Genomic DNA, 57,671 nt, shown 5'->3' with positions numbered 1-57,671 from the left:
TCTCACTGTTTAAAGAGTTTACGCAACCTTATTTTAATGTATGTGTACAATTAGATATGGGGGCGCTGTATCAGTATTGTAAATCACAGCAATGCTCTTTTTTTCATGCCTATATCTATGCGACATTGCAGGCAAGCAATGCTTATCAACCAATGTTACTGAGGATCATTGACGGTGTACCTTGGCAACTAGCTGCTCAACGTGCCAGTGTTGTAGAGCTTGCTGATGATGATACCTTTAGGTTTAGCTATTTTTCACAACAAGCTACGTTTAACGACTTTCAAGTGCATGCAAATAAAGTTAGCTTAGCTGCAAAGCAACAGCCATTATTCTCAACTGCTTTTGCGCAAACCGAAGGTCAGACTGATTTGATCCATATTTCGGTTTTACCGTGGTTGAACTTTACAAGCTTCTCTCACGCACATACACAAGGTAATCATTTCGGCATTCCTAAATTAGTGTTTGGACAGTTTGATGCGCAAAAGGGGACATTGCCTATCTCAATAGATGTGCACCATGCATTGATGGATGGTTTACATGTAGCGAAGTTTATTGACCAGCTGCAGCAAAGCATAGACGCTCTGTGTGCTTAGCGTAGTCGTAAACGAATTGTGTTATTTAGTTAATGAAAATAAAACTCAGACTATGTTAGTATAATTCCTATACAAAAAATATAATGATAATTAACTACTAGTAAATCATTATCTATTTAATTTGCGTTAATGCTAAGTTGTTAGCTCGCCATAATTACGAAGGCGTTTAGTATAATGATTCGTTTAGGTCTTTGCTTTTTCTTTTTTGTTGTTTTTAGCAGCTTTGCTGCTGAGCAAACCCGTTTACCTCTTAATGACTACTTTGCCGAAACTTGGAATACCCGTTCTGGTTTGCCTCACAATAGTATCAATAGTGTGGTGCAAACAAATGATGGCTATATATGGATTGCCACATGGGAAGGATTAGCCCGATTTAATGGCCGTGAGTTTAAACTATTTACACGCACGGAAATAACTGGTTTACCAGATTCTGGTTTACGTAGTTTAGCCCCACAAGCTGATGGCGGTTTATATATCGTGGGTGCCCGAGGTGGGATCAGTCATTTATATCAAGGGCAATGGCACGCTAAGCCTAATGCCACTGCGATGGTAAATCATGTATTAAAAACACCTTCCGATGAAACTTGGTTAGCTCTTGAGGGCCAAGGTGTTGTATATCGAGAGTTTGATAGTGCGCCGGACACGGCGATTTTAGAAAACTTCAGTGCTTATCGCCTAATAGAAGACAAAGCCGGTATGATTTGGGCTGCAACCAGCAAAGGCTTGTATCAAATTAATAATAAAACAGCGCGATTAATTACTCCCGATTCAGGTTTACCACAAAGTCCAATATACACCTTGTATTTGACCCGCCAAGGTGAACTCATTGTAGGCAGTGAACAAGGCGCATGGAAGCAGGTGAACAACCGTTTTGTCAGTATTCATGCTCAGCTTAAAGATGAGGCTATCTCAAGTATTTTACAAGATGATCATGATGATCTTTGGTTTGGTACGATCAATAAAGGGGTGTTTCGATTAAGCCCGTTAGGACTTGAACAACTTGATGCTGACGCTGGTTTACCAGCCAATCGGATTTTATCGCTATTACAAGATCGTGAAAATAGTATTTGGGTTGGCACAAATGGCGGTTTGTACCGATTGCGTGAAGCTGCTTTTTCAACTTGGACCACAAAACGCGGTTTAACAGGGGACTATGTTCGCACCGTGCTGTCCCATTCAGATGGTAGCTTATGGGTAGGCGGCAGCCTAGGTTTAAACCGTATTGAAGATAATAAAGTAAACACATTCCCTGCTGCTTATGGGAATGATTCGTTATCGGTTTTAAGTTTAGCTGAGGATGCGCAAGGACATATTTGGCTAGGGACTTATACATCAGGTTTGATGAGGATTATCAATGGTAAAGCTTATCCTGTTCTAGATCGTAAAAATGGCTTAGCCAGCAATGAGGTCAGGGCGTTATTATTTGATAGTGCAGGGCGCTTATGGGTAGGAACCGCAGCAGGATTGACACGAATAGATGTGGATGGATCACTGAAGCAGTTTTCAAGTGTAGATGGTTTACCTGGTGATTTTATTATAGCCCTTAGCGAAGACAATTATGGCAATGTATGGATTGGAACTGGCGTTGGGGTGGCTTTTTTTAGCCCAAGTTTAGAAAAGTTTACGGCTAAAGTATTTCCAGCCCATTTTGATGCTGAATATGCTTTTGGTTTTTATGCTGAATCTGAATATATCTGGATGGCGACAGACCGTGGTCTTGTCCGGTGTCATATCCCAACCGGAGAGATGAGTATTCTTGGGCGTGAACAAGGCTTGCCAGTTGATAAGCTGTTTCAAGTTGTGGCACAGGGAGATTCGTTTTGGTTATCTAGTAATCGCGGTGTGATCCAAGTTAATCAACAGCAAGTCAAACAGCGACTCGCCCAGTTAGCACAAAATAATACGTTGCCAATCCAGTATCAGCTATATGATGAAGGAGACGGCATGCTTAGCGCCCAGGCTAATGGCGGGTCTAATCCTGCTGCGGTGTTGCATAAAGATGGCAGTATTTGGATTGCTACAGCGCAAGGGGCAAGTACTATCGTCCCTGAACGATTAAAGCAAGCTACAAAGAAGACATTACCGACAATTATTGAGGCCATGTATGTAGATGGCAAAATGACCCCCTTAGTGCAGCAAGATGAGGAAATCATTTTACCGCTGGGTGTTTCGCGGCTCTCTTTTCATTATGCGGGCTTAAGTTTTATTATGCCCCATCGATTGAATTATCAGACCCAATTGGCTGGCTATAACAATGTGTGGGTTAACCGTAATCAACTCAGTATTACAGAATATACTAACTTACCACCGGGCAAGTACACGTTCAAAGTACGTTCTGGCTACCCTAATGGGCAATGGCAAGATAATGATAAAACCTTAACGTTTGTGATCCAGTCATATTTCTGGCAAAAAACTACTTTTAAGATCATGGTTTTTATCGGTTTATTAGCATTGGTCTACGGGCTTTATAGATACCGACTTTATCATTATAAAAAAATAGAAATCGAGCTGATCAAGCGGGTTGAGCAACAAACTAATGATCTACAACAACAAACAGATGCCTTTGCTCATCAAGCAACCCATGATCAACTAACTGATTTGCCAAATCGTCGTGCCTTTGATTGTTGGCTCGCGGATAATTTTGCTGACTTTAAGCAACATGATTCACCTCTGGCTATTGCGATTATGGATATTGACCATTTTAAGCGAATTAATGACGGGTGGTCACATATTGTTGGCGACCGTGTAATTTGCGTAGTTGCTCATATACTAGGAGAGCTCAATGAGAGTGATGATAGTCAAGTTGCTCGCTGGGGAGGTGAAGAATTTACATTACTATTCCCTCATAAAACCGCGCAACAAGCCGCTCAATTATGTGAAGAATTACGTGTGCAAATTGCAAACTACGATTTTTCAAACATAGCTAGCGGGTTATCGGTAACGGTTAGTTTTGGAGTCGCAGATTCATTGGCAGTTAATGACTATGACAGGTTACTGGCGCAAGCTGACCAAGCGCTTTATCAAGCAAAAAGTAATGGGCGAAATCGAGTCGAAATAAATAAAATATAAAGATTAAAATGTGAAGTGAAAAGGTTATTAAAAAATTCTTTGACTGTTATCCTTCGTAGTTAAATTACTTACTATGAATACTTTAACTTTACTTATTGCTAATGTTATTTTCTATATTAAATGGACAGTCGATTTTATACATTAATTGCTATAAAAACAAACAATCCAGTTGGTTGTGGGGGATAAATAGACAATTCATCTTATGTTCAGATACTTAAGCCCCTGATTTGGGATTGTATTGTTGCGTTATAAGCAAGTGCTTCGGTATACTTCACATGAGCCTAATCTGGGTAAAAATAATAAATACATGGAGTTTAAATGTTAAGAAAATCTGCTATTGCACTTGCTATTTCATCTAGTTTTTTCCTTTCTGGTTGCCTAGAAGTTGAAGATAATAATGACGATATCGTAGCTGCTATTGAAAATAATACTGATGCTCAAGCTGAGCTAAAAAGTGTAACTTTAACTGGATCAGTTAAACACTTATTAACAGGTGAGTCTGTTAATAATGCCCAAGTATCAATTAAAATTGGTAATGACTGGAGCGAGCCTGTCGCTGTTTCAAACGGTTTATTTGAATTAAATGAGCTTCCAAAAAACTCTGACTTTGTTCTGCTTGTCTCCAGTGCTGATGGTTCTTTTCAGGAGCGTGCTTTTTACGGTAAAACGAATTACGGTATAGCTCAATTGGGAAGTTTAGAAGTTTCAAGTGCTGAAACTGTGCAGTTTGAAGTACTGCTTAATGGTGAAAATACACCTGTAGCAGGGCTTGAATTTAGTTACAGTATTTCCACTGCATTTAATATGTACAATGAATTTTCGAATCGTAATGAACATTTTATTCGTTCTACCTATAATGCAGATACTGGTATGTACTCTATTGCTAAAGTAGCCGGTTTTACTGATCTGCTATCAATGGACCTTGATGTTGACAATGATGCTGTTGATGATTTTAGTTATAACAATCAGTCAGACAGTATTAGCCAAATTAATATAAGCGAGTTAACCAACGGAAATACTTTGTATGTTTCTAAAACAGCTGAAAACGCAAAGTTTGAAGTCCGTGTTTCAGTAATTAATGAACTTGGTAATACATTTGATAATTTGAACTTTGTTTCATTAAAAAATCTTACTAAAGGAACGCCAGCAACTTTCGATGCTGATAGTAAAGAGTATATTTTTGAATATAATGGTAGTTCAAAGATGAAACTACTTTTACCTAGTTTCGTAGATAGTTCAGGTAATCGCTATGATACAGGTGAAGTAAATCTTTATGCTACAAATGGTGGGGTGTCAGTTACTAACTCAAGCTTTAATAATTTAAATCGTTTTTATGAACTAGACGATGGTGTTTTATCACTAGTAATAAAGCCAAGAGTATCGTCGTTTTCCTCTAGGCCGCGAGTTGTTAGTGCCATAGCAGATGAAACATCTCAAAACTTCTATATGTTTATGGAAGCGCCTATTGAGTTAGTTGATAGTGCTGCGTCATTAATTAAGAAACGTCAAATAACGGTTGTTAAAGGTACTGATGATGAAAACGATTTTATTGCACAAGGCGTAACGCAAATTTCGTTTAATGACGTTTCTGTTCCTTTTACCTCATCGCTTAAATATAACGATACATTTGTTACTCTGTCACCAGCCGCTCCTCTTGTCGGCGGTCATTATGAGTATAACATTGAAAAAGTCAGTGTGAAGTCTACAGGTGAAGTCGTGAATATCTCAGCCGCAAGCTCATTTCGTATTGCAGATCAATCTCCTTTTGATATCAATCAATTGCGTTGGGATAATAATAACGGATTAACTGACGGCAAAACTATAGTACTTAAGAATACAGCTAATGAAGATGTTGGTTTTAAGCGTAAATCAAACAATGGTAGTCTTTACTTACCAGCATCAATAGCAACCTTAAGTCATTTTAAAGTTAATTTGCTAGGCTATACAGCCAATGGAAAAGTAAATCCTGCACTAATTGAGAGCACAATTGTATCTGATGGCAACATAAATATTAGCGAGATTAATACAGTTTCAGTTGCTGTTAATGAAACTATTTTAATTGATGACTACTCTGTTGATTTCTACACAAGTCTTCCTGATCGTCAGTGGTATAAGTTATCAAATAATACTTATCAAATAGAAAATCTTGATGACAATCAATTAAGCAGTAAAAATAATGTTACTTTTGGTTATGAGTATGCTGTAAAAGGCAGTTCTGAAATTGTTACAGGCAAAATCACCTTACCTGTGCTTTAAAGGTTAGCTGTTTCTGCGGGGGGGAGTTTTGTACTCTCCCCCTTTTTTATCTTCCTTAAAAGGGGGGGCTCACTGAGTTAATAATGTATTCGACAGATATATTTCCTGTTATTAGATATTGACTATTCTGGGGTCAGATAAACTCGTAAGTGTCATTAACAAAGAGTGCTATACGATGGACTTGTGTATTGATAATTAAGATGATCCCAAATTCAATTTTGAGGTTATATATTTAAATCGCCTAGAAGCTTGGTTTGTTGACAATATGGGTGTATGTTTTTTTGGTAGATAAACACGCTACAGGCCATTGCTTTTCGAGTATATAATATATACAAATACATATATTAAAACATTTTATTAACATTTGGTTGAATTTGATGCTATACCTTTTATTCCCACTTTGGGACCTTTTTGATGTGAACAGAAGGAACAAAAGATGAAAAGTAAGATGATATATGTAGCTTTAGCAGGTGTTTTAGGTGTGTCGCCAGCGTTGTTTGCACAAGGCCATAAGCATAATGATTTTAACTTTACTGCACAGTCCATTGAGTCACTTAAGTTAACCTCCTTGGTGGCTGTGGACGATACTCAGTTTGTGTTCAATAATGACTTGTTGCGTGAAGATTGGGATAATTTCTTTGCTCTGCATGCGCCTGTACTGGAAGATAAAAAAGAGCGTGTTTTGCACTGGGCAGGTTATACAAGTATCAACCCTAAAGTTATCTTAGCGTTGATTGAGCTGCAAAGTGGCTTACTTTCTGATCCTGACGCAGATATTAATAATGCTTTTGCAGGTTTATCTGACGAACACGGTTTTGATGCCCAGCTAGAAGATGTGGTAATGATGTTAAGTCAACGTTTTTATGCATATAAACAGTGGCAAGATAGCCAAGCCACCCCGGAAACATCAAAGTATGCGGGCGAGGAAATCACCAATAGAGTCAATACCAACAGCAGTACTGCAGCGACAGTAGCATTGGTCAGTGTTCTTAAAAAACAAGTATTAAGCAAAGATAATGTTAATTACGCTAAGAGCGATCTGACCGGCTTTTTAGCGACGTTTGAGCGTCTATTCCCTGATAGTCGCGCTCAGTTACAAAGATCCTCTAAAAGTGCACTACAAAGTAGCAATCAGCAGTTTGCTGCGGCTAGTTTTTCAATGAACTTACCATGGTCATCAGGTTATTATTGGTACAGCGGTGGGGCTCACTCTAATACTGGCTCTGGTTATCCATATTCATCGCTTGATTTTAATAATGGCTCTGGTGGTTGGGGCACAAATACACCATATGTTCAAGCGGCGCATGGCGGTACTATCACACGTTTTTCGTCATGTAATATCCGCGTAACGCATTCGAGTGGATATTCAACCAACTATTATCATATGTCTAATCTGCAGTATAGTAGCGGTGATTTTGTGCAGCCAGGTGCATGGCTCGGTCGTTATGCGAACAATTATAACCAAGCACTATGTGAAGGGGGACAATCATCAGGTCCTCACGTGCATTTTACTTTGTTGTATAACGGCCAGCAGGTGTCATTACATAATCAATATATTAGTGGTCATCGTATTGATGTCGGCAATAGCAACTACGATGATAATTGTAATCGTTTCTACTTTGAGCGTAATGGTTACCGTACTTGTGCATGGGACCGTTTATATCGTTAATATAATTGATTTTACGTAATAATATAGTTGACCGCCTTTAACATAGTTATGGGCGGTTTTTTAGCTGTTGCTAGGCTAGATGATTGAATTTTATCCTCACAGGACATATTAATAAGCTACACCTGTTGATAGGACCTCGTAATGGTAAATGGATTATTAATATTTGCGCTGATTGCGTTTGTAGTTGTTTATTGGCGTTGGCCGGTTATTCAAAACCGCTTGTGGCAAAAAAAGTATCAAGATTATCGTTTAGATGAAAAGCAAAAAACATTATTGTTACGGTATATGCCTATCTATCAAAAAATGACGGATGCTGATCGGGAAAAATTAGAGCGTCATATTGTCTGGTTTCTAAATGAAAAACGCTTTATTGGTTGTGATGGTTTAATTCTAAACGAGAGTATGAAGTTAATAATTGCTGCGGATGCATGTGTGTTGGTGCTTAATAAACCATGGCCACTTTATCAAAATGTGAAAGAAATTTTGCTGTACCCAAGTGCCTATTACGCGCCGCAGACATCTCGTGATAGTGCCGGATTAGTAAGCTATCATAATACTGTTCGTCAAGGCGAGTCATGGCCTGGAGGGACTTTAGTTCTAAGCTGGCACGATGTGCTTGAAGGGAATCGCTTACCCAGTGACGGACATAATTTAGTGTTTCATGAATTTGCTCACCAACTTGATCAAGAAACAGGTAAAACCACAGGCACGCCTATATTAGCTAAAGAGGCAGATTATAAACAGTGGGGGCGTGTTTTTAGCCGCGCTTATAATCAGTTAAAAACTCATGTTGCGTATAATATGCCGCATGTTATTCATAGTTATGGTGCAACTAATGAAGCCGAATTTTTTGCCGTGATCACCGAAACTTTTCTCGAAAAGCCCAGTGAGCTGCGCCATTATGATCCTGAAATATACAGTTTATTGGTCGGCTATTATCAGTTTGATCCAATAAAATGGCATTAACCGCCAAATAACGACGCTTTATCAGATATCGCTGGTAACTTGCTGCCGTTTTTGTTGCAATCATGTTTATAAGATGAAAACCGCAATAAAAATAAGCGAGAAGGCGATGAAACAAATGCTTCATACAGCAATGGCTGTAGCTGTGTCACTGGCGCTATATGGTCAGGCTCAGGCACAAGATAATGATGACAAAAAATGGCAAGTGGATGCGCCACAAGGTCAATTTGTTGATGCTAATATTAGTGTCTCTCAAGGCACTTGGATGAATATCGATGTCAGTCCTGATGGCAAAACCATTGCGTTTGATTTGCTGGGCGATATTTACACTATGCCGATGGCTGGTGGCATTGCCACTCAACTGACCTCTGATATCGCATGGCAAATGCAACCGCGTTTTAGTCCTGATGGTAAACATATTGCGTTTACCTCAGATCAAGGTGGCGGTGATAATATCTGGTTGATGGATTTAAACGGTGAGAATCAAACCGCGGTAACCGATGAAACGTTTCGCTTATTGAACAGCCCCGCATGGAGTCCCGACGGCGACTATATTGTTGCTCGTAAGCATTTTACAGCGAGCCGTTCATTAGGCGCAGGTGAAGTATGGCTTTATCATAAAGCGGGTGGCAAAGGTGTACAACTCACTAAACGTGAGAATGATCAAAAAGATTTAGGTGAGCCGATGTTTTCACCTGATGGCCGATATGTTTATTTTTCACATGATGCAACGCCGGGTAAAACCTTTCATTATTCAAAAGATTCGGTTGCTGGCATTTATAAAATCAAGCGTTACGATCGCGAAACGGGTGAGATAGAAACGATTATTGATGGTATGGGCGGCGCGATTAGACCAACCCCGTCGCCAGACGGTAAGAAGCTTGCGTATATTAAACGAGATGATTTTCAAACTAGCCTCTACCTATATGACTTAACCAGCGGTAAGCATACTAAGCTATATGACAAGCTTGAACGTGATATGCAAGAGACTTGGGCTATTCATGGCGTGTATCCAACTATTGCATGGACACCAGATAATAACCAACTGATATTTTGGGCTGGCGGTACTATTCATAAACTTGATGTGCAAGATGGCGATGTAGAAACCGTACCATTTGAAGTTAAAACCAGTAAGAAAATTCAACAAGCAGTGCGTTTTACACAAAATATTGATAGCGATGAATTTGCTGTAAAAATGTTGCGTAATGTACAGATTTCGCCGGATGGTGAAACAGCAATTTTTGAAGCGCTAGGACATATTTATAAACGCGATTTAGAGTCAGGAAAAATAAAGCGTTTAACTGAACAAAATGACCACTTTGAGTTGTTCCCGCAGTTTTCCCGTGATGGTAAAAAAATAGTCTATGTAACCTGGGATGATAACGAACAGGGGGCTGTTCGAGTTGTCTCTGCGCGTAGTGGTCGCGGTGATGATATTACCACAGAGCCAGGTAAATATGTTGAGCCAACATTTAGTCCTGATGGCAAAACGGTAGTGTACCGTAAAGCCTCAGGAGGCAGCATTTTAAACCCTGATTGGTCACTGCATCCGGGTATTTATGCAGTGAGTAGCAAAGGCGGGAAAGCTGAGTTAATTTCTAAAAGTGGTTATCAGCCGCAGTTTGCATCAGCTAATGATCGAGTTTTTGTGATGAGCCCATGGCCTAAGCCAACGCTAAGTGTGGTTGAACTTGATTCGAAAAAAATCACTAAGCTTTATGAGTCAGAGCATGCTACTGAGTTTAGAGTATCGCCTGATGGCAAGTACCTCGCTTTTGCTGAACGTTTTAAAGTGTTTGTTACGCCATTAGTGCAAAGTGGTAAAACCATTAATATTGGTCCTAAAGACAGCCAATTTCCGATTGAGCAGTTATCTGTTCGTGCCGGTGAGAATATCAGCTGGAGCGCCAGCAGCGATAAACTGTATTGGACGCTAGGCCCAGAGCTTTATCATGCAAGTTTGGCAGGTTTATTTGATATCAATAAAGCGGATGATGCTGACTTTAAAGTAAAAAGTGGCGATAACATTGGCTTTAGTAGCAAAATGGCTGAACCAAAAGGCATGATAGCTTTAACGGGCGCACGTATTATTACCATGAAAGGCGAGCAAGTCATTGAAAATGGTATACTATTAATCGATGGTAAACATATTAAAGCCGTTGGTACAGCTGTTGATATTAACATTCCAAAAGGCGCACAGGTAATTGATGTATCTGGCAAAACAATTATGCCAGGAATTGTTGATGCGCATGCGCATGGTTCACAAGGCAGCGATGAGATCATTCCTGAGCAAAATTGGAAAAACTTAGCGGGCCTATCGTTAGGCGTCACGACAATTCACGATCCATCAAACGATACAACAGAGATTTTTACAGCCAGCGAAATGCAAAAAGCGGGGACTATTGTAGGCCCACGTATTTTCTCAACCGGTACTATTTTATATGGTGCCAATATGCCAGGTTATACATCACACATTGATTCGTTAGATGATGCTAAATTTCACTTAGAGCGATTAAAGAAAGTTGGCGCGTTTAGTGTTAAATCATACAACCAACCACGACGTGAACAACGCCAACAAGTAATTGAAGCTGGCCGAGAGCTTGAAATGATGGTGGTGCCAGAAGGTGGTTCATTATTACAGCATAATTTAACGATGGTGGTTGATGGTCATACGGGCATTGAGCACTCAATTCCCGTGGCGAATATTTATGATGATATCAAGCAGCTTTGGTCACAAAGTGATGTAGGCTACACGCCAACACTTGGTGTGGCATATGGCGGCATCTGGGGAGAAAACTATTGGTATGATAAGACTGATGTGTGGAATCACCCGCGCTTAAGTAAATTTGTGCCAAAAAACCAATTATTACCACGTTCAATGCGCCGTGTTAAAGCACCCGATCACCACTATAATCACTTTAACAATGCACGGGTAGCAAAAGAGCTACAAGATTTAGGTGTTTTAGTGAATCTAGGTGCACATGGTCAGCGCGAAGGCCTTGCAGCGCACTGGGAGATTTGGATGTTTGCTCAAGGTGGTATGAGTCCACTGGAAGCTATTCGTGCGGCGACGCTTGATCCGGCCAAGTACATCGGCCTTGATCAGAATATCGGCTCATTGGAAGTCGGTAAACTTGCTGACTTAATGGTGATTGATGGTAATCCACTGACTAATATTCGTGATACAGATAAAGTTGATTATACGATGATCAACGGTCGGTTATTTGATGCCGCGACTATGAATGAAGTTGGCAAAAAAGCACGCGACAAATTGTACTTTGAAGATAAGTAATTATTAGTGTTATAACCAATCAAAAGCGGCTGAACAGCCGCTTTTTTTATATGCTACTTGCTATAAGTTGGCGTAATAATACTGGGTCTTGCATTAGTGTATTACTGGAGTGCGTCACTCTAGCTTGACAGATCATACCTTCTTTTAAGGTCATTAATAATTGTGCTAACTGTATGGTTTTTTCTAACTGACCTTTAAGTTGTTCTGTGTGTGAGAGTTTATCGAACAATAATTGTAAAACTGATTCTTTGTGTGCTTTGCAAAGCATCGCGATAGGGTGCTCGCTGTGTGGAAACTCCGCTGCGGTATTAATAAAAAAACAGCCATTAAAAGGTCCAAGCTCAGAGACTTTATTATCTATCCAAGCGGAGAGTGCGCTAAAAAGTGCATTAGCCACTTCGAAGGGGGTATTGCAGTTTTCTAATTGTTCATACAACCACTGATTAAAGCGCTGATCTCTGAGCTCTAAACACGCACAGATCAACTCATCTTTACTGACGAAATGATTATAAAGCGTTTTTTTTGCAACACCTGCTTCTTTAAGTATTTCATTAATGCCTACCGCATGGATCCCTCTTTGATAGAACGCACTGAGTGCGGTATTAATTATCTGGGTACGTTTATCCATGGTTGCTCCTAGTCAAAAAGTAAGCTTGACATAAGTAGACCGACTTGTCTATCATCTAAGTGTAGACAAGTCGGTCTACCTCTGAAGGAAGTAATATTAATGAATGATGTATTTTACAAAGCCGTTATCGCGGGTATCTTTTCTGCACTGACACTTTCGGTATTAGCATATTTAGAAAGTTTAGGGAATTATGGTGTATGGCTTATGGCACCATTTGGCGCAACTGCGGTACTGGTGTTTGGTGTACCAAACAGCCCTTTAGCAAAAGCAAAAAATGTTATTGTAGGGCATTTCATCACTGCCGTGATAGGTTTGGCTTTTATTAGTTTTATAGGCGTGGATCCGATCAGTATTGCTATTGCGACTGGATTAGCTGTGACCGTAATGATGTTGACTAACACCATACATCCTGCAGCAGGGGCCAACCCTATTTTGATTATGGTCAGTGGTCAAAGTTGGGACTTTTTGATTATGCCAGTTCTTGTTGGTACCGTGTTTATTGTTATCTGTGGGTATATATCAGGGTGGTTGAATACAAAACTCAACGTTGTTGGCCATAAAAAAACCGCTTAAAAGCGGTTTTTTTATGCTACGAGTCTAAAGTTATTACACAACACCGCGAGGTAAGCGGCAATCGTGATCTTTTTTAGCTAGGTACACAATCCAAAACTCTTCGGCAGTGTAACCTTCTTCATTAGCTGTTGTTATAGTAAATGGTGCTTTTTTAACAGCTGCTTTAGCTGGCACTGCTGATTTAGTTTTAGTTTTCTTAGCAGGTGCTGCAGGTTGTGCAGACGTATCGCCTGAAGTTAGCTGCTCTGTTAATTCAGCAACTTCTGCAAGGCGCAAGTTTTTGCCGCCGTCGATGCTGTACCAACCAGGTTTGCTGGTGATTTCAGGTTTCTTACCATTGGCTGCTTGGTATGCTGCTTCAAAGGCATTTAATACTTCTGTTTTGTCTAGTTTGCTCATCAGAGGCCCTATACGTTGTAAACACAGATTGAGAATATTTATTTATACCTATTTTTGACTTACTTTTCAATTTTTTGCGATTTTCCTTCCATTTTAGCCCTATAAACGCCAAAATTTGCACAAAATTTAACGCTAATCTGGAATAAAAAAATGCAGCGCAGAGAATTTAACCAATTACTAAATACCATTTTAAGACCTGATTCTATTCAAGACTTTTGCCCAAATGGGCTACAAGTCGAAGGACGTGAACAGATAAAAAAAATTGTTACAGGTGTCACTGCCAGTCAAGCATTAATCGATGCTGCAATTGCGCATGGCGCAGACACAATATTAGTTCATCATGGTTATTTCTGGAAAGGTGAAGCGCAACCTATTACCGGTATGAAAAAGCGTCGCATAGCTGCGTTACTTAATCATGATATCAATTTATTTGCCTATCATTTACCTCTTGATGTGCATCCATCAATCGGTAATAACGCGCAATTAGCACAGCTACTTGATTTAGAAATACTCGATGGTTTGGAGCCTGTAGCAAATAGTGTCGCAGTCAAAGGGCGTTTAAAAATCCCAATGAGTGGTGAGCAATTTGCACAAAAAATATTAACAGTGCTTGCTCGTGAACCTTTAGTGAGTCTAGTACGTGATGAGCTAATTGAGACCATCGCTTGGTGTACTGGAGGTGGTCAAGGTTATATTGATTTGGCTGCTAGCCAGGGGATTGATGCCTATTTAACAGGCGAGGCTTCAGAGCAGACCATTCACAGTTCGCGTGAGCAAAAGATCGATTTTTTTGCCGCAGGCCATCACGCCACCGAACGCTATGGCATAAAAGCGCTCGGTGAGTTATTGGCTGAGCAACATGGTTTTGATGTAACCTTCATTGATATAGACAACCCAGTTTGAGTTGCCAGCTAATTCACTTTAAGTGAGTTAGACCTTAAAGCGCTTCTGGATCAATCCAGCGGCGCACACTTATCAAAAACATGCCTATTCTTTCATGCCAATCACGGGTCACCGCTAATAGCACATCAGCACTTGGAATATACTGTTTATGGGTAGGCCATTCGCTAAAGTCATGAAAGTCAGTGGCGGCTGGAATAACATCAACGCCTTGGCTATTAAATAGATCTTTTGCTCGTGCCATGTGACTTGCCGAAGTTACCAGTGCAACTTTAAAATCAACTAGAGCAGGTGCTAAAAGCCGTGCTTCATCGGCGGTATCCATAGCCGTAGGATTTTGTTTAATACGCTGCGCATCAATACCTAAACTTATCGCGGTTTGTTGCATCAAACTACTGTTGGTCACTTTATTGTAACCGCCACCTGAAACAATAAGTTGAGCTTGTGGGTACACATATGCTAAGCGCATACCTTCGATTAGGCGGCTTTTAGCACAATTACCAAGTTGGCTATTGGCGTTAAGTTTTGGGTTAGGATTTATATCACAACCAAGTACCACTATTTTATCGAGTATCGGCTGTTTATTTGTATCAAAAACATACTTTAACTGTGAATTTGGAGCAATTATTTTTTGACCAATAAAAGGGGTACTGATCAGCAATAAACTGGTGATTGCGATTAAACCAATAAATATGCTGACTTTCTTGGTACGCAGTGCGATTAATAAGCAAACAAAGCACAGTAGAGCAAACAGAGGCAATGGCATTAGCATTGCACCGAGGATTTTTTTCAGTTCAAACATCACAGTAGCACACATAAAGGGGTTTTCTGTATGCTACTGGGTTAAACCTATTTTATCGACCGTTATTTAACTTACAGGTATTTAAAAAGTGGCGATACACTGGGTTATCTTTCATATTCTTTTTCATGGCTAAATACATTGGACGGGTTAATCCCAGCGCGCCTAATGGAATCGACTTAATGAGTCCTTGGCTTTCATATGGTGTTACTAACCAATCCGGTAATGCTGCAACCCCCATTCCGGCACTGACAAGCTGAAAAATGAGCAAGCCCTGATCTACGGTTTTCAAGGTGCCATCAAAACGTGCATTTTGAATAAAATGTTTGAAGATATCCTGACGCTCTCGTGGAATAGGGTATGAAATAATCGTCTCGTTTTTCAAATCAAGCGCCGTTACATAGGCTTTTTTCGCTAGTTCATGATCTGGGGCAACAATTAATTTAAGCTTAAAATCAAATAAATGTGCGTATTCAAGTTTATCTGGTTCACGAATGTCTGAAGTGAGTACTAAATCTAATTCATCACTGAGCAGCTCAGGAATAGCGTCATAACTAAAGCCGCGCTCATAATCAACTTTGATATCAGGCCAAAAGTTATTGAATTCTTTAATTGTTGGTAATAACCAATGAAAACAAGCATGGCATTCAACACTGAGTCGTAATTGTGAAATTGGTTGATTAAGACTTTCTTTTAAACGGCATTTGGTTGCTTCAACACGCGGGAGTACTTCGCTGGCAAGTTCAAGTAATAGCATACCTTGTGGGGTAAAGCGCACCGGTTGAGTTTTACGTTCAAATAGTTGGCAATCAAGCTTGTTTTCTAAATCTTTGATTTGATGAGATAAAGCGGATTGAGTCAAAAATAATTCGCGCGCAGTATTTACCAAAGAACCGGTTTCTTTCAAGGTTGCGATGGTCTTTAAGTGTTTTACATCAATCATCTTTAATAATTCTCATGGTAAAGGTGAGTTTAACTCAGATTACAGCCATAATACGCCTTAAATTAAGATGCTTCAACGTCTAGATGGCTATAAATCCTGTTTTTTTACGTGAAATTTACAAATCTACTATAGCACCATATTTGACAGCGATGTCATTGTGTTTTTTGAGTTTGCAAAAAATCATTTCCATGAATTTACCTCAAGTTGAAACTGAGGAAGCATCAATTGTTTGATGTCAGGTATAGGTTTATGGTTTTAGCTATCTAAACAGCTGGAAGGGAATTTCAACATGGCACAATTACATAACTTAGGTTTTCCTCGCATAGGTAGAAAGCGTGAACTAAAATTTGCAGTAGAATCATACTGGGCTGGTAAAATCAGCCAAGAGCAGTTGCTTGATCAAGGTAAGACGATCCGGGCAGAAAATTGGGCTCTTCAAGCAGATGCTGGGATTGATTTATTACCGGTAGGTGACTTTGCTTGGTATGACCATGTGTTATCTACCTCTTTATTGATTGGCGCAGTGCCCAAGCGTCATCAAAAAGCGGATGGTAGCATTGATCTTGATACATTATTTCGTATTGGGCGTGGTCGTGCACCAAGCGGTTGTTCATGTGCAGCAAGCGAAATGACAAAGTGGTTTAATACTAATTATCATTACATAGTTCCAGAGCTAACTCATGATCAGCAGTTTCAACTAACTTGCACTGAGTTATTCGAGCAAGTTACTCAAGCACAAGCATTGGGGCACAATGCAAAAGTAGTATTGGTCGGCCCAGTCACTTATCTTTACTTAGCAAAATGTGCAGGTGAGGAGTTTGATAAACTTAGCTTACTTGAAAAACTATTAGCTGTTTATCAACACGTGTTCGCTAAATTAGCGCAGCAAGGGATTGAATGGGTACAGGTTGATGAGCCTATATTAGGTTTAGAGCTGACTGAAGATTATCAAGAGGCATTAAAAACAAGCTTTCGTGCACTTGCAGGTCAAGGCGTGAAGTTGTTACTTGCTAGTTATTTTGACTCAGTCACTGCCTACTTTGATGATATTGCAGGTTACCCTGTTGATGGCGTACATTTTGATTGTGTTGCAACAAATGTTGATGTTGCAAAACTAGATATATTATTAAGTACAGATCAAGTTTTATCATTAGGCGTAGTAAATGGCCGTAATATTTGGCGTACTGATTTAGAGGCTGTATTTAATAGCATAAAAGACATTGCGCTAAAGCGCGGTGATAATCTATGGCTTGCCCCATCTTGTTCTTTACTGCATACACCGGTTGATTTAGAGCAAGAAGAAAAGCTCGATGATGAACTTTGTTCATGGCTTGCATTTGCAAAACAAAAAGGCCAAGAGCTGTCATTATTAAAAGCCGCGCTTGAAAGCAATGATATCAGTGAGCTCGTTGCTTATTCAGCACCTATTAAAGCACGCTTAACCTCTACTCGTGTAAATAATACAGCTGTACAACAGCGTGTAACTGCACTCACCGCAAAAGACGGTAAGCGTAATCATGCATTTGCTCAACGTATTGAAAAACAACATGCAGCACTTAATTTACCGCTACTGCCGACCACCACGATAGGATCATTTCCACAAACTCAAGTAATTCGTCAAGCACGCCGTGATTATAAAGCCGGTGAATTATCTGCGGATGATTATCAAAGGCAAATTAAAGCAGAAATTCGCTACGCTGTTGAAGAGCAAGAGGCGCTTGATTTAGATGTGTTAGTGCACGGCGAAGCGGAGCGTAATGACATGGTTGAATACTTTGCTGAACTATTAGAAGGCTTTGCTTTTACCCAGTTTGGTTGGGTGCAAAGCTACGGCTCGCGATGCGTGAAACCACCTGTAATTTGGGGGGATATATCACGTGAAAAAGCGATGACGGTTCAGTGGACAAAATACGCACAGTCGCTGACGAGTAAGAAAATGAAAGGCATGCTAACAGGTCCTGTAACTATTCTGTTTTGGTCATTCATTCGTGATGATTTAGACAAACCCACCATCGCTAATCAAATTGCACTTGCGTTACGTGATGAAGTGGTCGATTTACAAAATGCCGGTATTGATATTATTCAAATTGATGAACCTGCATTTCGTGAAGGTATGCCGCTTAAATGTAGCCAATGGCAAGCATATTTAGAATGGGCAGCGTATGCATTTAGGGTCTCAGCAAGCGGTGTGAAAGATGAAACACAAATTCATACTCACATGTGTTACGCCGAATTTAACGGTATTATTGCCGCGATTGCAGATATGGATGCCGATGTGATCACCATTGAAACCTCACGTTCTAACATGGAACTACTTGAAGCATTTGAGAATTTTGATTATCCAAATGATATTGGTCCAGGTGTATATGATATTCACACTCCGAATGTACCGGATATTGCATGGATGAAAACGTTGATCCATAAAGCCGCACGAAAAATACCGGTTGCGCGTTTATGGGTAAACCCGGACTGTGGTTTGAAAACCCGTGGTTGGCAAGAAACGCGACAAGCTCTTGATAATATGGTTAAAGCAACCAAAGAGCTGCGTGAGGAGCTGCAGTAAAGAACATCTCCTACGATGTAAAGCCCTAACAAAACTTAGTTAGGGCTTTTTTTGTTGCTCTGATTTGAGTTCATCTTCATCGGTTGGTTTTTTAAAATCCATTTTTGCTGAGTGTTTGATCAGCAAAATATTACCGATAATGATTGCCAACACTAAGATGATGATGAGTATATGCCAAATTTGCATGGTGATCTCTAACGAGTCATTTATAAGTACTTAGTGTAGCAAAGATTTCTAGGGTTAAAAACGTCTAGAAAACGACAGCGAAATAAAATCAAGACCTGGGTTTGGTCTTTTAAACCCTGCATTTGAATAGTGTAAATAACGCACCGCAGCTTTGGTTTTTCCAAAATCAGCAACAAAGCCTAGTCGGTCTTCAAACTGGTAGTGGGTACTCACATTTTTGCCGGCGAAGTGAGTGTCATTGACTAATGAAACCCCTATGCCGGCTTCGAAATACAAAGGAATACCGCGCACTGAGCTGATCAGATGTTGAAATACCGGGGATATTGCAAGGACAACATTTGTCTGATGGCTATTATCTGCGCCGTATTCCCAAATATTAATACTTGATTCTAAGTAAATATGGGTATTTTCAATTAATGATTGTAGTGCCGGAGCATGGTATTGGTATGCCAGTTTTAAACCTTTAACATCACCTTCCCCCTGAATGTAATCAATGGCATAGCCATGAGGGGAAAGTGTATAGGGCGCGCCATAAGATAGTCTGCTGAACATGGAAATAGATAATAAAATCAATACAGTTAATGTTTTAAATAACATGGTGAAGCTCTTTAGATGAAAACGTTATTTACAAAATAAGGGCGTGGGGGAGGCTAATTCAAGTGGCATAAATTCACAGACTCTGTGTGTTATTGCATGAGCTTAGCTAACAATATGAAATAAAAAGATTAAATCAATTGATGCTGTACTGGCACTAATAAGGTGCTATTTTGAGGCTTTTTAATCTCTTATGAACAGCGTAAATTACGCTACAAGATTTACTTAGGACTTATCAACAATGATTTCACTTGGTCGTTATTTATTATTAATCGCGCTAGTTTTTAGTGCTTCCTTGTTTGCGCAAACACAACAGTCACCTAATCAGTTATTAACTCAGGTAGGCGATCAGCTGTTTAGTGAAATTGGCAAAATAAACAGCCAAGGCACAGCGAGCAAAAGTGACATGGCACACATTGTTGATCAGTATTTAATGCCTAATATAGATGTTAAATTTGTTTCCTATAAATTATTAGGTAAGCATATTAAAGGTATCGATCGCCAACAAGCGACTGCATTTATAAGTGCAGTGGAGCATTACTTAACCACTACCTATGCTAGTGCATTAATGAAATATACCGGGCAAGAAATAAAATTCGAAGAAAGTAACGATGCTGCAGAGAGCGAGTTTGCCACGGTTAAGACGCAAATTATTGCAGATAATGCGCCAACGATTGACTTACACTTTAAGCTTCGCCAAGGTAAAGATGGTAGCTGGAAAGTATATGATATTGTCGCTGAAGGTATTTCGTTACTCAGTGCAAAGCAAAAAGAAGTTATTCAACGAATTTCAGAAGTTGGCCTTGACCAAGTGACAGCTGAGCTTAACAGTAAGTAATCATTTCCAAGTAAGTCTCCAACCTAAAGCACCATGCAGTGTTAACTGCATGGTGCTTTGTTATTTTCTTTTAAAATCACACGGTTTGGCTATAGCGTGTGGTTTTGGGTATGCTAGAATAAGCGCTTACATACCCACTGGTATCACTAATTTACTGGGGTACTTAAAATTATATTAAGCGCAGTGTCAGTTTGTAGTTGTTAAACTCTTTTACTGACCTTTGTACCGAGCAAGATAGACACTGGAGTTGTGTTTTTTTAATGGAAAATGTACTTATTTGGCCTAAAGAATACCCGTTATTAGTCAAAGGACTTATTGAGCAAAACGGTGCATTTATTTTAGACGCTTTAGAAGCATGGCCGGCTTGTCGCTCGACTGAAGAAGACAATGGCGTGTGTACCACTGTGCTACCGCCTATCTATTATTTAACCTGGTTAACTCCCCTTGAGCCATTTGAAGAGTGTTTTTTCCAACATATCTGTGAATATGATGAAGCCGCTCAACAGTATATTTCGGCAGCTAAAGATTACTATTTTGATAACGAGTATAGCCCAGAGAGTTTAGTGCTATTACTTTGCCAACGCCTTGAAAAATATGCAGCTGTAGCGTCACAAACAACGATAGAAACACCCGTTACGTTATTATCTCAGTTATTCTCAAAACGCTATTTTACAATCATCGAGTATGCGCTCAATGCGGGCAGTAAAATGAGTGCTGAAGATGCCTTGGCACTGTGGAAAGAAGTTGATTTTCGTGAACGTTTTAGCACCTTTATACCTGACTCAATCGATGACGTTAATGCGTTAAGTGAATTAGCGGCGAAAAAAGTTGCTGGCGGAAAGGATTATTTCACCTTATTAACCCAAGTATCACCAGATGTTGACTCAGTGGTGCTATTAGAACAAGCACTGTTGGCGCATTTGCGTTTTGACACAGCTAAACAAACGATGGCGATGCGTTTTATAGAGCAAGGTGCAACAGGCACGTTGGCGGATGAAAATGGTAAAACGGCCTTTATGTGGGCAGTTGAAAAAGGGTTTGTTAATTTAGTACAAACCTTATTAGATAAACAAGATAAAAAACAACGTGATGCCCTTGGTAACAGTGCTTTACATTATGCGGTACTAGCAAAAAATGAACCTTTGATGGTGCTATTATTGAAGTCTGGCTATGACTTTCGTGTTCGTAACTGTGATGGCTTAAGTTGTTATCGTTTAGCAGTGAGTGTTAAAGCCAGTCAGTTAGTGAAATGCTTAGAGCGTGATTTTGGTATTAAAGAATTATCGCCGGATGGACAATTTTCGCGGATCAAAAAAGTCCACGCCTTACATGCCATCGTGACTTTATTGTTGCCGCTACAGTTGTTTTTCTTTTTTGATGATTCGATTGCAATTAAAAGTGAACTGACGCTTTGCTTAACCATGTTGGCAATTGTCTGCTTCTTTTTTGCAATTAGTTTGAAGCGCTGCGCTTTATACCCTCATATTAAACACCCATGGGGGTTATTTGTACTGCGTTGTTGCTCATTGATCAGTTTAGTTGGGCAGCTAGGCTTAGCAAGTATTGTTGCATTGGCAACGTTAAGTGAAGTTGTTTAAGCTTCTTGCATGTACCGTAGACAAAAACGCGCTAATTAAGCGCGTTTTTTAGTTGTTATACCAATCGTGTTAAGTTACTGACCATTTAGCTCGCTAGAATGGTTAAATATTTAAGTCGTTTGGTATTAACTTTAGTCTTTTTTATTAAATTCATGAGCCGCTTTTTCTGTTGCTAACTCATCTTTTAGTTTTTGAATTTTTAGCCCCAGCTCTTGACCTCGGTGACGTGCATAATAAGTACAACCAATAAACATCATACTGGCGAACAGCAGCTCTAAAACGACCCATATTAGTTGTTCTTGTGCGACCCACAGTAGGGTAAAACCGTGAATAAAATAGAACATAACAATAAAGTTTGCCCATGCATACGTATAAGGTTTATCTTGAATGATGCCTTTTAGCGGCAGTAAAAGCGGTAAAATATACACAACAAAAATAAATCCATTGCTATGACCTTCTCTAGGCTCTAATAAAAACAACCAAAGTGGCATCAGCAGTAACAAGCCAATATAGCCAATTATTGCAATACGTTGAAAACGGATAGTAATAGCCTTTTTCGGTGTGAGTTGTGGGTTTAAATCGCTGTGCGATGTCATTGTAATTTTCTCGTGATTTTAACTAAGCGTTGGCCAACGCTTTGGCAAATTTTAATTTCGTCTTTACTTAATTGCGCGCTATTTTGTGCACCAGCAACATGGCTTGCACCATAGGGAGTGCCACCGGTTTGTGTGGCAAGTAACTCAGGTACTTCATACGGCACACCCATTAACAGCATACCGTGGTGTAATAACGGCAGTGACAAATTAAGCAACGTTGCTTCATTGCCACCATGCATGCTACTTGATGATGAGAATACACAGGCTGGTTTATCTATTAATTGCCCTTTTAACCATAAGTCGCTGGTGGTTTCCCAAAAAGCTTTGGCTTGTGAGGCCATCATACCAAAGCGAGTAGGGGTGCCAAATGCTAACCCATCACACTGGATTAAGTCATCTTTGCTGATCACAATATCGTGAGGTTCTCTAGCTACAAAGGTTCTTAGCAGTGCAGTACCGCCTTGGCATTCAATCGACTCTGCAATTTCATGTGCCATGGCTGCAACAGAGCCGTGACTTGAATGATACAACACAACAATAGTGACGCTCATTAAAGTACGCTTAGTACGTTTTCTGGTGGGCGACCCAGTGCGGCTTTATTGTTATTTACAACAATAGGGCGCTCAATTAATTTTGGATTGCTAACCATGGCTGTAATGAGTGCGTTTTCATCATGCTCATTTTTAAGGTCTAACTCTTTGTAAATATCTTCTTTAGTACGCATTAGTTGACGTACTGAAGAAAACCCTAGCTGTTTAACTAAGATGCTGATTTGCTCATGATTCAATGGTGTTTTTAAGTATTCGATTATCTCTGGCTGAATCGATTTTTGCTCAAGTAGGGCTAATGTTTCACGCGATTTTGAACAACGTGGATTATGAAAAATAGTAACAGACATAGTAACAATCCAATTAGATAAAGTAAGGCTATTTTAGGCCAAGCAGCACCAGACTTAAAGCCTTGCGAGCTCTTTTTGCATTTGGCGGTATTGCGTTAACAATGCTTTGAGACGTTGTTGTTTAATTAGCTCTTGTGGTTCTACAAAGTTGAGTGCTTTTTGTACTTCGTCAGCGGCTTTTAAGTAGGCGCCGTATTGTGCAAGAACGTCGGCATTTGCTTCATGATAAGCGGCTAAGTTATCTTGCTTTTTATAGGCATCTGCAAGAAGTTGCATGCCTAAATTATGTTCAGGCTTTTCGAGTAAAAATGATTTTAATATTTGCACTGCAACATCGTATTGCTCAGCTTCAAGTGCAGCATTGGCATAGTTTAAGGTAATAACTTGATTGTTAGGACGGTTTTCATGCAACGCGGCTAAAAACTTTACTGCTTCGGCGGCTTTATTCTGAGCTATCAATAGATCAGTATGCGTATCAATATAGAATAAATTTTTAGGATCAGACTTTAAAAGTTCGTCTAAAATAGGCGCCGCTTCATCGAGCTTTTTTTGATCCAATAAACTAATACCCAAGCCATAATTAAGCGCTGTTTTATTATAAAAACTGTTTTCACGTATGAGCTTTCTAAAGAAATTTTCAGCCGCTTCTGGTGTTTGGTGGTAGCGAGCAATCACGCGGCTTTTGGCAAGGTTAAATTCTAAGCTATCCGGAAGTTGACGTTTTTCAAATTGCTGTGCACGTAAGCGCACATCAGACACGCGGCTCTCAGGTAATGGGTGAGTCAGCAAAAAGGCTGGTGGTTTGTATTTATAACGAATTTGCGCAGCAAGTTTAGTTAAGAATTCACTGGATGCGTAAGGATCAAATCCTGCATTATTGAGTGTTTGCATACCAATGCGGTCGGCTTCTTGCTCAGCTGAGCGGCTATGAGTGAGTTGACTAAATGCGCTTTGTGTTTGACTGGCTGAGATAATCGCGATACCGGCATCAGGAGACACAACGGTTGCTAAAATACCGGCAATCATACCGGCGATAGTGAGTGCGCTGTTATCTTGTTGTTGTTGCATGCGACGTGCAAGGTGGCGCTGGGTAACGTGGGCAATTTCGTGACCAAGTACTGAGGCAAACTGACTTTCGTTATCGGATTGCGCAATTAAACCGGTGTGCACCCCAACATGGCCACCATAAAAAGCAAATGCGTTGATTTCCGGATTGTTGATCCAAAAAAATGAAAACGGAAAGCGTACATCATTGGCATTGGCAACTAGCTTGCGGCCAATTGTGGTTAAATATTCATCAAGCACAGGATCATTAACAACCGGTGATGAGCCACGAATTTGCATCATCATCACCTTTCCGATAGCTTGTTCTTTTTCAAGCGGCAAAGCTTGTAATGCTGAAGTACCAAGATCTGGCAATGTAAAATTGGTTTGTGCCTTTAATGGCTCACTTACCAGCACACTAAATGTTAAAAGTGTACTGAATAATGTAATAAAGGCTGATTTAAGCTGCATTTTATTCCTTGTTATGGTTTTCACCTAGCATGAGTTTAGCAATGTCGATTTCGTCACTGCATGCTCTGCTATCTCGTTCGCACAATTGATACAATTCTTTGATTGTGACCCCATCTAGCTTTACAACGTTCAATTCTCGCTGTAAAAAACTAATGATTTTATGTACTACCTTGTGTGCATGGAGAATAAGCGCCTTATCTGCTTTGTCACCACGTTCAAAGTAAAAACCAATAAACTTATGTAATTGGTTAATCCGGATCAAACTTTTCATTGACACTGGATCCCACTCGTTAAACTCCATAAAGCGGTTATCTTTAACGTATTTATCTATTGTAACGTCTTTTGCGTAGGGCTGTGCCCATAATTCAAAGCCTCGGTCGGTGAACACTTGATGCAACGCAATTCTTGGCTTATTTTCACAGTGGATCTCCCCAAGAGTGTCTTCATGACCTCCTAGTAAATCGAGATTCCAATTGCGCCTATCAATTATTTTTTTCACGGCATTATCAAAACCGTGTTCTAATATCCCCTCCGACTCGCTCACTGAAGAGGCGACAAGGTGATAGAAGGGTGGGAGTTCACCCCAATTTATTTGTTTTTTATACCAGTTAATTTCTTTAAGAGTTGGATTACTGGGTAGTTGCGCTTTATTATGCGTGCCAGACATTAACTTATCCTTACTACAAACTATGCTACAAGGATAAACTATTGCGATGCGTGTTTTAAGAAAAAGTTACATTTGTTATTAATAGTACTGATAAAGACCGTATTATTCATTTTTATAGGGTAGATAATTGGTTATGCTAGAGCAAGACTTGCGCGGATTTAAATGCCCGCAGCAATTTATCCAGTTTAAGTTGGCTTTGCGCCAAGCTTTAGCTGCGGCGCAATCGATAAGATTTACACTTTTGGCAGACCAATCTACCAAAGATATGGAGCGCTTTTTGCAAAAAAATCATTATCAGTACAAATTAGAGCAACAACGTGGATTGTTAATCGTGGAGCTAAATCGTGTTTGAATATGTAAAAATGTGGTACGAAAGGAAGTTTTCAGATCCGCATTCAGTGACCTTATTGTTTTTATTACTCGCTTTAATGGCGATGTTTTATTTCTTTGGTGCACTTATTGTACCTGTGCTGATTGCTTTAGTGATTGCTTATCTGCTTGATTGGCCGGTTGCGCATTTAGAGCGTTTTGGCTTACACCGCTTTACTGCCACTATTATTGTGATGTTGATTTTTTCAGGGTTGATGCTGACCTTAGTGATCGGCATGGGCCCAATACTGTGGCAGCAAGCTAGTAATTTAGTGCAAGAAAGTCCGCACATGATAGAACAGGGAAAATCTTTTTTACTGCACTTGCCTGAGCAATACCCCAGTTTAATTAATGCAGAGCAAGTACAATCAGTAGTCAGCAGCGTTGAAGCCAAAGCAATTGAGTTTGGCCAAGTATTATTGTCGGTCTCGTTGACATCATTAAAAGATGTAGTGGCGTGGTTGATCTATCTTATTTTAGTACCATTACTGGTGTTCTTTATGCTCAAAGATAAGCTGGAGTTGATCAGAAGTGCAGAAAAACTCGTTCCAAAACAAAGACGCTTAATCCTGCAGGTGTGGCATGAAATGAACCAACAAATCATGAATTATATTCGTGGCAAAGTGTTTGAAATTTTGATTGTAGGCTCAGTATCGTTTATCGCGTTCACTATTTTTGATTTACGTTATGCAGCGCTATTGGGCGTATTAGTGGGTTTATCAGTATTGATCCCTTTTGTGGGTGCGGCACTTGTTACCATACCGGTTGCGGCCGTGGCATTATTTCAATTTGGTTTAGAAACCCAGTTTTGGACCATACTGATCATCTACGGCATTATTCAAGCATTAGATGGTAATGTGCTGGTGCCGTTACTATTTTCTGAAGCGGTTGATCTGAACCCGGTATTTATTATTGTTGCGGTACTGTTTTTTGGTGGCTTATGGGGTTTTTGGGGCGTGTTTTTTGCAATTCCACTAGCGTCATTGGTAAAAGCCTTACTCAATGCTTGGTCAACGAAACAAGAAGAACAACTGATTGAGCATAGCTAATACGAACTTTGGTTAATTAGCTTTATACCTAAATCACCTGAAAATTTAGGTATTTTGGGTATAGTATCAAATGGTATAGAAAACGCACCTTAGAGACTAATTGATTATTACGCGGCCCATTAATTTTATGTAGAATGGGTTATAAGATATATCTTTTAGTAATATGGTGCGTTTTTTAATGTCTGATTTAATATTACCTACTGACTCATCGTCACAAATTTACCTTGATGCAAACGCAACAACACCGGTGCTACCTTGTATTGCAGAGGTTGTTTCGCATACTATGCAAATCTGCTTTGGTAACCCTTCTTCTTCACACATTACCGGTATTCAAGCTAAACACTTATTAGAGCAAACACGTCAAAAAGCCCGTGATGTGATAGGTGCACAGCAGGGTGATATTTTATTCACTTCTGGGGCTACCGAAGGAATTCAAACAGCTGTCGTGTCTACGCTCATAGCAGCTAAAGAGCATGCTAAACCAAACCCAGTATTACTGTATGGCGCGACTGAACATAAAGCAGTACCTAATACATTAATACATTGGAATGCCGTATTGGGTATAAACGCAACCGTGCTTGCGATCCCGGTATCGAGTGATGGCCTTTTAGATTTAGATTTTATTGCTCAACACGCTGGTGATGCACTGATGATTTGTACCATGGCAGTTAACAATGAAACCGGTGTTTATCAAGATTTAAAAGCGATTGAAAAGGTAATACGAGCACATAACACGGAAGTTGCGTGGATGGTGGATTGCGTACAAGCGCTAGGGAAAACCGCATTAGCCCTTAGTGATACAACGATTGACTACGCGCCATTTTCAGGCCATAAACTTTACGCACCGAAAGGTATAGGCGTGTTGTATATTCGTCAAGGCAGTGCCTATACGCCATTTATTGCCGGTGGTGGTCAAGAAAGTGGCATGCGATCCGGTACTGAAAACCTGCCAGGTATCGCAGGTCTTAACAAACTGTTTTGTTTATTGCTGGATAAAACAAACGATACGTTTAAATCAATCGATGTGTTAAACGGCTATCGTGAACAATTACATCAGGCTTTAGTAGATACCTTTGGTAATATAACCTTTAATCATACTTTTGCATTGTCAGTACCAACAACGTTAAATTTTGCTGTTGATGAACTCAGTAGTAAAGAAGTGATGGATTTGTTCGATGCGGCAGGTATTCGTATCAGTGGTGGCTCAGCCTGTAGCTCAGGCGCAAATCGTAGTTTTGTGTTAGATACCATGGGCGTGAGTGATTGGCGTAGTGAAAATGCAATACGTTTATCATTTGGACCGGCGACAACACAGGCTGAAATAACCACTGCCTGTGCGCGTATTCGTTCACTTAAACCAATATTACAAGCTAATTGTTTGGTGGTTTCAGATTCGTCATCACCACAGCAAGAAGCGTGTGCATTAGGCTTAACACAATTTAGACATCAAGGTGCGTGTTGTTGGTTGTATGTCAGTCAAGATAAACAAGCAGTGATCATTGACCCAATTATTGAGCTTATCCCGCGGCTTGAAAAAATAGTACACACACAAAATTTAACGGTAGCAGCCATTTTAGACACACATGCCCATCAAGAGCGATGCTGTGCGACTACATTGTTGGCTCAGGCCTTAAAATTCAGTTTGCATGACGAGTATGAATTAGGGTGGCCAGTGCAGCAAACGAGTATTGTATTACCTGAATGCACCATTGAGCGCTTAGCAACACCCGGGCACAGCCAAGATAGTGTTAGTTATTTATTGCGGTGTAACAACTCTCAACAAGTGCTATTTTGCTTTTGCGGTGATTTGCTGCTGCCTGCTGGGCTTGGTAATACTGCAATTGACGGTGGGGATGCGTTAGCTATGGCACACTCATTACGTCAACTATCAACATGCTTATCAGAGTCGACAGTTATTTGTTCTGGTCATGACTACCAGCAATGTTTTGCTATTAATTGGCAAGTTCAACAGCAGCAAACGCCGTTATTGCATGCATTATTGAACAATGAACTAAGTGATACTGAATTTGCTAACAACAAGCAGCGCAGCGATGAAGACAATTTATGTAAATTTGCAACTTTGTGTGGTTATGCTGACAGTTTAAAATACAGTAGAGCATACGAACTGAACGCCGTGCAAGCAAAAGATATGTTAACTGCAAGCGATGTCTATTTAATTGATACTCGTGAACCATATGAACATGGGGTAAACAATATTCCTCAGTTATTTGCAGTTAGCCCTGCGCGAGTGATGAATATTCCGCTAAGTAGAATGGCAAATGCATTAGTGGACAGGCAATTGAACCCACAGGGTAAATATATTTTACTTTGTCGCAGTGGTAATCGTTCAAAACAAGCGGCAACTAACTTATCTCAGCTTGGCTTTACTGACGTGTATAATCTCAGCGGTGGAATGGCACTGTTATAATAACAGGGCAGAAGACTGGCAATTGACTGATAATAAATAAGGCGCTTTTAGCGCCTTATTTATTATCAGTCAAGGCTGTAGCGACTGTTTAGGCCCTGAACTTTCACGGATCACAATTGATGGTGTAAATGATGTGATGATGTCTTTATCTTGGTTACGAGCACCGCGAGTTTTGGTAAATAATAACCGTGCTGCATGTTGAGAGATAACATCGTTTGCTTGATGAGCGGTAGTTAACTTTGGCCATGTCTGACGAGAGAAAGGAGAATCCTCAAAGCCAGTAATAGATAACTGTTCAGGAATAGCAATACCCATTAAGCGTGATGCAAATAGGGCTCCAGCGGCCATTTCATCGTTGCCACCTAATATAGCGGTTATAGCCAAGGTGTTATTCTCGGCTAACAAGTGCTTTGCACCTTCAACACCCGACTCAAACGAATATTTACCATCGTAAATAAAGCGTTTATCAAATTCTTTATGATTATCTGCCAGCGCTGCTTTATAACCTTCAAGGCGTTCAGACGTCGATTTATGTTCTTTATCGCCACAGATAAAGCCAATATTTTCATGTCCATGAGTTAAAAGGTGAGTGGTGATCTCATACGCGGCTTTATAATCGTTAACATAAATACAGGTGTCTTGATCATCATCTGATGGTCGCCCAGATAACACCCTAACGTAATGAATATTTAACTCATCGAGTAAATTGGTGATGCTACTTTGCTCTGATAATGGCGGTGTAAGCACAAGCCCAGCTAAGCGAGAGCGCTTTATCATGGTGATAAATTCATCTTTCATGTTTGCATCTGTATAAGTGCATGGATGGATCACCAATTCATAGCCTTCGTCTTTACAGCGAGAAAGCACACCATTTTGCATATCAATCACATAATACGCATTAGGATTGTCATAAACTAAGCCTACCGTAAATGATGACGTGCCAGCTAGGTTTCGTGCTGCAAGATTTGGCTGATAGTTCAGCTCTTTTACAGCATCCATGACTGTATCGTAAGTTTTTTTACGAACAGATGGTTCTTTATTTATTACCCGTGAAACCGTTTTCATCGAAACCCCGGCGAGCCTCGCTACATCATTTATAGTTACTTTCATAGAGTTACTTTTAGGTTATTGTTTTAGTGTTGATATGTTCCTGATAAGAATACACCTAAGTAGACTTAACAAACGTGTTATTCATTATTTCTTCATCAAGACCAGTTAGTGTATCTAATGTTCAGTAAAATTAGCAGTAAAATAATTGAGATAATTTTTATGATACCGGTGTCAAATGAGTAAAAGTACGTTATTATCTCGATTGTAAAATATAAAATTAGCTTGTTGATAGCGTTGTCATTCTAACTTATAGTTAAATTTATTTGTAAGTTAATACGCTATTAGTACACTTTTTTAATCTAAAGATAGTTATAAATCAGTTTGTTGCAAGTTTAAGGGGATGTTAAAAATGAGTTGTCGTTCACAGTTAGCTAGTTGGCAAGCATTACAAGTAAGTGCAAATAAGATGAAGGAAGTTCATCTTAAAGATTTATTTGCCAATAACAGCACGCGATTCGAGCAATTTTCGACTCAGATCCCAGGTGTTTTATTTGATTATTCAAAACAATTGATTGATAACAGTGTGATGGCACAGTTACTGTCTTTAGCACAAGAGTGTGATATCGCTAATTGGCGAGATAAAATGTTCAGCGGTGAAAAAATTAATATCACCGAAGATAGAGCCGTGCTTCATACTGCACTTCGTAACCGTAGTGCATCATCATTAGTTGTAGATGGCGAGAATGTAAGTTCGGTGGTTAACGCTGAATTACAAAAAATTAAGTTGTTCGTTGAAAAAGTACGTAGCGGGCAATGGTTAGGTTATACCGGTAAAGCCGTGAAAGATGTTGTGAGCATTGGTGTTGGTGGTTCAAACTTAGGCCCACAAATGGCCACGGAAGCACTGAAAAGCTATGCAGATGACTCATTAAAAGTACATTACGTTTCAAATGTTGATGGCGTACAAATTGCGTCAGTATTGAAAGACATCGATCCTGAAACAACTTTGTTTGTGATTTCGTCAAAAACCTTTACTACATCTGAAACCATGACCAATGCAAAAACCGCCGTTGCATGGTTTTTAGAGTCAGCCGATGACAAGCAAGCCATTGCTAAGCACTTTGTAGCAGTGAGCACTAATTTAGAAAAAACGGCAGCGTTTGGTATTTCTGATGAAAACGTATTCACAATGTGGGATTGGGTAGGTGGTCGCTTTTCATTATGGAGTGCGATAGGCTTACCAATTGCATTGTATTTAGGTTTTGATGCATTTGAAGCGATTCTTGAAGGTGCTTTTGAAGTTGATGAACACTTTAAAACGGCCGAATTTGCAGAAAATGTACCATTGTTAATGGCTTTGTTGAGCGTATGGAATACCAGCTTTTTAGGTTTCGACTCACAGGTTATTTTACCTTACGATCAAGCATTACACATGTTGCCAGCTTATTTGCAGCAAGGTGAAATGGAAAGTAATGGTAAGCACGTTAATTTTGCGGGTAATACCGTACCGTATACTACAGTGCCAATTATTTGGGGTATGACCGGCATTAATGGTCAACATGCTTTTTATCAGTGTTTGCACCAAGGCAATGTGATTGTACCGGCTGATTTTATTGCCTCTATTAAACCTCAGGTTAATATTGGTCAGCATCACGACATTTTATTATCGAACTTTTTTGCACAAACAGAAGCGATGATGATGGGGGTTGATGCCGAGCAAGTTCGCGCTGATTTAACCGCAAAAGGCAAATCAGAGGCTGAAATAGCCGCGCTAATTGATCATAAAATCCACCGTGGTAACCGTCCTACAACATCAATGCTGTTAGATACGGTTGATGCAAAAACGGTGGGGCGATTAATTGCCTTATATGAGCATAAAATTTTCTGCCAAGGCATCATTTTAGAGATCTGTTCTTTCGATCAATGGGGTGTTGAACTTGGTAAAGGCTTAGCCTCAAAAATTGAAGCTGAGTTACTGGATGATAATATAAACCATCCACATGATAGTTCGACAAATGGCTTAATGAGCTATTATAAACAACGTCGAGCGCAGTAAAAAATTCGCACAGCACAATCAATTGTACTGTGTAACCAAATACCTTTGAACGGGTAGCGCTGGAGTTCTTAGGGCCTGTATATTTGTGAGAGGATATACAGAGCCCCTAAGACTCATTTAATTACCAGTTTGAAATGAATACAGCTGAATCAATATTCAGCGATAAAAACAAGCGAATTCAACAGGCTTTTTCTCGAGTACGATGCCAAAAAGCTGACATCAACTAAACAACAAGAATGTATGCCCGCACTATCAATAGTGGATAGTTGACAACTGGGCATAGCAAACGTAGAGAGTAAATTATGTTAAATCCTTTTGATATTGTAATTTTTGGGGGCGGTGGTGATCTTGCATTACGCAAATTATTACCTGCAATGTATCGCGCATATCAAGAAGGCAACCTTCCACAAGGTTCGCGTATTTTACCGACGGTTCGTGAAGAAAGTAAACGTGCGGAATACATAGAAACAGCTCATCAAGCGCTAAAAGAATTTTTAGGTAAAGGTGAGTTTAATGCCAAAGATTGGAAAGCTTTTTCAGCGTGTTTGGTGCCAGTAGTCACGAATGTAACCGAAGCAGACGATGATTGGGATAAACTAAAAACAATACTAGATGAGCACGATGCAGACAAATCTCGGGTGTTCTATTTATCACTTCCACCTGCGGTATATGGTAGCTGCTGTGAAATACTGTCTAGCAAAGGTCTGATCACTGCTACATCACGTGTCGTTGTTGAAAAACCAATTGGTTATTGCGGTAATTCAGCAGAAGAGATCAATGCAAAAATTGCTGAATACTTTAGCGAAGAGCAAATCTTCCGTATTGATCATTACTTAGGTAAAGAAACGGTACAAAACTTAATGGCACTGCGTTTTTCAAATTCATTATTTGAAAATATGTGGGATGCTAAATCAATCGATAATATTCAAATCAGCTTATCTGAAACTGTTGGCCTTGAAAGCCGTGCTGGTTTTTATGATAAAGCCGGTGCTTTACGTGACATGGTGCAAAACCATTTATTACAATTGTTATGTTTAGTCGCGATGGAATCACCAAATAAACTTAATGCAAACAGCATCCGCACCGAAAAGCTGAAAGTATTAGAATCATTGCGCCCACTTGTTGCAACGGATGTAGATGACAACATCATTCGTGGTCAATATGTACCCGGTGATTTGGATGGCAAAATTGTCCCTGGTTACTTAGAAGAGTTAAATGAAGGTTCAAGTAAAACAGAAACATTTGTTGCTATTCGTGCTCATATTGATAACTGGCGTTGGGCGGGCGTGCCATTTTACCTTCGTACAGGTAAACGTATGGCAAAACGTTGTGCCGAAATTGTCGTTGAATACAAAAAAGTATCACACAATGTTTACGGTGATAATGTTGGCAATATTGAACCAAACCGTTTGGTTATACGCCTTCAGCCTGAAGAGACAATTCAATTAACCTTGATGTCAAAGCGTCTTGATAATTTAGAGATGCAATTAGAGCCGGTAACCATGAACATTGAGCTATCGCAAGCTTATAGCAATGGTTTCCATTCAGATGCGTACAAGCGCTTGATGTTAGATGCAGCTGCAAATAATCCATCCCTGTTTATTCATCGTGATGAAGTACGTCAAGCTTGGAAATGGATTGACCCAATTATCGAGCGCTGGCAAGAAAAAGGTAAGCCTGCTTTATACCGTGCTGGTAGCTGGGGGCCTGATGATGCTGATGAACTATTAGCTGAAAATAACCATGTTTGGTTTAACACTGGCGATAAGGCATAACAATGGCAACCATCGTAGAGAAATTTTTTGATTCAAAAGATGCATTAACCGCTGAGTTATCTACAACACTTGAACAAAGTTTAGTCAACGGTATTGAAGCTGATGGCCGTGCCGTACTGATGGTATCAGGTGGTTCATCACCTGCACCCGCTTATAAGCACTTATCTAATCTAGCATTAGATTGGGCAAAGATAGATGTTGCTATGGTTGATGAACGTTGGGTTGATGCAGCACATGAAAAAAGTAATGAAGCGTTTATTAAGAGCACGTTATTACAAAATCATGGGGCGGCAGCTAACTTCATTACTATGAAAAACAATGCCGAGACTGCCCAACAGGGTAGTGCAGAATGTGAAGCTGCGTACCAACAACTGAAACGTCCATTTGATGTAACTATATTAGGCATGGGACCGGATGGTCATACCGCTTCATTATTTCCACATGCGGGCGGTTTACAGCAAGGGCTTGAAACATCACAATTGGTATGTGCAATTAATGCTATAGAAAGTGAAGTAACAGGGAATATTACCGAACGTATGACGTTAACTTTAGCAGCGATTGCGCAGTCTAAAGTGGTTAAGTTACTGATCAGTGGAGAAGAAAAGCTTGCTGTATATAAAGCAGCAAAAGCCGGTGGAGATGAAAACGACATGCCACTACGTGCAGTTTTAAATCACCCAACAATAAATATTGAAGTTTATTGGGCTCCGTAACGACCCCAATCGACCCAAACTTTAAAATGCAGGCTATAAAGCCTGCATTTTTGTTTCTCTTCTAAATTTATCTGTATCGCACTTGCAAGATCTTTATTATTTTCGCTTATTTATTTTTATCGAAAACAACAGTTATACAATCGTGTTAAGTTACTGACCATTTATAGCTTCGCTAGAATAGTTAAATATTTAAGTCGATTGGTATTATATAACGCCCGGCAATTATTAAGTTTGGAGCGTAATGTGATCTATCTGCCAGTGACTTATCTTCACTAAATAACAAGCCTCACAAATAGTGTGAGTTAACTAGTTGTTTGTTGAAATGTGGCTACTTATGCCTACTTATGCCTACTTATGCCTACTTTATTAAAAACATGAGTATCTTAGTGGTTTAAAAAACTTCACTAACTACATTAAAAATTATCCATATAGAACAATTATATGAGTAATTTTCACGGTTCCTATAGCTCTCTAAAATTTTCAATGAAAAGGGTAGGCTATGGGGGGAAATAAAGGTAGACATTAATAGCGTAACTCTTTAGAATACAAAATGACAACGCTGTCATTGATATTGATAACTATTAATGAATTCCCCTTGATAAATTATTTGCCCTAATTTTTCTGCAATATTAATGTGAAAAGATGTGTTTTTGTTCATCCAGCTAAAGTTATATCTTTATCAGCAAATAAGCGAAATGTCATTTCTGTATAGTTGAAGTGGAACGTTTTTTTTACACTAAGACTTATCTAAAATCATAAAATTACCTAAAACAGTCCATTTGGTTTTCTGTTTTTGAACTTAACCATGCTATATTCCCGCCGTAAAACTGTAACAATTTATAAACTCTATTTTTTTAATGTATTAATATTCAATTGGTTATTATTTTTATAGCTATTTTTTTGCACAAAACGGCTAAAAAGATGTAGCACAAATGTAATTTAGAGTGTATGGTTTGTTACTAGATGACAACGCTGTCATCATCACTGGGCAGAAGTGATAAATAAAACCAACAAAATGATTCAAGGGGAATCCTGTGTTAGCTAAAAATTTTAAAAAAAGCTTATTAGCAGTAAATATCGGTCTTGTAATGAGTGCCGGATTCACTGGTGCTGTTTATGCAGCTGACGAAGTAAAAGTTCAAGAAGACGTAGAAGTCATTGAAGTACGTGGTATTCGTCGCTCTTTAGAGGCATCAATCAATACTAAACGGTTTGCTGATGGCGTTGTAGATGCTGTATCAGCAGAGGATATTGGCAAGTTTCCAGATAGTGATGTAGGTGAAGCTTTAGGTCGTATTCCTGGTGTTGCAGTTAATCGCCAGTTTGGTCAAGGGCAGCAAGTTTCTATCCGTGGCGCATCTAATCAACTAACGTTGACTACATTAAATGGTCAAAATGTTGCTTCTACAGGTTGGTATGACCAACAAGCAATTGACCGTAGCTTTAATTACACACTTTTACCACCACAGATGATTTCTGAAATTAAAGTATATAAATCTTCTCAAGCAGATTTACTTGAAGGTGGTGTTGGTGGTTCGGTTGATGTTATTACTCGTAAACCACTGGATCTAGATTCTGGCACTGCATTTATTTCAGCTGAGGGCACATATTCAACGGCTTCTAGCGAAACAGATCCTGCAATTTCAGGCCTTTACAGCTGGAAGAATGATGAAGAAACATTTGGTGTTCTTGCCGCTGTTGCATGGGAAGATACAACATATGTGCGCCGTGGTAATGAAGCATCTTACGCATGGGCAGGTGCAGAGTCTGCTAACTATTTTGAGCAAAATCGTGAGCGTACTGCAGTAGATTTTACAGCTCAATATTCACCTACAGATAATATGAGCTTCGCTCTACATTATATGAATTTAGACTTAAGTGCAGATAATAATAACAACAGTCTTTTTGTCTTCTCTAATACTGATAGTTGCTCACAATTTAACGATGCCGGTGCATGTTTAGTCCGTGAAACAAATGCAGCTAATCCAGCTGGACAAACGTTCTTGCAAACATTCGCTCGTTTTGCATCAATGAATTCAGAAACAATCGATTTATCGTTTGATTACGTTAGCGATAATTTTAAACTTGAAACACAAATAGGCACAACTAAAGCTGAAGGTGGTACTGATTTAACTCTTAATCATGCTGCTTTTATCGGCTCTCCAGAAGATGTTTACGGTACAATTGATGCAACTGGTGAATATACAGATATTGATATTGCTGTGAATGGTTGGAATGAAAATGACATTGATACAGTATGGGCGGATAGAGGTCTTCAAGAGTGGGCAACACAAATTGCGCCAAATGAGGATAAAGAGACATACTTTCAAACTGATTTAACTTTGATGCTGGATAGTGATTTCATTACCAGCGTTAAAACAGGTGTTCGTTGGTCTAACCATGAAGTAACAAGAGAATCTTTGCGAGCAGCACAAGGTGCACACGTTAGCGTTGATCCTTTGCAATACTGGAGTGGTACAGATACTGCTGGTATGCAAGATTTAACAATTCCACTACCAAATATTAACGCGATGAAAGCGAATGGCTTAGCGGCTGTTCAAAACTGGTATGAAGACCGTTCTGGCTTTGGTACTGTTGAAGAGGAAAACCTTTCAGTATATGTAATGGCAAATTTTTCCGGTGAAGCCTATCGCGGTAACTTTGGTGTGCGCTATGTATCAACATATGCGGAGTCAGATTTTTATGCACCAGATCCAACTTTTGTTGACCCAAATGGGATTGCGCAAAATAACGGCCTAAGCTCAACAATCGACACAGACCAAGGTCATTATAGTGAACTTTTACCAAGTTTTAACTTAGCATATGATATAAATCAAGATACTATTTTACGTTTCTCTATTGCGCAAGTTATCTCTCGTCCAAACTATTCAGATATGTTTGCATCGCAATCGTTAGCAGGTTATGGCGATACACAGTTAGGTAATCAGTCGGTTACAAAAGGAAGCCCTTCACTTAGCCCGTTTAAGGCAACTCAGGCTGATATTGGTTTTGAATATTACTATGGTGACTCTAACTTAGTTGCAGTTACTGCTTTTTATAAAGATGTTAGTAACTTCACTACGTCTGAGACATTACGTAACCAAAAAATTGGCATTACAGACCCCGTTTGTAAATGTGATGATTGGACCGTGAACACACAAGTAGACGGTGATGGTGGCGAAATTGCAGGGGTTGAGTTCCAAATTCAACATGCGTTAGCAGGTGGCTTCGGAACCATGTTTAACTATACCTTCGCTGACAGTTCTGCCGATCCGGATAATTTCTCTGATGGCATTGATGTTTTCACTGATAGTTCAGAGCATACAGTTAACGCAGTCGGCTATTATGAGAATGATGACGTTTCTGTACGTCTAGCTTACAATTGGCGTTCAGAGTATATGATCCGTGAAACAGGCTTTTATGGAAACCGCTGGCACGATGATTTTGGTACACTTGATTTAACAGCAAGTTATAATTTAACTGAAAACTTCACATTGCGTTTTGCTGCTACAAACTTACTTGAAGAAGATAGCATTCAATACGCTGCAGCAGATGCAGATAACGAAGCAACTAAAATTTCACTTAAAGATGGCTATCCAGCTTGGTCTTACCAAGGTGAAGCTACTTATGCAATTGGTGTAGATTTCCGCTTCTAAATTAAGATTAAGATATATAATTAAGCCCCGTTTTCGGGGCTTTTTTGTGAGAATACTATGAATAAAAAAAACATAAGGGATATCGTCATTTTAGGTGGGGGGACAGCAGGTTGGCTTACTGCAAACCATATTGCATCTCACTATAAAGAAAGCATAGCAGCAGGTAACCTTTCAGTAAAATTAATTGACTCACCGGATGTAGCGACAATTGGTGTGGGTGAAGGTACAGTGCCAGTAATAAGAGAAACACTCAAAAGTTTTGGGATTTCAGAAACTCAACTATTAGTGCAATGCGATGCAACATTTAAACAAAGTATCAAGTTTGTCGATTGGACTTATAATCCCTCAGAAAAACCCAATAATTTCTACCATCATCTATTTGAATACCCACATTTAGGGAATGATTCAATAAATGCATTTTGGCTGCAGAATAAAGATATATGTCCTGATCATTATGCTTCCTGCGTATCAATACAGCATGACATATGTGAAGCAAATTTAGCCCCTAAAAATATTCAAATTCCAGAATATGGTGGTATTGTTAATTATGCATATCACTTAGATGCAAGTAAATTTACAGAGCTACTAAAAGAAAATGCGATTAATAATTTAGCTGTTAAACATACTCATGCCCATGTGTCTAACGTAAAGCTCTCATCTGATGGTTATATTTGTGAGTTAGAGCTGTTAAATGAGGGCGTGGTTAGTGGTGACTTATTTGTTGATTGTAGTGGCTTTGAAGGAAAGTTAATAAAGAAAACACTTAATGGCTCATTTGTAGATAAATCAGATGTTTTATTATGCGATACCGCACTTGCAATACAAGTTCCTTATGGAGAACACGAAAAAATTATTAAACCTTATACTGTCGCACATGCGAAAAAGGCTGGGTGGATTTGGGATATAGGTTTAACTACAAGAAGAGGGGTTGGTTTAGTTTATTCTAGTAATCATATAAATGAAGAAAGCGCTTATAAAGAACTAGCAAAGTACCTAGGTAAAGAGCCTGTTAATGCGCGCAAAATACCTATGCAAACTGGGTATCAAAAAGAGCCGTGGTTGAAGAATTGTGTTTCAGTTGGCTTATCTCAAGGGTTTGTTGAACCGCTTGAGGCAACCGGGCTACTTGTTTTTGATATGACAGCAAAAATATTAGCAACGAAGCTACCAATTAATTTTAATGAGATGCAAAATATTGCCAAAGATTATAACCAGCAAGTAGGTGCAATTTGGGAAAATATTATTGATTTTATAAAACTACATTATTGCATTTCAAAACGTGATGATACGCAATTTTGGCTTGATAATCGTGATGAAGCAAATATTCCTGATGGCCTTTTACAAAAACTAAAGTATTGGCATACCCATATTCCTAGTCAGTTTGATTTTGAACGTACGACAGACCTTTTTAAGCTCGAGAATTACTTATACGTAATGTATGGTATGGATTTTGAGATTGATAGAAATGCAATCTCGCAGAGGTATCCAAGTTTAAGCTCAGCGACAGCTCATATCAGTAAAATACAACAGGCAAGTATATTAGCAATGAAGAGCTTACAGGGGCAAAGAGATTTACTCATTAAGATTAAATTGCATGGTTTAGGGAAAATATAAATCTAAGTAATATTATTATCAAACGAGATAAAGGAAGTAATTGTTAGGCGGCCTTTTGCTATTTCATTATTTAGTTTACATTGCGATGGAATAATCGCTGAGTGTAGTACATTACCTGGGTATATGAATAGTCTAGAAGGCTTAGCTTTACAATATGCTATTAGCTCATAATACTCATTATCTTTATCAATATAGCCATTTAACTTAGCTTGAAGAGCTTCTTCTTTTGCTGTTTGATTAAAGCTTTCCTCTGTTTCAAGATTAATTCTTTCAAGGTTTGTTTTTCTGTGTGAAAACAAACCTGTGCCACCAAACTCTTCACCACATAAGTAGTGCACTATAGCTAGTTGGTTGTTCTTGGTTCCATCATAATGAGGGATTTTTTGTAATTGCGATAATTCTTCACTGGGTGTTTGAGCAATCGCATAATTTGAATTTAAAGATTCAATTTTAGAACCTTCTAAATTAAAGTGATTGACTATTTTTGGTAATATACTTTCAATGAAGGTGAAATATTGAGGTGTTACTCTTGACCAAATTCCTGGATAATAATTTAGTGCTTTGATCCAGTCACCTTTATAAAAGCTTGCACTCTTTTTCCAGAGTTCACAGTCTTCATCAGGTAGGTCAATAATAGCATATGGATTGTTTCCTACTTTAGTCTTTTCAAGCCGGATATTCAAAAAGTAAAGCCTCGATTAATTGATGGAAACACACCATATTTAAGTTAAATATGATTCAGTTTGATTAGGCCACTAAAAGGCACTTTTCTTCGATTACAAATTACTACCCATAAGTTAAGAAAAACTTAATTCGGTATATGCATTAGTATTTGGATGCCGTCTAATTCTATATTTTTTTTCTTGTAGTTTAAAGTAACTTGTCTGACAGCTTCCTAAAGATAGCTACATTAAGCTTCTTATGTTTAAAATCATATGATAACTGCAAATTGCAACAAACATTTCACTTCCATTTTTGTAGCAAAACCTTTAGCCTTAGGGTACTAACAGCAAAAATATAAACTTATTAATAACGGAGCAGTAACATGGCGGAGCAACAAGTACAGCCTTTACACAATGAAAAGCATGCCAACACTAAAATTCAAAACGGCATCAATGTAGAATTTTTAAAAACTCAACACTTAGTGCCTGTCGTTGCACATGAGTTCGCGCGTGTAGCAAATGAGTTTCCAATGTCTTTCGTAAAAAATAACGAGACTGGTCAATTTCAAGCTGTAGCTATGTTTGGTTTAGAGCCTGGCGAAAACCTTTTTGTAAAAGACGGTAAGTGGACTGCAGCGTTTGCTCCTATGGCAACAACACGCTACCCACTGGGTCTAGTTAAACACCCACAAGAAGATCAATACGGTATTGTGATTGACGAAGCAAGCCCATTAGTGGGTGAAACTGAAGGAAATGCATTATTTGAAAACGGTGAAGAGACAGATTACTTAAAACGTCGTAAAGAAGCACTTGTATCATTTATTGAGTTTTCTCATGTAACTGAAGCATTCACAAAATATCTTGCTGATAAAGAGCTTTTAGTAGCGCAAACACTAACAGTTGATATTAAAGGCGAGAAAAAAGACATCAATGGTATTTACCTTATTGATGAGAAAAAACTTAACGAGTTAAGCGACGAAGACTTTTTAGAGCTTCGTAAGCGTGGTTATTTAGCGCCTATTTTCTCTTTCTTAACGTCTACGCATCAAGTAGCACGTTTAGCTCGTTTGAAAGCGCAACAAGCGTAATTTAAACGAAATATTAAAAAGCGCCTTTGGGCGCTTTTTTTATGTCTTTTATCTGGTTAGGGTTGTAATTTAGCGCCAATTTATTCACATTGGTTATACTTATTTCCAACACAAGCTACCTGTATGAACAAGTCACTTTTTAGCGCTTTAGTTAGTGCGTGCTTTATAACGTTTAGCCCATTAGCCATAAGCGCTAGTGCACCTTTCGCTATCGCTATTCACGGTGGGGCGGGCACGATTGAAAAAAGCCGTTTTACTCCAGAGCAACAACAAGCTTATCGCTCTAAACTCAAAGAGGCGGTAGAAACTGGCTATAAAGTACTTGAGCAAGGTGGCGAAAGCCTAGATGCAGTAACCGCTGCAATCAATGTATTAGAAAACTCGCCATACTTTAATGCCGGTCGAGGTGCGGTATATACCTATGACGGCGGCCATGAATTAGATGCGTCAATTATGGATGGTCGTGATCGTCAAGCGGGCGCTGTTGCGGGTGTTAAACATATTGAAAATCCGATTAATTTAGCGCGCTTGGTGATGGAAGAATCGGTTCATGTGATGCTCAGTGGTCAAGGTGCTGAAGAGTTTGCCAGAGAGCAGGGCGTTCCATTGGTCGAAAATAACTTATTCGATACGGATAACCGTTATAAAGCGTTATTAAAAGCAAAAGAAAAACTAGATAAAGCCAAAGCTACCAGTAAAGATTATCAAGCTGCGCATCAGGCGTTACCCCTCAATTATAAAATGGGCACTGTGGGTGCTGTCGCACTTGATAAAAACGGTAACTTGGCGGCAGGTACTTCAACGGGCGGGATGACTGCAAAGCGTTTTGGTCGCATTGGTGATGCCCCTGTAATTGGTGCTGGTACATTTGCTGAAAATGCGTCATGTGCGGTATCTGCCACTGGCCACGGCGAGTATTTCATTCGTTATAATGTCGCGGCTGATATTTGCGCACGAGTTAAATATCAAAGTAAGACTATTACACAAGCGGGTGATGAAGTGATTAATAGTGTGCTAAAGCCGATTGGTGGTACTGGAGGAGTGATCATAGTTGATAGCAAAGGTAATATCAGCTTACCGTTTAATACCAGTGGTATGTATCGGGCCAGCAAATCAAATACGCAAGCGACCTATGTGGCAATTTTTAAAGACGAATAATACGATTATGTAAATGTACTACAGCCAGTAAACTATGCTGGCTGTATGTTAGTATTGAGGCGTTTTTTTTCATAATCGCTTTTGATTATTTCAAGTGCTTTGAGCACATCATCAGCGGCAACGTCATGTTGTTCAAGCAGCATTATTAAGTCTACGGCTAATTTTACGTGTGTAGGTGCTTGGGTTAACTCTTTACTCATGTCCGGCCTTTTTTTTCGCTATTTGGCTGATTGCAACATCAATGGCAATATTTACTCGTTCCTCCATATGAGAGCGTTCAACGTGTGGTAAGTAAAACTCCATATCTACATCATAGCGAATGTATCGGGCAGGTAGTTGGTTTAGTACAGTACAGCAAAAATCAGCCATTACGTCTTCACTATATTGCTTTTCAAGTTGTCGTTTAATGATTTCTTCAATCATAATTTTTTCATAGTAATTGTGTATGTCGTCATGTAATCGCACTGTGTTATCTACCTTAGTAGTATTAAGCTGTTTTTAGTTTATACCAAGTGCGGGTATAAATCGACAATCGCTTGAAAAAGCAGCTTATGAACCTCAACTAACTTTTGTGTATCTCGCTGATAACCGCCACCGAGCGCGCACATTAAAGGAATTGAGTGCTGTTTGCAGGTTGCTAAAACCAGCGAATCGCGTTGATATACACCCTCTAAACTAACATCAAAATAGCCTAATTCGTCTTGGCTACAAATATCAGCTCCGGCGTTATATAAAATAATATCAGGCTGATGAAGACGGATACAAAAAGCCAAGGCATTAGCGACTGTTTTTAAATATTCATTATCGCTGCAGCCAGTGTTGAGTGAGAAATCATAATCAGAATGCTGCTTTAAACGTGGAAAGTTTTGCTGACAATGAATCGAACAGCTAATCACTCCATCAAGAGAGCCACAAATTTCGGCTGTGCCATCACCTTGGTGTACATCACAATCAAAAATCAGCACCGTTGATGCTTGCTCAGTGTTAATGAGGTGAGCGGCGGCAACCACGAGGTCGTTGAAAATACAAAAACCACTGCCGTAAGCATTATAAGCATGATGATATCCGCCGCTGAGATTTACCGCCAGCTGCGTTGTTAAAGCGTATTCAGCGGCTTGAATACTTGCACCAACAGAAAATAAAGTGCGCTCTACCAGTTGATTTGACCATGGGAAACCCATTTTCTTTATTTCTTTGTCAGTTAACTGCCCGCTAATAAAGCGTTCAACATACTCATGGCTGTGGCAAAGCTGGAGCTGTTCATTAGTCGCTTTATTTGGGCTAATAAAGTCAGTAAAACCAAGCTCTGCAATTTCTTGTTTTAGCAATTTATATTTAGCGATTGGAAAACGATGGCGTACAGGCAGTTCAAGCGCAGAGTATAGTGGATGATAAAAAACAGTCATAGCTAGCGTAATTGTTGTTTTTCAACTATTTGAATTTTTTCTTCGGTGGCAGATATTGCCTTACGGCAGCGACCAAGGCGGCCATGAAGAGCAAGGATCTCTAAATTAATGGCTTTTGCTTTTACAGGACCCACATTTTGCATTCTTAGCTTACATTCTTCAACCATTAGCACTAAGCGACGCTCGAACTCATGATTTTGTTTGAGTTCGTCATATAGCTCATGGGCGGGTTGCATAATTTGTTTTACAGCTTGTTGGTAAGGTGCCGATTTATTATAGGTTTTACTACGGGGTTTGTAAGTGCTTTTGTTTTCTTTTTCCCAAATAGGGGTTGATTTAATGACGTTAAATACGGCTTGCACCTGATTACCGATACGCTCTAAAGCATAATTATGAGCATGGCGACGCTCCAGTGGTGGAAGGCTATTAACTTCATCTTCAATTTCTAACACATAATCAACTAATTTCATGCTTTTAGTAGTAAACACACCTCGGTCAAATAAACTGGGTTGTGCCTGCATATAGCGGTTTTTAGCAAATAACTTGGCTTTATCAAATTGCTCAGCATGCTGCTTTAAGGTTGCAACTTGTTGGCAAAGCTTATCAAAAGAAGCTGTTCGCATTTTATAAATAAGCCTCGTAAATTAGTTTTAACGCTAAAATTATCACCACAGTATTAAAAACAGGACGAATAAACTTACTGCCAAACCGAATTGCTGAATGAGCTCCAAGCCAGGCTCCAAACATCAAAAAGAAGCCCATTGTGATGCCGAGTAAAAAGTTAACATGACCAAGCGCTACAAAAGTGATCAGTGATACAAAATTTGACACAAAATTCATTGAACGGGCTAAACCACAGTTTAGCAGTAAACTCATTTTATACAGTAAGCTATTTGACGCAGTCCAAAAAGTGCCGGTACCAGGGCCTGCCAAGCCATCAAAAAAGCCTAAGCTTAAGCCTTGCAACCATTGTTTTATTTTTGTTGTTTTGTTCAATGGTGGTAATTGATCATGTTCTACCGTACTTAAACTGCCAAATAAGCTGTAGCAGGCTACCATAATGATAACAATAGGCAGTAGTTTGTTTAAAAATTCAATACTCAGGTAGTCAACAATAAGGGTACCAAGTAAAGCGCCAATGGCGGTTGCTATAATTGACGCTGCCCAAAATTGAGGATTAAATAATTGCTTACGGAAGTAAGTAACACTTGCGGTGAGTGAGCCAAAGCTAGCAGCTAATTTGTTAGTGCCAAGTGTTAAATGGGGCGGCAATCCTGCTGTTAAAAGTGCTGGCACGGTTAACATGCCACCACCACCGGCTATTGCGTCTATAAAGCCTGCGGCAAGTGCCACTGCGCAAAGAAGTGCCCAGGTTGTTGGGTCTAGTGCAAGTTCAAACATTAATAATCTATTTGTCTTTTAAAGGGTGGTAATGTGTCAAGCATGGCTTTGCCATATCGCTTGGTCACTAAACGGCGATCTAGGATTGTAATGCGCCCTTGATCGTTCTCTTTACGCAGCAGTCTACCACAGCTTTGCACTAATTTCTTAGCCGCATCAGGCACCGTGATAGATAAAAACGGATTACCCCCTTTACTTTGTACAAACTCTGCTTGTGCCTCTTCAATGGGTGAGGTGGGTACCGCGAATGGAATTTTAGTGATCACTAAGTTCTCAAGGTATTTACCCGGTAAGTCGAGTCCTTCGGATAAGCTTTGTGTGCCAAATAAAATACTGCCTTTGCCCGCATCTATATTCTTTGTATGTTGCTTTAATAGTGCTTCACGCGACATTTCACCTTGTACTAAAATGTCGAGGTTTTTAGCGCGCAAGGCTTTTACTACATGATCCATTTGCCAGTAAGACGCAAACAACACTAAATTAGCATGTTGTGCATTTAAGTGATCCGGCAATACTTTGGCCAGATGATCACTAAATTCTTTATCGGTCGGCTCGATGTGTGATGTTGGTATGTGCAAAGTGGCCTGATTAGGATAATCAAACGGAGAAGGTACTTTTAAGTATTTTACACCTTCTTCTTTTGTAAGACCGCTTTCGTAAGCAAAATGATCGAATGAACCAAGTGCAGTCAGGGTCGCTGAGCATAAAACCGCACCGGCACATTGTCGCCACAGTTTATCTTTTAAATAGTAGCCAACTTCAATAGGGCAATCGCTGAGTAGATGGTCGTGATGGTTTTTGTATTCTAAACGCTTTATCCAACGTGCATGTGGTGTGCCTTCACCCTTGGTGGCGTAGCTATACCAAAGTTTGTTTAGTTGCTCTAAACGATTAATGTAATGACCGCTTTCGCCTAAAATAGGATCGGCAACATAGGGTTTGATATCACCATCACTGACATCTTGTACTAAGGTATCGTGCATTTTATTTAAGCAGCGCAGAGCATCGAGGGTCGCCTCGCTGATATCTTTGGCTTTAGCGTGTAACGATTCAGGTATTTCACCATGTTCAAATCGGTATGTATCGTCTTTTGAATAGTTAAAATCGGCATTATCCAAAATATCGCGAACAACTTTTAAGTCTTTATTAGCATCATTAATACTGTCACAGAGCTTAAAATTTTGCCCAATGGCTTTTTGACCTACTAATACTTTGGCCATTTTGCCACTAAATTTAGTGAGTTTATCAAGCCAATCAATGGTGCCTTTAATCGTCGCTGCGGCAGATGAAAAGTCACGCGTAATATGAGCAAGATGATGAGCTTCATCAATAACGTAAATACTATTATCTGGCTCGGGCAGAATTTTCCCGCCACCTAAATCAAGATCAGCTAATAATAATGAATGGTTAATCACTAATACATCCATTTGCATCAAGCGTTGACGAGCAAGTTGAAAAGGGCAGGTTTGATGTGCTTTCATTTGTCGTTGACAAGCATGTTTATCGCAAGCAATTAATCCCCAAACGCGATCAGGGATAGTATCTGCCCAGCTGTCTCGATCGCCTTGCCACTTTTTATTGGTGTAAGCATCATAGAGTTGCTGCAAACATTTAGTTTCCATCGCACTCAGTGGCGAAGTAAGGGTGGGCATAAAGTCCATTTGTGTTTGATTGTCACCATTAACCGCATTATGTAGCTTGTGTGCACATAGGTAGCGCTGGCGGCCTTTGACTAAATCAAACTTGAAATCAAGGCCTGAATGTTTTTTAAAAAAGGGGAGTTCTTTACTTATTAATTGCTCTTGAAGGGCTACCGTTGCAGTAGAAATAATTAACTTCTTTTTTTGTGCAAGCGCCAGCGGTAATGCGCCTAAACAATAAGCCAGCGATTTACCCGTACCTGTACCTGCTTCAATAACGCAGATCCGCTGTTTTTTGTGGTACTCGCCCGCCAGTGTTTTTGCAATTTCGGCTACTAAGTAATTTTGGCTACTGCGAGGGCGATAATCACTGAGGTTATCGGCCACATGCTTGTGAATTTTTCTTATCGTCGTTTTTAATGCATCAGAAAGCATGGGTCAATAACCTAAAGTATGTATATAATCACAGTGCTGTATATTAATTGGGATCGAACATTGACACAAGCAATCTATCAAGGCTTTATACTTTCTAGGCAACAATATTCTGCTGATAAGTATAGCCGCCATAGTGGGATCACACTGTGCTATTGGCTAAGCTCTGATCACGGTCCAATAAAAGTGTTAGTGCCAAATCAACAAGCGGTATTTTTTATTTTAATAAAACAACGTGCTTTAGCTGCTCAGTTGTTATCAAAGCACAATATCAATGTCGAATTTAAAGACGTTGCGATTAAACACTTTAGTGGCGAACAATGCATCGCTTGCTATTTTTCAAGCTCACAAGCGTTATATCAAGCAAGGCAGCTTTTAGAAAACCAACCCCTAGAAAACCAGATCACAGTATATGAAGGTGATGTACGCCACAGCGATCGCTTTTTAATGGAGCGTTTTATTCTAGGTGGGGTGTGGGTGACAGGCGACGTTACTCAACAAGCTGGCTTTATCCAAATCGACAATGCCCAGCTAAAAGCAGCTGATTCGTATAAACCACGTTTTAAAACGCTGTCATTGGATATTGAGTGCAGTGGTGAAGGCGTGTTGTTTTCAGTTGGTTTAGTAGGTGAGGGGATTGATTGCGTTATTATGGTTGGCGAGCCACAACAGAGTGAACAGACTATTCATTGGTGCCATGATGAAATTGATTTGCTGACTCAATTACAACAGCTGGTACAACAAGCAGATCCTGACATTATTATTGGTTGGAACGTCATTGAATTTGATTTTAATGTACTTAATCGACGCGCGGATGCCCTTGGCGTTAAATTATTATTGGGTCGAGGTAATGGTCAATTACAGATCAGAGAAGGACATTTTACCCGTTTAACTCTGCCTGGGCGCTGTGTTATCGATGGCATAGATACGCTAAAAAATGCTACTTATCATTTTGATAGTTTCTCACTGGCTAATGTGAGCCATAAAATACTAGGTGAGAAAAAGTTAATCCAAAGCGATAACCGCTTGAGTGAAATTATTCGTCAATATAATGAAGATAAGCTCTCGCTAGCGGCCTATAATCGTCAAGATTGTGTGTTAGTTAATCGTATCTTTGCAAAGTTAAAACTCATTGAATTTGCTATTGTTCGCACGCAGTTAACAGGATTAGAGTTAGAACGAATGGGTGGCTCAGTGGCTGCTTTTACTAACTTATATTTACCGTTATTGCATCGAAGCGGTTATGTTGCACCGAATCTAGGCGATCATGGCTTATCGTTTGAAAGCCCAGGCGGTTTTGTGATGGAGTCAATTCCTGGGCTTTATAAAAATGTTATCGTGTTGGATTTTAAAAGCTTGTATCCATCGATTATGCAAACGTTTTGTATTGATCCGCTTGGGTTAATTCGCGGCTTAGAGGAGCCTGATAACGCGATTGCAGGTTTTAAAGACGCTTTTTTTTCTCGCACTGAGCATCACCTTCCTAATTTAATAAAAAAGTTAGCCTCATCAAGGCAACACGCAAAAAATACTGCTCAGCCCATGCTGTCGCAAGCTATAAAAATCATCATGAACAGTTTATACGGCGTGTTAGGCTCAAAGGGGTGTCGTTTTTACGATCCACGCTTATCAAGCTCTATTACTTTGCGTGGTCATGAAATAATGCAAACCAGCAGACTGTGGATCGAAGAGCTTGGCTATACTGTTATTTATGGTGATACCGATTCAACATTTGTGAGCCTACCAGATGAACTTGATTCAGATAACTGCAAAGAAATTGGCAAGCAATTAGCTAATACTATTAATGAAAAATGGCAGCAAACAATAAAACAGCGCTTTGCGACACAAAGTTATTTAGAAATAGAATTCGAAACACTTTATAGCCCATTTTTTATGCCGACTATCCGTGGCAAAACCACTGGTTCAAAAAAACGTTATGTTGGCCAGGTACAAGGAGATGATAAAAAAGAATTAATTTTTAAAGGTATGGAAACCGTGCGAAGTGACTGGACAGAATTAGCGCATGAATTTCAAACCGAACTATTTGAAACTTTATTCAGCGACAGTTTTACTGTTGAAATGTTAACCCCTATTATTGAAAGTTACATTACCCGTTTGTATGCTGGGGAATTTGACGACAAACTCGTATACAGAAAAAAACTCGGCCAACACTTGGCTGATTATCAAAAAAATATCCCACCTCAAGTCCAAGCTGTCAAAAAACACCAAGCAACTCACCCTGAATTTGTTATTAATAAAGGCCAAATTGTTGAATATGTATACACTCATGTTGGTGCAGAGCTCTATGCAAACGTGCAGCAAACCCAGACAAGTCAAAAATATGACTATGCAATTTATGTCGAAAAACAACTCAAACCAATCGCACAAATGATCCTTCTTCCCTTGAATAAAGATTTCAATTCGCCCAATAAAGCACAATTACAACTTATTTAAATAGTTCCAAATATCGGTATTGTTAATTTTTTTTGTTGCTAAAAAGTGTACTTTTGAAAGTGTTATTAAAATATATTGTTGCTATTTTAATCGTTTTGTACCGTTTTATTGCATTGTCTGGGTTTTTATGCCGATTAAATTAAATTAATGTGAACAAATGTTGGCATATTGGTTTTTTTTGTTTAGTATCGTGATGCGTTTGCAACATAATTGTTGCGATTGTTTACAAAAGCTAAATAAAAATAATCCACAATATAGTGGTCCAGGGAGAATCAAATGTTAAATAATAAAGTTTCAAAGGCAGTTCGCTTAGCGATCGCTTTTGGTGCAGTGTCAACAGCTGCGTTTTCTGCCAGCTCATTTGCTGCAGAAGAAAAAGATGGCGTTGAAAAAGTTGAACGTATTCAAGTAACAGGTTCTCGCATTAAGCGGACAGATTTAGAGACATCTAGCCCAGTTACTGTAATGACTGCAGAAGAGATTAAACTAAGCGGTTTCACTCGTGTTGAAGATATCTTGAATCAGTTGCCACAAATTGAAGCTGCAGAAAGTTCATTTTTAGCGAATGGCGCAACAGGTACTGCAACAGTAGATTTACGTGGTCTAGGTTCAAACCGAACTTTAGTTTTGATTAACGGTCGAAGAATGCAAGCTGGTAGTATCACATCTCAAGTTGCTGATATAAATCAAATTCCTTCATCACTGATTAAGCGAGTAGATGTTTTAACTGGTGGTGCAGCTGCTGTTTACGGTGCTGATGCTGTTGCTGGTGTTGTTAACTTTGTAATGGATGATCAGTTCGAAGGTATTTCTCTTAACGTAGGTACTTCTGGTTATCAACACAATAATGATAACAAATACATTCAAGGTTTGATGGATGAGAAAGGCTTTGAATACGATACAGGTAGTACAGGTATCGATGGTAAGTCTTACAGCATAGATTTTACTGTTGGTGGTGGATTCGATGGCAGCAAAGGTCACGCTGTAGGTTATGTAACGTACAACCGTCAAACTGAACTGTTACAGGGCTCTCGAGATTATTCATCTTGTGCACTAAATGGCGCGGGTCAATCTTGTGGTGGTTCTGGTACAACTCCAAACCCATTTTTTGATATCTACCCCGTGGTTGATGGTGAAGTTGATTACAAACAAAATTTTTACGGTTACCTAGATCCAAATGGTACAGGTTTTAGAGAGGACGATGGTTATCGTTACAACTATGCTCCAGTTAATCACTTTTTAAGACCAAACGAGCGTTTTACTCTAGGTACTTTCATTGATTATGAAATCAATGAAACTTTCCGTCCATATTTAGAGTTCTCTTTCATGCATAATAGAACAGCAGGTCAGATTGCTGAATCAGGTACGTTCTATAATGAAGAGATTTTATTTGATTACAATAACCCTTTATTATCTGATGCTCAAAAGCAGCAGCTTCAAGGCTTATTCAGTCAAGATGGAACTGATCAATTTGTTGCATACATTGGTAAACGTAATGTAGAAGGTGGCCCTCGTTCAGATAACTTAGAGCATTCGTCATACAGAATACTAACGGGTATGGAAGGTGAACTGAGTGATAACTGGTCATACGATGTTAGCTACAACTACTCTGCAACGACTTCAAGCTCTGTTTACAAAAATGACTTGCTTTCACCGAAAATAGCTCCTCGCGTTGGTGCTGTAGGGACTGAATGTGATGAGGCAGATGGTTGTTTATACTACAACGTATTTGAACTTGGTGGTGTAACACCAGAGCAAGCAGCTCAACTTGCAGGTGTAGGTACTCAAACGGGTCTAGTAACTCAAGTTATTTACAGTGGTTATATTAGTGGTGAGTTTGATTGGACTCTTCCTACGGCATCTCTTCCTATAGGCGCTGTATTCGGTGTTGAGCGTCGTGAACAAGATTACGAACGTGTATCAGACACAGTTTACGAAGAAGGTCAATTATTAGGTCAAGGTGGACCTTCACCAAGCCTATACGGTGCAATTGACGTGAACGAAGTTTACGGTGAGTTACAAATCCCAGTCTTAGATGAATTAAATGTTTCAGCAGCAGCTCGTTGGTCTGATTATTCAACAACTGGTTCAGATACTACTTACTCAATTGGTGTTGACTATACTCTTGCAGACACATACAAATTTAGAACTAGCTTTGCGAAAGTTGTACGTGCTCCTAACGTAGGTGAGTTATTTGCTGCTCAAAGTATTGGCCTTTGGAGTGGTGCAGACGGTTGTGCTGGTGATCCTACAGCAGCCGATGCAGCTGACAGACCAGCGTACTCAGCAAGCCAATGTGCTAATGCTGGCGTGAATGATTCACAATACGGAAGTATTGGTGAGTCACCTGCAGGACAATATAACCAGCTATCTGGTGGTAACCCAGCACTTCAACCAGAAGAAGGTGAAACGCTTACAATTGGTTTAGTTGCTTCTCCTTTTGAAAACTTTAACTTCTCTGTTGATTACTTCAAAATTGAAATCGAAAAGGTTATTGGTACAGTAGGCGCAGAGCGTATATTAAACAACTGTGCTGAAACTGGTGATGAATTTTTCTGTAATAACATTACTCGTAGTCCATCTGGTAGCCTTTGGTTAGGTCAAGCAGGTTTTGTAACAAACCTAAGTGATAATATTGGTGGTAGAACGTGGGAAGGGATTGATGCTACAGCTGCCTACTCAATGGATCTAGAAAATGCAAGCTTGAAGTTTGACATTAACGGTTACTACAGCATGAAGAAAGAAGTTGAACCTATCTTAGGTGATTCAACCTTAGCTTATGACTGTGCCGGTAATATTAATACAGACTGTTTTGCTTCGCCTAAATGGCGTCATACTGCTAACGTTAATTACATCCGTGATGACTGGCGTGTAGGAGCTAAATGGCGTTACTATGGTGGTATTGACTACGATGGAACAGCAGATGCCTCATTAATTGAAAACGGTGGTATAGGTTCTTATAGTTTTATCGACTTATCTGGTAGTTACTCTATTAACGAACATGTAACGTTTACTGGTGGTATGAATAATATCTTCGATAAAGAACCTCCAATGGTGGGTAATACTATTGCTTCAAATGCAAACACAGTTGCTGGATTTTACGATACATTGGGTCGCTTTATCCACATGAGTGTAAATTTGAAGTTTTAATGGGTTTATAAATCATTAAATTAAAGTTAACAAAAGCCCGATCTATTAGGGCTTTTTTTACGTAATGTAGAGGATAGATTTAATTTTTCGCGATACAAAACACTAACTCAGAAAGTATTAGAGGCACCATAAACGCTTTTGATATCATTACTAAGCAACCTATTGCATAACTTTTTATTGATTTTGTTATAAATTATTGAGCTAGAACTGGTTTTTTACATGGTTATTTTTTTAAAGGAAATCACCTTATAAGCATAAATAAAAGCTTTATTTCTAGATAAAACAATTGGTTATAATGTAACTTTCTTGAATTTATTTGTTCTTTATCTGTAAAACTATTGATTTTCAGGTTAAATAACTGTTGACCTTTGGTCATCTCTAATATTAGTATCGCATTGCTCAATTAGGTACTTAGTGTCATATATTGGCACTTAAGTACTCAATTTCTAGCAATTAAAACTAATAAAATCATATATAAATATGACCCAGGGAGAATCAAATGTTAAATAATAAAGTTTCAAAGGCTGTTCGCTTAGCGATCGCTTTTGGTGCGGCTTCAACCGCTGCGTTTTCAGCAAGCTCGATTGCTGCTGAGGAAGGCGCTGATAAAGTTGAAAGAATTCAAGTGACAGGGTCACGTATTAGTCGCACAGATATGGAAACGTCAGTACCTGTTACTACTTATTCATTAGATGACATTAAAGCTACGGGTGCTCCTACCCTTGAGCAATTTGTACAACAATTACCAATTATTAGTGGTGGTTCATACGGTAGTAACGTTAATAACGGTGGTAATGGTAGCGTAACAATGAACCTAAGGGGTTTAGGTGCGAGTCGTACGCTTGTTCTTTTAAATGGTCGTCGTTTCAGTGGTGACATTTCTATTATTCCAATGGCGGCAGTAGCGAGAGTTGATGTTTTACGCGATGGAGCATCAACAATTTATGGCTCTGATGCAATTGCTGGTGTAGTTAACTTTGTTACAAACAATGATTACTCTGGTGCTGAAATAGAATTCCGCCATCAACAGACGAGTGAAAATGACGGCAAAACGTCTAATATCTCGTTCATTACCGGTGTTGAAACTGATAAAGGGAATATTGTATTCTCAGCAGGTTATGAACAACGTGATGCAATTTATGGTGAAGACCGTGATTGGGCAAGTTGTGTGCGCGCAGAAGATATAACAAAAGAAAATGCAGATGGTAGCGTTGAGGGCAAAGTGGTATGTGCTGGTGGCTCTGCAACAACCTCACCAGCTTCATTCTCTATTCCAGGTATTGTCGGTAAAACCTTTGTTAAAGGCGCGGATGGTAAACCTCGAGCAATAGAAAGTGCTGATCGTTATAACTATGCTGATACTAGTATCATTTATCAACCACTTGAAAAATATAATCTTTTCGGTTCCGCTAATTACGAACTTATCGATAGTGGTTTTTCTACTGTAACATTTGTATCTGAAGCATCATTTACACATCGTGTGAATAAAACCCGTTTGGCACCTGTCGGCACTTTCTGGAGTATGCCTGTTCCTGAAACAAATCCAGGGAATACATTTGGTGAAAAGGTATTTGCTCAACGACGTTTAACAGAATCTGAAGGACGTACTTCTGAATTTTCTATTACTGAATATTTAATTACTACTGGTTTTGAAGGTGAATTTAGCAATGGTTGGTATTGGGACACAAGCTATTCGTTCAATAGCCGCCGTAGAACTGAAGAAATCGGTGGGCGTATTCACCAAGAACGTGCTAATACATTGGTAGATCCAGAATTATGTTCTGCTAATGCAGCTTGTCCGGGAGTATGGGACCCGTTCCAAAAAGACTCTCTAACAAATGATATGAGAGATTGGATTATTGTTCCAATGAGCTCAACAAGTAAAGCAGAAGATACACAATTACAGTTCAATATTGCTGGTGAAACAAGCTTTGAATTACCAGCCGGTACTATTGCTTGGGCAACGGGGTATGAACATTTAACGACTCATTATACATCGTTACCGGACGGTGCGGCTGGTCTTGGGGCAATTTATGGTGTAGCACCAGACGGAACTGATGGCGGTTATACAACTGAATCATTTTATGCTGAGATTAATGTGCCTATTTTAGCTGACTTACCGTTTGCTGAGCGTTTAGATTTTACAGCAGCTGCACGTCGCACTGATGTAAGCTTAATTGATGACGCTGAAGTTACTACTAAGTTTGCTATTGAATGGCGCCCATATTCAGATTTATTAGTTCGCGCTAATTTATCAGAGGGCTTCAGAACACCTGGCGTGAGTACTTTATTTGCACCTCGTGCTAATTCAGCTGAAACTTATACTGATCCATGTATTAAATATGGTTCTAATCCTGATGCAAGCGCTGAACTTAAGGCTAACTGTGCTGCAGATGGTCTACCAGGTGATTGGGCACAACCTAACCAACAGTCTGGCTCTTGGGTAGGTGGTAATCCTGATATTGGTCCTGAGCAATCGGAAAGTAAAAATTTAGGCGTTGTATGGGCTCCAGAGTTTATCGAAGGTTTCAGTGTAGCGCTAGATTATTATGATATTGAAATTACAGATATTATAGGTGAGCTTTCAATCGGTACTATTAGTAATGAATGTTATAATAGTAAAGACTTTTCTTCACCATTATGTGCTCAAATTAAAGGCCCAGTTGCTTATGGTACAGTAGGTGGTCCTCGTCGTGATTCGCAAGGTAGTTTAAGTGGTGTTGAATTATCGACTCAGAACTTAGGTATTTTTAATTCAAGTGGTATAGACTTTGACTTAAAATACGGCCTAGATGTATTAGGTGGTGAGTTGAAGTTTAACTTAAATGGTACTTATGTTCTTGAATTAGATCACAATGAAGCTGAAGGTTTGGAAACAACAGAACTTCTTGGTGGATACGGTGCTGATGTTGCAAACGGTGGACGTGGTGCGTTTAATAAACTTCGTGCTAACTTTAGAACAAACTACTCACAAGGTGATTGGGGTCTTACTCATACCATCCAATATCAAAGTGCTGTAGATGACTATGCTGAGCCAAATGGTGTTTTATCTGACCGTGTAGGTACGGTAGCGTATAATGACATCAATGGTTACTATAATTTTGAGCATTTAACTCTTAGTTTAGGTATCAATAATATCTCTGATAAAGAGCCGCCATATGTAAGTAACGGCGATAACGGTGCACTTATTCGTGTTCATCGTTTGACCGGTCGTGAATACTACTTAAAAGCAACATTCAAGTTTTAACAACTAAATATTGCTAACAAGTAACTAGCCATATGAAATACCTGCTAATTTTAATCTGCAGGTATTTTTTTATCAAAAATTGACGTTTTATTTTCAAGCATTATCTTAATATCGGTTAATAAAAAGAACTAATTGCCACTTCTAATCTTCGATAATTTAACTAAACAAGCAACAGATATGACTAGGTTAGTAGTTTGTTACGATACTAATGGTATATCAACGTGCTTTCCCTTTAATGGCATAATACCAATCTGCCAAATTATGTGATCTAATTAGCACACTGATACTTATCTACTTTTACTAAATTGAACTTAGAAAAATCCAAGCAACTTTTAGCTTTATCACGTAAAGAGCCGAATGCAAGAAAGCGAATACGCCTGCTTGCTGTTTCATTATTCTTTGAGGGTGAAAACAGAACGAATATTGCTAAGCGCCTAAATACAGCGCGCGGCAGTGCCAATAAATGGGTTTCAAACGACCTTAATAATGGCGTTACTGGCTTGAACAACAAACCGATTAAAGGTCGTCCAGTTAAATTAACCTTACAACAACTAAACACACTGTCAGATTATGTAAAACAGTCAGCAAGTTCTTCAGAAGGAGGCAGACTAATGGGGGAAGATATTGCTCAGTATATTTATGACCAGTTCAATGTAAGGTATCACACCGATCATATTTACAAACTGCTCAAGAAGCGTGGGTTTAGCTGGATCACAAGCCGTTCTAAGCACCCAAAGCAGTCAAAAGAAAGCCAAGAGGCTTTTAAAAAAGTTCCAAGTGGAAA

At 39.3% G+C, this 57,671-nt stretch carries 44 protein-coding genes (1 of these 44 running past the window's edge); 25 read left to right on the top strand and 19 right to left on the bottom strand.

Going from position 1 to position 57,671, the window contains the following annotated elements:
• The 6 genes from H5200_RS08080 to H5200_RS08055 all read left to right on the top strand — a co-directional run.
• Positions 1-593, top strand: the 3' portion of a protein-coding gene (locus H5200_RS08080) for a CatA-like O-acetyltransferase (protein ID WP_182739940.1). Its footprint begins 43 nt before the window's first position; only the last 593 of its 636 coding nucleotides appear in the window; the start codon falls outside the window, past its left edge; its stop codon occupies positions 591-593.
• Between the two features lie 174 nt (positions 594-767).
• Positions 768-3,662, top strand: coding sequence for a ligand-binding sensor domain-containing diguanylate cyclase (locus tag H5200_RS08075; RefSeq protein WP_182761284.1), 2,895 nt, complete (start codon positions 768-770; stop codon positions 3,660-3,662).
• 318 nt (positions 3,663-3,980) lie between these two features.
• Positions 3,981-5,918, top strand: coding sequence for a hypothetical protein (locus H5200_RS08070; protein WP_149982837.1), 1,938 nt, complete (start codon positions 3,981-3,983; stop codon positions 5,916-5,918).
• A 436-nt stretch (positions 5,919-6,354) separates the two neighbouring features.
• Positions 6,355-7,587, top strand: a complete 1,233-nt coding sequence (locus H5200_RS08065) for a M23 family metallopeptidase (RefSeq protein ID WP_182718433.1) — start codon at positions 6,355-6,357, stop codon at positions 7,585-7,587.
• Between the two features lie 141 nt (positions 7,588-7,728).
• Positions 7,729-8,553, top strand: coding sequence for a M90 family metallopeptidase (locus tag H5200_RS08060; RefSeq protein WP_149982835.1), 825 nt, complete (start codon positions 7,729-7,731; stop codon positions 8,551-8,553).
• A gap of 106 nt (positions 8,554-8,659) precedes the next feature.
• Positions 8,660-11,842 carry an amidohydrolase family protein gene (locus tag H5200_RS08055; RefSeq protein WP_182761283.1) on the top strand — a complete coding sequence of 1,061 codons (3,183 nt, stop codon included), beginning with the start codon at positions 8,660-8,662 and terminating at the stop codon, positions 11,840-11,842.
• Between the two features lie 46 nt (positions 11,843-11,888).
• Here H5200_RS08055 and H5200_RS08050 read toward each other — a convergent pair whose 3' ends face one another.
• Positions 11,889-12,470, bottom strand: coding sequence for a TetR/AcrR family transcriptional regulator (locus tag H5200_RS08050; protein ID WP_182761282.1), 582 nt, complete (start codon positions 12,468-12,470; stop codon positions 11,889-11,891).
• Between the two features lie 99 nt (positions 12,471-12,569).
• On the opposite strand from H5200_RS08050, the gene H5200_RS08045 reads away from it, so the two are divergent.
• Positions 12,570-13,043 (top strand): HPP family protein, encoded by a 474-nt coding sequence (locus tag H5200_RS08045; RefSeq protein WP_182718429.1) that lies wholly within the window; start codon positions 12,570-12,572, stop codon positions 13,041-13,043.
• 33 nt (positions 13,044-13,076) lie between these two features.
• Here the strand turns inward: H5200_RS08045 and H5200_RS08040 are convergent, their stop codons facing one another.
• Positions 13,077-13,442, bottom strand: coding sequence for a hypothetical protein (locus H5200_RS08040; protein WP_182739946.1), 366 nt, complete (start codon positions 13,440-13,442; stop codon positions 13,077-13,079).
• A 150-nt stretch (positions 13,443-13,592) separates the two neighbouring features.
• Between H5200_RS08040 and H5200_RS08035 the strand changes: the two genes are divergently transcribed.
• Complete coding sequence (locus H5200_RS08035) at positions 13,593-14,345, top strand: Nif3-like dinuclear metal center hexameric protein (protein ID WP_182718427.1); 753 nt, start codon at positions 13,593-13,595, stop codon at positions 14,343-14,345.
• Positions 14,346-14,379: 34 nt separating this feature from the next.
• Here the strand turns inward: H5200_RS08035 and H5200_RS08030 are convergent, their stop codons facing one another.
• Entirely contained in the window at positions 14,380-15,144 is a 765-nt protein-coding gene (locus H5200_RS08030) for an ElyC/SanA/YdcF family protein (protein ID WP_182718426.1), read from the bottom strand.
• Positions 15,145-15,196: 52 nt separating this feature from the next.
• On the bottom strand, positions 15,197-16,084 hold the full coding sequence (locus H5200_RS08025; RefSeq protein ID WP_182718425.1) for a LysR family transcriptional regulator: 888 nt from the start codon (positions 16,082-16,084) through the stop codon (positions 15,197-15,199).
• A gap of 289 nt (positions 16,085-16,373) precedes the next feature.
• On the opposite strand from H5200_RS08025, the gene metE reads away from it, so the two are divergent.
• Complete coding sequence (metE, locus tag H5200_RS08020; RefSeq protein ID WP_182718424.1) at positions 16,374-18,647, top strand: 5-methyltetrahydropteroyltriglutamate--homocysteine S-methyltransferase; 2,274 nt, start codon at positions 16,374-16,376, stop codon at positions 18,645-18,647.
• 39 nt (positions 18,648-18,686) lie between these two features.
• On the opposite strand, the gene H5200_RS08015 is transcribed toward metE, so the two are convergent.
• Positions 18,687-18,833: a DUF2897 family protein gene (locus H5200_RS08015; protein WP_145241011.1), complete on the bottom strand. Its 147-nt coding sequence runs from the start codon at positions 18,831-18,833 to the stop codon at positions 18,687-18,689.
• 54 nt (positions 18,834-18,887) lie between these two features.
• A complete protein-coding gene (locus H5200_RS08010; RefSeq protein WP_182718423.1) occupies positions 18,888-19,430 on the bottom strand; it encodes an acyloxyacyl hydrolase in 543 nt (180 codons plus the stop codon).
• Positions 19,431-19,668: 238 nt separating this feature from the next.
• On the opposite strand from H5200_RS08010, the gene H5200_RS08005 reads away from it, so the two are divergent.
• Both H5200_RS08005 and H5200_RS08000 read left to right on the top strand, forming a co-directional pair.
• Positions 19,669-20,265, top strand: coding sequence for a phospholipid-binding protein MlaC (locus tag H5200_RS08005; protein ID WP_149982826.1), 597 nt, complete (start codon positions 19,669-19,671; stop codon positions 20,263-20,265).
• 260 nt (positions 20,266-20,525) lie between these two features.
• A complete protein-coding gene (locus tag H5200_RS08000) occupies positions 20,526-21,863 on the top strand; it encodes an ankyrin repeat domain-containing protein (protein ID WP_182718421.1) in 1,338 nt (445 codons plus the stop codon).
• 131 nt (positions 21,864-21,994) lie between these two features.
• Here the strand turns inward: H5200_RS08000 and H5200_RS07995 are convergent, their stop codons facing one another.
• From H5200_RS07995 to H5200_RS07975, 5 genes are read right to left on the bottom strand one after another with little or no spacing between them, the layout of a single operon-like run.
• Positions 21,995-22,459: a DUF2069 domain-containing protein gene (locus H5200_RS07995; RefSeq protein WP_145241003.1), complete on the bottom strand. Its 465-nt coding sequence runs from the start codon at positions 22,457-22,459 to the stop codon at positions 21,995-21,997.
• Positions 22,456-23,010 carry an NAD(P)H:quinone oxidoreductase gene (gene wrbA / locus H5200_RS07990; protein WP_145241001.1) on the bottom strand — a complete coding sequence of 185 codons (555 nt, stop codon included), beginning with the start codon at positions 23,008-23,010 and terminating at the stop codon, positions 22,456-22,458. The genes H5200_RS07995 and wrbA overlap by 4 nt, the downstream gene beginning before the upstream one ends.
• A complete protein-coding gene (arsC, locus tag H5200_RS07985) occupies positions 23,010-23,357 on the bottom strand; it encodes an arsenate reductase (glutaredoxin) (RefSeq protein ID WP_182761281.1) in 348 nt (115 codons plus the stop codon). The genes wrbA and arsC overlap by 1 nt, the downstream gene beginning before the upstream one ends.
• 54 nt (positions 23,358-23,411) lie before the next feature.
• Positions 23,412-24,872, bottom strand: coding sequence for a M48 family metalloprotease (locus tag H5200_RS07980; RefSeq protein ID WP_182718419.1), 1,461 nt, complete (start codon positions 24,870-24,872; stop codon positions 23,412-23,414).
• Position 24,873: 1 nt separating this feature from the next.
• On the bottom strand, positions 24,874-25,539 hold the full coding sequence (locus H5200_RS07975; RefSeq protein ID WP_149982822.1) for a hypothetical protein: 666 nt from the start codon (positions 25,537-25,539) through the stop codon (positions 24,874-24,876).
• Between the two features lie 133 nt (positions 25,540-25,672).
• On the opposite strand from H5200_RS07975, the gene H5200_RS07970 reads away from it, so the two are divergent.
• The 3 genes from H5200_RS07970 (at position 25,673) to H5200_RS07960 (ending at position 29,385) form a co-directional block, all read left to right on the top strand.
• Positions 25,673-25,891, top strand: a complete 219-nt coding sequence (locus H5200_RS07970; RefSeq protein ID WP_149982821.1) for a sulfurtransferase TusA family protein — start codon at positions 25,673-25,675, stop codon at positions 25,889-25,891.
• Positions 25,884-26,957 carry an AI-2E family transporter gene (locus H5200_RS07965; RefSeq protein WP_149982820.1) on the top strand — a complete coding sequence of 358 codons (1,074 nt, stop codon included), beginning with the start codon at positions 25,884-25,886 and terminating at the stop codon, positions 26,955-26,957. The genes H5200_RS07970 and H5200_RS07965 overlap by 8 nt, the downstream gene beginning before the upstream one ends.
• A 178-nt stretch (positions 26,958-27,135) precedes the next feature.
• Positions 27,136-29,385 carry an aminotransferase class V-fold PLP-dependent enzyme gene (locus H5200_RS07960; protein ID WP_182761280.1) on the top strand — a complete coding sequence of 750 codons (2,250 nt, stop codon included), beginning with the start codon at positions 27,136-27,138 and terminating at the stop codon, positions 29,383-29,385.
• A 69-nt stretch (positions 29,386-29,454) separates the two neighbouring features.
• On the opposite strand, the gene H5200_RS07955 is transcribed toward H5200_RS07960, so the two are convergent.
• The gene (locus tag H5200_RS07955; RefSeq protein WP_182761279.1) at positions 29,455-30,495 is read right to left on the bottom strand and encodes a LacI family DNA-binding transcriptional regulator; all 1,041 of its coding nucleotides are present in this window, start codon (positions 30,493-30,495) and stop codon (positions 29,455-29,457) included.
• A gap of 349 nt (positions 30,496-30,844) precedes the next feature.
• On the opposite strand from H5200_RS07955, the gene pgi reads away from it, so the two are divergent.
• From pgi to H5200_RS07930, 5 genes are all read left to right on the top strand, one after another.
• A complete protein-coding gene (gene pgi / locus H5200_RS07950) occupies positions 30,845-32,491 on the top strand; it encodes a glucose-6-phosphate isomerase (RefSeq protein WP_182761278.1) in 1,647 nt (548 codons plus the stop codon).
• Positions 32,492-32,793: 302 nt separating this feature from the next.
• Positions 32,794-34,266, top strand: coding sequence for a glucose-6-phosphate dehydrogenase (gene zwf / locus H5200_RS07945; protein ID WP_145240983.1), 1,473 nt, complete (start codon positions 32,794-32,796; stop codon positions 34,264-34,266).
• A gap of 2 nt (positions 34,267-34,268) precedes the next feature.
• Positions 34,269-34,979 carry a 6-phosphogluconolactonase gene (pgl, locus tag H5200_RS07940; protein ID WP_149982816.1) on the top strand — a complete coding sequence of 237 codons (711 nt, stop codon included), beginning with the start codon at positions 34,269-34,271 and terminating at the stop codon, positions 34,977-34,979.
• A gap of 1,034 nt (positions 34,980-36,013) precedes the next feature.
• Complete coding sequence (locus H5200_RS07935) at positions 36,014-38,635, top strand: TonB-dependent receptor (protein WP_182761277.1); 2,622 nt, start codon at positions 36,014-36,016, stop codon at positions 38,633-38,635.
• Positions 38,636-38,692: 57 nt separating this feature from the next.
• A complete protein-coding gene (locus tag H5200_RS07930) occupies positions 38,693-40,249 on the top strand; it encodes a tryptophan halogenase family protein (RefSeq protein ID WP_182761276.1) in 1,557 nt (518 codons plus the stop codon).
• 2 nt (positions 40,250-40,251) lie between these two features.
• On the opposite strand, the gene H5200_RS07925 is transcribed toward H5200_RS07930, so the two are convergent.
• A complete protein-coding gene (locus tag H5200_RS07925; protein ID WP_182739952.1) occupies positions 40,252-40,932 on the bottom strand; it encodes a DUF6445 family protein in 681 nt (226 codons plus the stop codon).
• 362 nt (positions 40,933-41,294) lie between these two features.
• Here H5200_RS07925 and H5200_RS07920 point away from each other — a divergent pair, with 362 nt between their 5' ends.
• Positions 41,295-41,999, top strand: coding sequence for a SapC family protein (locus H5200_RS07920; protein WP_145240973.1), 705 nt, complete (start codon positions 41,295-41,297; stop codon positions 41,997-41,999).
• Between the two features lie 123 nt (positions 42,000-42,122).
• Positions 42,123-43,157, top strand: a complete 1,035-nt coding sequence (locus tag H5200_RS07915) for an isoaspartyl peptidase/L-asparaginase family protein (RefSeq protein WP_182761275.1) — start codon at positions 42,123-42,125, stop codon at positions 43,155-43,157.
• A 32-nt stretch (positions 43,158-43,189) separates the two neighbouring features.
• Here the strand turns inward: H5200_RS07915 and H5200_RS07910 are convergent, their stop codons facing one another.
• The 6 genes from H5200_RS07910 to dinG are packed head-to-tail and all read right to left on the bottom strand — an operon-like array spanning position 43,190 to position 48,039.
• Positions 43,190-43,357 (bottom strand): DUF2496 domain-containing protein, encoded by a 168-nt coding sequence (locus tag H5200_RS07910; protein WP_182718410.1) that lies wholly within the window; start codon positions 43,355-43,357, stop codon positions 43,190-43,192.
• Positions 43,350-43,622, bottom strand: coding sequence for a late competence development ComFB family protein (locus tag H5200_RS07905; RefSeq protein ID WP_182739954.1), 273 nt, complete (start codon positions 43,620-43,622; stop codon positions 43,350-43,352). The genes H5200_RS07910 and H5200_RS07905 overlap by 8 nt, the downstream gene beginning before the upstream one ends.
• 38 nt (positions 43,623-43,660) lie before the next feature.
• Positions 43,661-44,563, bottom strand: a complete 903-nt coding sequence (locus tag H5200_RS07900) for a histone deacetylase (RefSeq protein ID WP_182761274.1) — start codon at positions 44,561-44,563, stop codon at positions 43,661-43,663.
• 2 nt (positions 44,564-44,565) lie between these two features.
• Complete coding sequence (locus H5200_RS07895; protein WP_182718407.1) at positions 44,566-45,186, bottom strand: primosomal replication protein; 621 nt, start codon at positions 45,184-45,186, stop codon at positions 44,566-44,568.
• Between the two features lies 1 nt (position 45,187).
• On the bottom strand, positions 45,188-45,964 hold the full coding sequence (locus H5200_RS07890) for a TSUP family transporter (RefSeq protein ID WP_182718406.1): 777 nt from the start codon (positions 45,962-45,964) through the stop codon (positions 45,188-45,190).
• On the bottom strand, positions 45,964-48,039 hold the full coding sequence (dinG, locus tag H5200_RS07885; RefSeq protein ID WP_182761273.1) for an ATP-dependent DNA helicase DinG: 2,076 nt from the start codon (positions 48,037-48,039) through the stop codon (positions 45,964-45,966). The genes H5200_RS07890 and dinG overlap by 1 nt, the downstream gene beginning before the upstream one ends.
• Before the next feature lie 60 nt (positions 48,040-48,099).
• On the opposite strand from dinG, the gene H5200_RS07880 reads away from it, so the two are divergent.
• From H5200_RS07880 to H5200_RS07865, 4 genes are all read left to right on the top strand, one after another.
• Complete coding sequence (locus tag H5200_RS07880) at positions 48,100-50,490, top strand: DNA polymerase II (protein WP_182761272.1); 2,391 nt, start codon at positions 48,100-48,102, stop codon at positions 50,488-50,490.
• A gap of 276 nt (positions 50,491-50,766) precedes the next feature.
• Positions 50,767-53,640, top strand: coding sequence for a TonB-dependent receptor domain-containing protein (locus H5200_RS07875; protein WP_182718403.1), 2,874 nt, complete (start codon positions 50,767-50,769; stop codon positions 53,638-53,640).
• A gap of 499 nt (positions 53,641-54,139) precedes the next feature.
• Positions 54,140-56,887, top strand: a complete 2,748-nt coding sequence (locus H5200_RS07870) for a TonB-dependent siderophore receptor (protein ID WP_182718402.1) — start codon at positions 54,140-54,142, stop codon at positions 56,885-56,887.
• Positions 56,888-57,192: 305 nt separating this feature from the next.
• Positions 57,193-57,671: winged helix-turn-helix domain-containing protein (locus H5200_RS07865; RefSeq protein WP_182718401.1), on the top strand; the 479-nt coding region annotated here is incomplete at its 3' end.

It is taken from the genome of Pseudoalteromonas sp. SG43-7 (assembly GCF_014164295.1).
GTDB lineage: Bacteria > Pseudomonadota > Gammaproteobacteria > Enterobacterales > Alteromonadaceae > Pseudoalteromonas > Pseudoalteromonas rhizosphaerae.
This window is presented reverse-complemented; position numbering and strand designations above follow the sequence as displayed.

What these genes read in the sequence shown, in the direction of transcription:
- H5200_RS07930 (WP_182761276.1), top strand. Translation starts at nt 38,693, where the DNA reads ATGAATAAAAAAAACATAAGGGATATCGTCATTTTAGGTGGGGGGACA.
- H5200_RS07895 (WP_182718407.1), bottom strand. Translation starts at nt 45,186, where the DNA reads ATGCGAACAGCTTCTTTTGATAAGCTTTGCCAACAAGTTGCAACCTTA.
- H5200_RS08070 (WP_149982837.1), top strand. Translation starts at nt 3,981, where the DNA reads ATGTTAAGAAAATCTGCTATTGCACTTGCTATTTCATCTAGTTTTTTC.
- H5200_RS08075 (WP_182761284.1), top strand. Translation starts at nt 768, where the DNA reads ATGATTCGTTTAGGTCTTTGCTTTTTCTTTTTTGTTGTTTTTAGCAGC.
- H5200_RS07960 (WP_182761280.1), top strand. Translation starts at nt 27,136, where the DNA reads ATGTCTGATTTAATATTACCTACTGACTCATCGTCACAAATTTACCTT.
- H5200_RS07955 (WP_182761279.1), bottom strand. Translation starts at nt 30,495, where the DNA reads ATGAAAGTAACTATAAATGATGTAGCGAGGCTCGCCGGGGTTTCGATG.
- H5200_RS07890 (WP_182718406.1), bottom strand. Translation starts at nt 45,964, where the DNA reads ATGTTTGAACTTGCACTAGACCCAACAACCTGGGCACTTCTTTGCGCA.
- H5200_RS07910 (WP_182718410.1), bottom strand. Translation starts at nt 43,357, where the DNA reads ATGAGTAAAGAGTTAACCCAAGCACCTACACACGTAAAATTAGCCGTA.
- H5200_RS07980 (WP_182718419.1), bottom strand. Translation starts at nt 24,872, where the DNA reads ATGCAGCTTAAATCAGCCTTTATTACATTATTCAGTACACTTTTAACA.
- pgl (WP_149982816.1), top strand. Translation starts at nt 34,269, where the DNA reads ATGGCAACCATCGTAGAGAAATTTTTTGATTCAAAAGATGCATTAACC.
- H5200_RS08060 (WP_149982835.1), top strand. Translation starts at nt 7,729, where the DNA reads ATGGTAAATGGATTATTAATATTTGCGCTGATTGCGTTTGTAGTTGTT.
- H5200_RS07900 (WP_182761274.1), bottom strand. Translation starts at nt 44,563, where the DNA reads ATGACTGTTTTTTATCATCCACTATACTCTGCGCTTGAACTGCCTGTA.
- H5200_RS08015 (WP_145241011.1), bottom strand. Translation starts at nt 18,833, where the DNA reads ATGCAAATTTGGCATATACTCATCATCATCTTAGTGTTGGCAATCATT.
- H5200_RS08045 (WP_182718429.1), top strand. Translation starts at nt 12,570, where the DNA reads ATGAATGATGTATTTTACAAAGCCGTTATCGCGGGTATCTTTTCTGCA.
- H5200_RS07915 (WP_182761275.1), top strand. Translation starts at nt 42,123, where the DNA reads ATGAACAAGTCACTTTTTAGCGCTTTAGTTAGTGCGTGCTTTATAACG.
- H5200_RS08050 (WP_182761282.1), bottom strand. Translation starts at nt 12,470, where the DNA reads ATGGATAAACGTACCCAGATAATTAATACCGCACTCAGTGCGTTCTAT.
- H5200_RS08035 (WP_182718427.1), top strand. Translation starts at nt 13,593, where the DNA reads ATGCAGCGCAGAGAATTTAACCAATTACTAAATACCATTTTAAGACCT.
- pgi (WP_182761278.1), top strand. Translation starts at nt 30,845, where the DNA reads ATGAGTTGTCGTTCACAGTTAGCTAGTTGGCAAGCATTACAAGTAAGT.
- arsC (WP_182761281.1), bottom strand. Translation starts at nt 23,357, where the DNA reads ATGTCTGTTACTATTTTTCATAATCCACGTTGTTCAAAATCGCGTGAA.
- H5200_RS08065 (WP_182718433.1), top strand. Translation starts at nt 6,355, where the DNA reads ATGAAAAGTAAGATGATATATGTAGCTTTAGCAGGTGTTTTAGGTGTG.
- H5200_RS08040 (WP_182739946.1), bottom strand. Translation starts at nt 13,442, where the DNA reads ATGAGCAAACTAGACAAAACAGAAGTATTAAATGCCTTTGAAGCAGCA.
- H5200_RS08030 (WP_182718426.1), bottom strand. Translation starts at nt 15,144, where the DNA reads ATGTTTGAACTGAAAAAAATCCTCGGTGCAATGCTAATGCCATTGCCT.
- wrbA (WP_145241001.1), bottom strand. Translation starts at nt 23,010, where the DNA reads ATGAGCGTCACTATTGTTGTGTTGTATCATTCAAGTCACGGCTCTGTT.
- H5200_RS07995 (WP_145241003.1), bottom strand. Translation starts at nt 22,459, where the DNA reads ATGACATCGCACAGCGATTTAAACCCACAACTCACACCGAAAAAGGCT.
- zwf (WP_145240983.1), top strand. Translation starts at nt 32,794, where the DNA reads ATGTTAAATCCTTTTGATATTGTAATTTTTGGGGGCGGTGGTGATCTT.
- H5200_RS07970 (WP_149982821.1), top strand. Translation starts at nt 25,673, where the DNA reads ATGCTAGAGCAAGACTTGCGCGGATTTAAATGCCCGCAGCAATTTATC.
- H5200_RS07975 (WP_149982822.1), bottom strand. Translation starts at nt 25,539, where the DNA reads ATGTCTGGCACGCATAATAAAGCGCAACTACCCAGTAATCCAACTCTT.
- dinG (WP_182761273.1), bottom strand. Translation starts at nt 48,039, where the DNA reads ATGCTTTCTGATGCATTAAAAACGACGATAAGAAAAATTCACAAGCAT.
- metE (WP_182718424.1), top strand. Translation starts at nt 16,374, where the DNA reads ATGGCACAATTACATAACTTAGGTTTTCCTCGCATAGGTAGAAAGCGT.
- H5200_RS08025 (WP_182718425.1), bottom strand. Translation starts at nt 16,084, where the DNA reads ATGATTGATGTAAAACACTTAAAGACCATCGCAACCTTGAAAGAAACC.
- H5200_RS08000 (WP_182718421.1), top strand. Translation starts at nt 20,526, where the DNA reads ATGGAAAATGTACTTATTTGGCCTAAAGAATACCCGTTATTAGTCAAA.
- H5200_RS07870 (WP_182718402.1), top strand. Translation starts at nt 54,140, where the DNA reads ATGTTAAATAATAAAGTTTCAAAGGCTGTTCGCTTAGCGATCGCTTTT.
- H5200_RS08055 (WP_182761283.1), top strand. Translation starts at nt 8,660, where the DNA reads ATGAAACAAATGCTTCATACAGCAATGGCTGTAGCTGTGTCACTGGCG.
- H5200_RS08005 (WP_149982826.1), top strand. Translation starts at nt 19,669, where the DNA reads ATGATTTCACTTGGTCGTTATTTATTATTAATCGCGCTAGTTTTTAGT.
- H5200_RS07875 (WP_182718403.1), top strand. Translation starts at nt 50,767, where the DNA reads ATGTTAAATAATAAAGTTTCAAAGGCAGTTCGCTTAGCGATCGCTTTT.
- H5200_RS07920 (WP_145240973.1), top strand. Translation starts at nt 41,295, where the DNA reads ATGGCGGAGCAACAAGTACAGCCTTTACACAATGAAAAGCATGCCAAC.
- H5200_RS08010 (WP_182718423.1), bottom strand. Translation starts at nt 19,430, where the DNA reads ATGTTATTTAAAACATTAACTGTATTGATTTTATTATCTATTTCCATG.